At 39.7% G+C, this 57,671-nt stretch carries 60 protein-coding genes and 1 tRNA gene (2 of these 61 cut by a window edge); 6 read left to right on the top strand and 55 right to left on the bottom strand.

The genetic code is table 11. The features are described from left to right. The 19 genes from sufB to pdhA all read right to left on the bottom strand — a co-directional run. Positions 1–1,272: the 5' portion of a Fe-S cluster assembly protein SufB gene (gene sufB / locus EIH20_RS04080; RefSeq protein WP_124058089.1), read on the bottom strand. The gene continues 123 nt to the left of window position 1, outside the view; 1,272 of the gene's 1,395 nt are visible here — the first part of the coding sequence; the start codon lies at positions 1,270–1,272; its stop codon lies beyond the left edge, outside the window. Next, on the bottom strand, positions 1,269–1,808 hold the full coding sequence (gene sufU / locus EIH20_RS04075; RefSeq protein WP_124058088.1) for a Fe-S cluster assembly sulfur transfer protein SufU: 540 nt from the start codon (positions 1,806–1,808) through the stop codon (positions 1,269–1,271). The genes sufB and sufU overlap by 4 nt, the downstream gene beginning before the upstream one ends. Then, positions 1,798–3,030 (bottom strand): aminotransferase class V-fold PLP-dependent enzyme, encoded by a 1,233-nt coding sequence (locus tag EIH20_RS04070; protein ID WP_206424098.1) that lies wholly within the window; start codon positions 3,028–3,030, stop codon positions 1,798–1,800. Before EIH20_RS04070 ends, sufU begins: the two co-directional genes overlap by 11 nt. Before the next feature lie 2 nt (positions 3,031–3,032). Beyond that, the gene (sufD, locus tag EIH20_RS04065; RefSeq protein ID WP_124058086.1) at positions 3,033–4,337 is read right to left on the bottom strand and encodes a Fe-S cluster assembly protein SufD; all 1,305 of its coding nucleotides are present in this window, start codon (positions 4,335–4,337) and stop codon (positions 3,033–3,035) included. Positions 4,338–4,345: 8 nt separating this feature from the next. Next, positions 4,346–5,116 (bottom strand): Fe-S cluster assembly ATPase SufC, encoded by a 771-nt coding sequence (gene sufC, locus EIH20_RS04060; RefSeq protein ID WP_124058085.1) that lies wholly within the window; start codon positions 5,114–5,116, stop codon positions 4,346–4,348. A 58-nt stretch (positions 5,117–5,174) separates the two neighbouring features. After that, complete coding sequence (locus EIH20_RS04055; RefSeq protein ID WP_124058084.1) at positions 5,175–7,520, bottom strand: ComEC/Rec2 family competence protein; 2,346 nt, start codon at positions 7,518–7,520, stop codon at positions 5,175–5,177. A gap of 10 nt (positions 7,521–7,530) precedes the next feature. Then, entirely contained in the window at positions 7,531–8,274 is a 744-nt protein-coding gene (locus EIH20_RS04050; RefSeq protein WP_124058083.1) for a ComEA family DNA-binding protein, read from the bottom strand. 143 nt (positions 8,275–8,417) lie between these two features. Continuing rightward, positions 8,418–8,918 carry a pantetheine-phosphate adenylyltransferase gene (gene coaD / locus EIH20_RS04045; protein WP_124058082.1) on the bottom strand — a complete coding sequence of 167 codons (501 nt, stop codon included), beginning with the start codon at positions 8,916–8,918 and terminating at the stop codon, positions 8,418–8,420. After that, positions 8,911–9,480 (bottom strand): 16S rRNA (guanine(966)-N(2))-methyltransferase RsmD, encoded by a 570-nt coding sequence (rsmD, locus tag EIH20_RS04040; protein WP_124058081.1) that lies wholly within the window; start codon positions 9,478–9,480, stop codon positions 8,911–8,913. The genes coaD and rsmD overlap by 8 nt, the downstream gene beginning before the upstream one ends. Positions 9,481–9,488: 8 nt before the next feature. Further along, positions 9,489–9,887 carry a YlbG family protein gene (locus EIH20_RS04035; RefSeq protein WP_124058080.1) on the bottom strand — a complete coding sequence of 133 codons (399 nt, stop codon included), beginning with the start codon at positions 9,885–9,887 and terminating at the stop codon, positions 9,489–9,491. Continuing rightward, positions 9,877–11,202, bottom strand: a complete 1,326-nt coding sequence (locus tag EIH20_RS04030) for an FtsW/RodA/SpoVE family cell cycle protein (RefSeq protein WP_124058079.1) — start codon at positions 11,200–11,202, stop codon at positions 9,877–9,879. Before EIH20_RS04030 ends, EIH20_RS04035 begins: the two co-directional genes overlap by 11 nt. A gap of 124 nt (positions 11,203–11,326) precedes the next feature. Then, the gene (locus tag EIH20_RS04025; RefSeq protein ID WP_124058078.1) at positions 11,327–11,932 is read right to left on the bottom strand and encodes a superoxide dismutase; all 606 of its coding nucleotides are present in this window, start codon (positions 11,930–11,932) and stop codon (positions 11,327–11,329) included. 114 nt (positions 11,933–12,046) lie between these two features. Continuing rightward, positions 12,047–13,882, bottom strand: a complete 1,836-nt coding sequence (typA, locus tag EIH20_RS04020) for a translational GTPase TypA (protein ID WP_124058077.1) — start codon at positions 13,880–13,882, stop codon at positions 12,047–12,049. Then, positions 13,869–14,675, bottom strand: a complete 807-nt coding sequence (locus EIH20_RS04015; RefSeq protein WP_241152380.1) for an inositol monophosphatase family protein — start codon at positions 14,673–14,675, stop codon at positions 13,869–13,871. Before EIH20_RS04015 ends, typA begins: the two co-directional genes overlap by 14 nt. Before the next feature lies 1 nt (position 14,676). Next, entirely contained in the window at positions 14,677–14,988 is a 312-nt protein-coding gene (locus tag EIH20_RS04010; RefSeq protein WP_124058076.1) for a UPF0223 family protein, read from the bottom strand. A gap of 215 nt (positions 14,989–15,203) precedes the next feature. After that, positions 15,204–16,613, bottom strand: coding sequence for a dihydrolipoyl dehydrogenase (gene lpdA / locus EIH20_RS04005; RefSeq protein WP_124058075.1), 1,410 nt, complete (start codon positions 16,611–16,613; stop codon positions 15,204–15,206). Between the two features lie 11 nt (positions 16,614–16,624). Continuing rightward, positions 16,625–18,265 carry a dihydrolipoyllysine-residue acetyltransferase gene (locus tag EIH20_RS04000; protein ID WP_124058074.1) on the bottom strand — a complete coding sequence of 547 codons (1,641 nt, stop codon included), beginning with the start codon at positions 18,263–18,265 and terminating at the stop codon, positions 16,625–16,627. Positions 18,266–18,322: 57 nt separating this feature from the next. Then, positions 18,323–19,300 carry an alpha-ketoacid dehydrogenase subunit beta gene (locus EIH20_RS03995; protein WP_124058073.1) on the bottom strand — a complete coding sequence of 326 codons (978 nt, stop codon included), beginning with the start codon at positions 19,298–19,300 and terminating at the stop codon, positions 18,323–18,325. A gap of 1 nt (position 19,301) precedes the next feature. Beyond that, the gene (gene pdhA / locus EIH20_RS03990; RefSeq protein ID WP_124058072.1) at positions 19,302–20,411 is read right to left on the bottom strand and encodes a pyruvate dehydrogenase (acetyl-transferring) E1 component subunit alpha; all 1,110 of its coding nucleotides are present in this window, start codon (positions 20,409–20,411) and stop codon (positions 19,302–19,304) included. 524 nt (positions 20,412–20,935) lie between these two features. Here pdhA and EIH20_RS03985 point away from each other — a divergent pair. After that, positions 20,936–21,009: transfer RNA gene (locus EIH20_RS03985), tRNA-Arg, on the top strand. A gap of 295 nt (positions 21,010–21,304) precedes the next feature. On the opposite strand, the gene EIH20_RS03980 is transcribed toward EIH20_RS03985, so the two are convergent. Continuing rightward, entirely contained in the window at positions 21,305–21,793 is a 489-nt protein-coding gene (locus tag EIH20_RS03980) for a GNAT family N-acetyltransferase (protein WP_124058071.1), read from the bottom strand. Between the two features lie 106 nt (positions 21,794–21,899). On the opposite strand from EIH20_RS03980, the gene EIH20_RS03975 reads away from it, so the two are divergent. Further along, positions 21,900–22,466: a helix-turn-helix domain-containing protein gene (locus EIH20_RS03975; RefSeq protein ID WP_124058070.1), complete on the top strand. Its 567-nt coding sequence runs from the start codon at positions 21,900–21,902 to the stop codon at positions 22,464–22,466. An 87-nt stretch (positions 22,467–22,553) separates the two neighbouring features. Here the strand turns inward: EIH20_RS03975 and def are convergent, their stop codons facing one another. From def to comGA, 19 genes are all read right to left on the bottom strand, one after another. Continuing rightward, positions 22,554–23,120, bottom strand: coding sequence for a peptide deformylase (gene def, locus EIH20_RS03970; RefSeq protein WP_124058069.1), 567 nt, complete (start codon positions 23,118–23,120; stop codon positions 22,554–22,556). 16 nt (positions 23,121–23,136) lie between these two features. Further along, positions 23,137–24,369: a GTPase HflX gene (hflX, locus tag EIH20_RS03965; RefSeq protein WP_124058068.1), complete on the bottom strand. Its 1,233-nt coding sequence runs from the start codon at positions 24,367–24,369 to the stop codon at positions 23,137–23,139. A gap of 2 nt (positions 24,370–24,371) precedes the next feature. Beyond that, the gene (gene miaA / locus EIH20_RS03960; RefSeq protein WP_124058067.1) at positions 24,372–25,328 is read right to left on the bottom strand and encodes a tRNA (adenosine(37)-N6)-dimethylallyltransferase MiaA; all 957 of its coding nucleotides are present in this window, start codon (positions 25,326–25,328) and stop codon (positions 24,372–24,374) included. Between the two features lie 29 nt (positions 25,329–25,357). Further along, complete coding sequence (gene recN / locus EIH20_RS03955; RefSeq protein WP_124058066.1) at positions 25,358–27,079, bottom strand: DNA repair protein RecN; 1,722 nt, start codon at positions 27,077–27,079, stop codon at positions 25,358–25,360. Between the two features lie 15 nt (positions 27,080–27,094). After that, positions 27,095–27,910: a TlyA family RNA methyltransferase gene (locus tag EIH20_RS03950; protein ID WP_124058065.1), complete on the bottom strand. Its 816-nt coding sequence runs from the start codon at positions 27,908–27,910 to the stop codon at positions 27,095–27,097. A 1-nt stretch (position 27,911) separates the two neighbouring features. Next, entirely contained in the window at positions 27,912–28,805 is an 894-nt protein-coding gene (locus tag EIH20_RS03945; RefSeq protein ID WP_124058123.1) for a polyprenyl synthetase family protein, read from the bottom strand. After that, positions 28,798–29,034 (bottom strand): exodeoxyribonuclease VII small subunit, encoded by a 237-nt coding sequence (locus EIH20_RS03940; protein ID WP_124058064.1) that lies wholly within the window; start codon positions 29,032–29,034, stop codon positions 28,798–28,800. The genes EIH20_RS03945 and EIH20_RS03940 overlap by 8 nt, the downstream gene beginning before the upstream one ends. A gap of 24 nt (positions 29,035–29,058) precedes the next feature. Then, complete coding sequence (gene xseA / locus EIH20_RS03935; RefSeq protein ID WP_124058063.1) at positions 29,059–30,432, bottom strand: exodeoxyribonuclease VII large subunit; 1,374 nt, start codon at positions 30,430–30,432, stop codon at positions 29,059–29,061. Beyond that, on the bottom strand, positions 30,429–31,319 hold the full coding sequence (locus tag EIH20_RS03930; protein ID WP_124058062.1) for a bifunctional 5,10-methylenetetrahydrofolate dehydrogenase/5,10-methenyltetrahydrofolate cyclohydrolase: 891 nt from the start codon (positions 31,317–31,319) through the stop codon (positions 30,429–30,431). The genes xseA and EIH20_RS03930 overlap by 4 nt, the downstream gene beginning before the upstream one ends. A 153-nt stretch (positions 31,320–31,472) precedes the next feature. Next, on the bottom strand, positions 31,473–31,919 hold the full coding sequence (gene nusB / locus EIH20_RS03925) for a transcription antitermination factor NusB (protein ID WP_241152379.1): 447 nt from the start codon (positions 31,917–31,919) through the stop codon (positions 31,473–31,475). Next, positions 31,912–32,346, bottom strand: a complete 435-nt coding sequence (locus EIH20_RS03920) for an Asp23/Gls24 family envelope stress response protein (protein ID WP_124058060.1) — start codon at positions 32,344–32,346, stop codon at positions 31,912–31,914. Before EIH20_RS03920 ends, nusB begins: the two co-directional genes overlap by 8 nt. Before the next feature lie 60 nt (positions 32,347–32,406). Further along, entirely contained in the window at positions 32,407–33,471 is a 1,065-nt protein-coding gene (locus EIH20_RS03915; protein WP_124058059.1) for an aminopeptidase P family protein, read from the bottom strand. A gap of 74 nt (positions 33,472–33,545) precedes the next feature. Beyond that, complete coding sequence (locus EIH20_RS03910) at positions 33,546–34,286, bottom strand: hypothetical protein (protein ID WP_124058058.1); 741 nt, start codon at positions 34,284–34,286, stop codon at positions 33,546–33,548. Continuing rightward, positions 34,267–34,734, bottom strand: a complete 468-nt coding sequence (locus tag EIH20_RS03905) for a competence type IV pilus minor pilin ComGF (protein ID WP_124058057.1) — start codon at positions 34,732–34,734, stop codon at positions 34,267–34,269. The genes EIH20_RS03910 and EIH20_RS03905 overlap by 20 nt, the downstream gene beginning before the upstream one ends. Beyond that, complete coding sequence (locus EIH20_RS03900; RefSeq protein ID WP_164470860.1) at positions 34,719–35,057, bottom strand: hypothetical protein; 339 nt, start codon at positions 35,055–35,057, stop codon at positions 34,719–34,721. The genes EIH20_RS03905 and EIH20_RS03900 overlap by 16 nt, the downstream gene beginning before the upstream one ends. Continuing rightward, on the bottom strand, positions 35,044–35,466 hold the full coding sequence (gene comGD / locus EIH20_RS03895; protein WP_124058055.1) for a competence type IV pilus minor pilin ComGD: 423 nt from the start codon (positions 35,464–35,466) through the stop codon (positions 35,044–35,046). The genes EIH20_RS03900 and comGD overlap by 14 nt, the downstream gene beginning before the upstream one ends. A 1-nt stretch (position 35,467) precedes the next feature. Beyond that, positions 35,468–35,815, bottom strand: a complete 348-nt coding sequence (gene comGC, locus EIH20_RS03890) for a competence type IV pilus major pilin ComGC (RefSeq protein ID WP_241152378.1) — start codon at positions 35,813–35,815, stop codon at positions 35,468–35,470. A 12-nt stretch (positions 35,816–35,827) separates the two neighbouring features. Next, positions 35,828–36,901 (bottom strand): competence type IV pilus assembly protein ComGB, encoded by a 1,074-nt coding sequence (gene comGB, locus EIH20_RS03885; RefSeq protein WP_124058053.1) that lies wholly within the window; start codon positions 36,899–36,901, stop codon positions 35,828–35,830. Beyond that, positions 36,867–37,901: a competence type IV pilus ATPase ComGA gene (gene comGA / locus EIH20_RS03880; RefSeq protein ID WP_241152377.1), complete on the bottom strand. Its 1,035-nt coding sequence runs from the start codon at positions 37,899–37,901 to the stop codon at positions 36,867–36,869. The genes comGB and comGA overlap by 35 nt, the downstream gene beginning before the upstream one ends. Before the next feature lie 191 nt (positions 37,902–38,092). Between comGA and EIH20_RS03875 the strand changes: the two genes are divergently transcribed. The 3 genes from EIH20_RS03875 to EIH20_RS03865 all read left to right on the top strand — a co-directional run bounded on the left by EIH20_RS03875 (position 38,093) and on the right by EIH20_RS03865 (position 40,965). Further along, a complete protein-coding gene (locus EIH20_RS03875) occupies positions 38,093–38,308 on the top strand; it encodes a DNA-directed RNA polymerase subunit epsilon (protein ID WP_124058051.1) in 216 nt (71 codons plus the stop codon). A 1-nt stretch (position 38,309) separates the two neighbouring features. Then, positions 38,310–40,046, top strand: a complete 1,737-nt coding sequence (rnjA, locus tag EIH20_RS03870) for a ribonuclease J1 (RefSeq protein WP_124058050.1) — start codon at positions 38,310–38,312, stop codon at positions 40,044–40,046. 211 nt (positions 40,047–40,257) lie between these two features. Beyond that, the gene (locus EIH20_RS03865) at positions 40,258–40,965 is read left to right on the top strand and encodes an HAD family hydrolase (protein ID WP_164470859.1); all 708 of its coding nucleotides are present in this window, start codon (positions 40,258–40,260) and stop codon (positions 40,963–40,965) included. Between the two features lie 123 nt (positions 40,966–41,088). Here the strand turns inward: EIH20_RS03865 and smpB are convergent, their stop codons facing one another. From smpB to secG, 4 genes are all read right to left on the bottom strand, one after another. Then, complete coding sequence (gene smpB / locus EIH20_RS03860; RefSeq protein ID WP_124058048.1) at positions 41,089–41,544, bottom strand: SsrA-binding protein SmpB; 456 nt, start codon at positions 41,542–41,544, stop codon at positions 41,089–41,091. A gap of 28 nt (positions 41,545–41,572) precedes the next feature. Then, positions 41,573–43,933, bottom strand: coding sequence for a ribonuclease R (rnr, locus tag EIH20_RS03855; RefSeq protein WP_124058047.1), 2,361 nt, complete (start codon positions 43,931–43,933; stop codon positions 41,573–41,575). Positions 43,934–43,949: 16 nt separating this feature from the next. Further along, entirely contained in the window at positions 43,950–44,699 is a 750-nt protein-coding gene (locus EIH20_RS03850; RefSeq protein ID WP_124058046.1) for an alpha/beta hydrolase, read from the bottom strand. Positions 44,700–44,819: 120 nt separating this feature from the next. Then, positions 44,820–45,056: a preprotein translocase subunit SecG gene (secG, locus tag EIH20_RS03845; protein WP_124058045.1), complete on the bottom strand. Its 237-nt coding sequence runs from the start codon at positions 45,054–45,056 to the stop codon at positions 44,820–44,822. A gap of 391 nt (positions 45,057–45,447) precedes the next feature. Here secG and EIH20_RS03840 point away from each other — a divergent pair, with 391 nt between their 5' ends. Next, positions 45,448–46,317: a YsnF/AvaK domain-containing protein gene (locus tag EIH20_RS03840; protein WP_124058044.1), complete on the top strand. Its 870-nt coding sequence runs from the start codon at positions 45,448–45,450 to the stop codon at positions 46,315–46,317. Positions 46,318–46,355: 38 nt separating this feature from the next. Here the strand turns inward: EIH20_RS03840 and EIH20_RS03835 are convergent, their stop codons facing one another. The 12 genes from EIH20_RS03835 to gap all read right to left on the bottom strand — a co-directional run. Further along, positions 46,356–46,844, bottom strand: a complete 489-nt coding sequence (locus tag EIH20_RS03835) for a hypothetical protein (RefSeq protein WP_124058043.1) — start codon at positions 46,842–46,844, stop codon at positions 46,356–46,358. Positions 46,845–46,917: 73 nt separating this feature from the next. Continuing rightward, positions 46,918–47,118: a cold-shock protein gene (locus tag EIH20_RS03830; RefSeq protein WP_124058042.1), complete on the bottom strand. Its 201-nt coding sequence runs from the start codon at positions 47,116–47,118 to the stop codon at positions 46,918–46,920. A 204-nt stretch (positions 47,119–47,322) separates the two neighbouring features. Beyond that, positions 47,323–48,810: a YfcC family protein gene (locus EIH20_RS03825; RefSeq protein ID WP_124058041.1), complete on the bottom strand. Its 1,488-nt coding sequence runs from the start codon at positions 48,808–48,810 to the stop codon at positions 47,323–47,325. A gap of 193 nt (positions 48,811–49,003) precedes the next feature. Further along, positions 49,004–49,858, bottom strand: coding sequence for a patatin-like phospholipase family protein (locus EIH20_RS03820; RefSeq protein WP_124058040.1), 855 nt, complete (start codon positions 49,856–49,858; stop codon positions 49,004–49,006). A 9-nt stretch (positions 49,859–49,867) separates the two neighbouring features. After that, positions 49,868–50,704, bottom strand: a complete 837-nt coding sequence (locus EIH20_RS03815) for an aldo/keto reductase (RefSeq protein ID WP_124058039.1) — start codon at positions 50,702–50,704, stop codon at positions 49,868–49,870. A 369-nt stretch (positions 50,705–51,073) separates the two neighbouring features. Then, on the bottom strand, positions 51,074–51,313 hold the full coding sequence (locus EIH20_RS03810; RefSeq protein WP_124058038.1) for a helix-turn-helix transcriptional regulator: 240 nt from the start codon (positions 51,311–51,313) through the stop codon (positions 51,074–51,076). Between the two features lies 1 nt (position 51,314). Beyond that, entirely contained in the window at positions 51,315–51,620 is a 306-nt protein-coding gene (locus EIH20_RS03805; protein ID WP_124058037.1) for a DUF6442 family protein, read from the bottom strand. 572 nt (positions 51,621–52,192) lie between these two features. Beyond that, a complete protein-coding gene (gene eno / locus EIH20_RS03800) occupies positions 52,193–53,491 on the bottom strand; it encodes a phosphopyruvate hydratase (protein WP_124058036.1) in 1,299 nt (432 codons plus the stop codon). Between the two features lie 97 nt (positions 53,492–53,588). Then, positions 53,589–55,118 (bottom strand): 2,3-bisphosphoglycerate-independent phosphoglycerate mutase, encoded by a 1,530-nt coding sequence (gene gpmI / locus EIH20_RS03795; protein WP_124058035.1) that lies wholly within the window; start codon positions 55,116–55,118, stop codon positions 53,589–53,591. Then, positions 55,118–55,876, bottom strand: a complete 759-nt coding sequence (tpiA, locus tag EIH20_RS03790; protein ID WP_124058034.1) for a triose-phosphate isomerase — start codon at positions 55,874–55,876, stop codon at positions 55,118–55,120. The genes gpmI and tpiA overlap by 1 nt, the downstream gene beginning before the upstream one ends. Before the next feature lie 39 nt (positions 55,877–55,915). Beyond that, positions 55,916–57,106 carry a phosphoglycerate kinase gene (locus tag EIH20_RS03785; protein WP_124058033.1) on the bottom strand — a complete coding sequence of 397 codons (1,191 nt, stop codon included), beginning with the start codon at positions 57,104–57,106 and terminating at the stop codon, positions 55,916–55,918. 111 nt (positions 57,107–57,217) lie between these two features. Beyond that, positions 57,218–57,671, bottom strand: partial view of a type I glyceraldehyde-3-phosphate dehydrogenase gene (gene gap, locus EIH20_RS03780; RefSeq protein WP_124058032.1) — the end only. 548 nt of this gene lie beyond the right edge of the window; only the last 454 of its 1,002 coding nucleotides appear in the window; the start codon falls outside the window, past its right edge — the gene reads right to left on this strand; it ends in the stop codon at positions 57,218–57,220.

Here is a 57,671-nt window from a genome sequence, read left to right as displayed (position 1 = left end):
TTCACTTAAGCCTCGACTCATCAAATAGAAGAGTTGTTCTTCTGAAATACGTGAGACTTTAGCTTCATGCTCCAAAGCGACCTGACCATTATGAATCTCATTAAATGGAATCGTATCCGATTTAGATAATTCATCCATTATAATCGTATCACATTCAATATGCGAGATTGATCCCTGTGAATGTTTACCAAAATAAACTTGACCACGATAGTTAACTTCGCCACCGTCTTTGGCAATGGACTTGGATACAATAGAGGATGATGTGTTTGGTGCATTGTGAATCATCTTGGCACCTGTATCTTGCACTTGATTGGCACCGGCAAAAGCAATTGATAACATAGTTCCCCGTGCTCCTGGTTCTTGCAAGTAGACACTCGGATACTTCATCGTTGTCTTGGCACCCAAGTTTCCATCAATCCATTCCATGACAGCTCCTTGGTAGGCATGGGCCCGTTTAGTCACAAGATTATAGACATTGTTAGACCAATTTTGAATGGTGGTATATCGGCAATAGGCATCTTTTTTCACAATTATTTCGACAATTGCCGCATGCAGAGCTGCAGTTGAATAGGTTGGGGCCGTACAACCTTCAACATAGTGAATGCTTGCCCCTTCATCTACGATAATCAGAGTCCGTTCAAATTGACCGGTCCCTTCGTTATTAATCCGGAAATAAGTTTGGAGCGGAATGTCACATTTAACCCCTTTAGGAACATAAATAAAGGTTCCTCCAGACCATACAGCTGAATTTAAGGCCGCTTCAAAATTATCCGTTGGCGGCACGACGGTGCCAAAATGTTCCTTAAAAATTTCGGGATATTCTTTTAGCGCTGTATCCGTATCGGTAAAAATAATTCCTAGTTTTTCAAATTCAGCTTTCATATTGTGATAAACAGCTTCGGATTCATATTGAACCGCGGCACCAGCTAAATAAGCTCGCTCAGCTTCAGGAATACCTAATCGATCAAACGTTTCTTTGATTTCAGCAGGTACCTCATCCCAAGAGCGAGCGGGTTTATCGCTCGCTTTCTGGTAATAAATAATATCATCATAATTCAAGGCAGATAAATCTGGGCCCCAAGTGGGCATCTTTGCCTTATAGAAAGCTTCTAATGATCGCAAGCGATAATCTAACATCCATTGAGGCTCTTCCTTAATTTTGGAAATCGTTCGTACAACTTCTTCGTTCAAACCTTTACCCGTTGAAAAAAGAATTTCGGCGTCATCACGAAAGCCATAAGCATAATCGCCTTTTACTGGTACTTGACTCATCGACTTCCCTCACTTTCTTGACTAGTTTGCGTATTTTGACCAATTGTAAGTCCATCAATCCCACTGGATTGATCTTGCCTAACTGCTACTTCTAAGGCTTTCCAAGCTAAAATAGCGCACTTATACCGTGCTGGAAATTTCTTAACCCCTTCTAATAAGGCAGCATCTTGCAAATCTTCTTCTAAAGCTTGCCGCTGAATAAGGTCAAGCAGCGTCCCTTGCTCATGAGGGCTGCCCCCAATCATTTCATTAAATTGATTGATAAGTTGCTGTGCTTTTTCTAACGTTTGCCCTTTCATGGCTTGGGTCATCATACTGGCGCTCGCCATCGAAATGGAACAACCGTAGCCGGTAAAGCCCACCTCTTTTACACAACCTTCTTCAATTAAACATTGAACTATAATGGCATCGCCACAAGTCGGATTTAACAACTCGGTTTGATGGGTATAATGCTCTAATGGTTGATTGTTTCGCGGATGTTGCGCGTGATCCATGATCACCGCCCGATAAAGTTGATCTAATTTATTAAGCCCCATATTGAAAATACTCCTTCACCTTTCGTGTTGTTTCAATAAAGGATTCAACTTCAGCCATGGTATTATACATAGCTAGACTCGCCCGCAAGGTAGCTGGCACTTGTAAAAGCCGCATTAAGGGCTGAGCACAATGATGGCCTGCCCGAATGGCAATCCCTTCCAAATCATAAGCAGTCGCTGCATCATGCGGATGAACCCCATCTATATTATAGCTCACAATACCATGACCCATTTGATCAAGCGGTCCTTCAGCCATGAGTGTCACACCTTCAACTTGTTGCAAACCTTGGATTAGAACCCGAGTTAAAGCCTCTTCATGTTGCCGAATGACCATCAGTCCATGATTTTGCAAGTACTTCACAGACTCAGCTAAGGCTATAGCCTGAGCAATCGGCGGTGTCCCACCTTCAAATTTCCACGGTGCTTCCTTATAGTTACTGTAAGTGTCAAAGACTTGGTGAATCATTTCGCCTCCAAAATTAAAAGGTTGCGCATCTTCGTGCCATCGTTCGGCTAAATAACAGACGCCAATCCCCGTTGGACCATACATTTTGTGTCCACTAAAACAATAGGCATCCACATCTAATTCTTTGACTGATAGTGTTTGATGGGCTATAGCTTGGGCCCCATCGACCAAAACTAAAATGTCGTGTTGGTGAGCCCAAGCAACAATTGCTTCAAGCGGCTGTTGAATACCTAAAACGTTTGATACATGTTGAATGGCTATCACTTTTAGCTTATTTGTATCCATGACTTGCAAAGCAGCCAAATCCACTTGATAAGTAGCTGTCATAGGGGCAAAGACTAATTCAGCTTGGCTTCGACGTGCAAGTTCTTGCCAAGGAACTAAATTAGAATGATGTTCTAAGCGCGTAACCATAATTTGATCGCCCGGCTGTAAGCGTGGTTGCACTAAACTACGTGCTAAGAAATTAATCCCTGCTGTCGTCCCACTAGTAAAAATAATTTCATTAGATTGAACACCAATAAAATCAGCTAAGATCTGACGACTGGCTTCATATTGTTCAGTCGCACGCTGGGCTAGGGTATGAACCCCGCGATGAATGTTGGCATTATCCTTTTGGTAATAATCCACTAATTGTTGGACTACTTGGTTGGGTTTTTGGGTCGTCGCGGCGTTATCAAAGTAAATCAAAGGCTCCCCTTGAACTTCTTGATCGAGGATGGGAAAATCCTGTCTGATTTGTTCTACGTTCAACATACCTATTCGCCTACTTTCACAGGTAAGGTCGATTGGAGTTTCGCATCAATCAACTGGGTCAATTCTTGGCGGATTTTTTGCGAAGGCATTTGAACAATAACCGGACCAAGGAAACCACGAATAACCAAATATTCAGCCGCTTCTTTAGTCAATCCCCGGCTCATAAGGTAATATAGTTGTTCTTGATCCACTTGACCAACTGATGCCGCATGGCCTGCAGTAACCTCAAATTCTTCAATTAAGAGAATTGGATTCGCATCCCCACGAGCAAAATCCGAAAGCATTAATACGCGACTTTCTTGTTGAGCATCTGCCTGTTTGGCTCCTTTTTCAATTAAGCCAATACCATTGAAGGTAAGAACTGCTTTATCTAAAATAACCCCATGTTGCAAAATATTACCAATCGAATGTCGTCCACGATTCACTACTTTGCTGTCGACCGCTTGAATTTGTCGACCGTTTGACACGCCTACAATAGCTACTTGTGACTCTGACCCCGTCCCATCCAAATAAGTATCTAAATCAAGAATCGTATTTCCATCATTCAAACACCCAATCGCCCAATTAATGTGAGCATCTTGATCCGTTCGCGCATAGCGCTTGATATAGGCATGGGTAGATTGACCAAAGGTATCGATTGCATTGTAATTAATCTGTGCACCCGCTTTAGCCACGACTTCAACCAAGACTGTCGCTGAATTAGCATGGTCACCTTCCGTCTGAATGTGTTCCATAATTTGTAACTTAGCGTCTTGATCGGCCACAATCAAAACACGCTTATTAAAGGCTTGTTGATAGCGACTGTCTTGAACTAATAAGACATCAATAGGTAAATCAACCTTTAAACCAGACGGTACATAAACGAAGACACCCCCATTGAGATAAGCTGTATTAAAAGCTGCTACTTTATCCTGATCATATGGAATGACTGAAAATAAAGATGCTCGCACCATATCGGGATATTGGTCCATCGCTTCAAACAAGTCCATCACAATGAGACCCCGATCCAAAAGTTCTTGAGGTACAGACGAATAAATAGTTTGATTGCCCGCATGAACAATATGCCCCGAATTATCTTGATCAAACACCGTCGATAAACCATACGTCAATGGGTCACTAAGAGCCGATAAATCCATCCACTCCGAATCAAAAAGAGGCCAACGATGATAACGTACTCGCTCGATACTTGGTAGTGCTAAATGAGACCAAATAGTCTCAGCTTCCTCCTGAGCTTGAGTAAACCAATCGGGTAAGACTTGGCCTTGTGTTAAACATTGAATCATCATTTCTCGTGATAATGCTGTCATTTTATCACCTAATCTTTCTCTGGAAGGGCTAGACCAAGTTCTTGACTAATGCCTTTATACCCTTCCGCTTCCAGTCGTTTAGCCAATTCAGGACCACCTGTCATAACGACACGACCTTCCATCATAATATGAACGACATCTGGCTGAATATAATTTAAGAGACGTTGGTAGTGGGTGATGATTAGCGAGCCAAATTCTGGTCCCCGCATGGCATTGACCCCTTTTGATACCACTTGCAAGGCATCAATATCTAAACCAGAGTCGATTTCATCGAGAATGGCAAATTTTGGTTCAATCATCAAACATTGCAAAATCTCATTTCGTTTCTTTTCTCCACCGGAAAATCCTTCATTGAGATAGCGTTCAGCCATCTCTTCAGACATATCTAATAAAGCCATCATCTTGTCCAATTTCTTGATGAAACTGTGGACATCCAGCTTATCATCCTCTGAACGACGAGCATGAATTGCTGCCCGCATAAATTCAGCATTGGTTACACCTGGAATTTCACTTGGATATTGGACTGCCAAAAAGAGACCCGCCCGAGCACGTTCATCTACTTCCATCGCTAAGACATCTTGATCATCTAAAAGAATTTGACCTTGTGTGACCTGGTAAGCCGGGTTCCCCATAATGGCTGCAGCTAAGGTCGATTTCCCTGTTCCATTAGGACCCATTACCGCATGAATTTCTCCTGTATTAAGGGTTAAATTAACTCCTTTTAATATTTCTTTATCTTCAATCGATACATGTAAATCAATAATTTCTAATTTTGCCATTTTATTTCATCCCTCCAGCTTATTCCTTGTCTATTCTAACGTATTTGAACCCCTTAGTTCAATCTTTTGAACTATCACTCTTTTTGACCTCAGTTTGCTGCGAATTCATGGGCTTCAAGGCTGTTCGTATCTGATAATCTCCCCAAATGGATGCAGAAAATTGAATCGCACCCACGACGTCCGTTCGAAGAATGGCAAGATGGGCTTGATTAAGTCGCAGGAGTGTTTCCTCATGAGGATGACCATAACGATTGTTTTGCCCGCTTGATATAAGTGCCATGCGAGCTCCTAGGGTTTTCAACCAAGTTTCACTCGTTGAATGGCGACTGCCATGGTGTCCAACTTTTAGAATATCCGCTTTTAAGCCTGAATACTGTCTGATTAAATGCTCTTCTCCTTTTTGACTCAAGTCCCCCATATTAATTAAAAGGTACTGTCCTATTCGTAGCAAACAAACTAAAGACCAGTCGTTGGTATCGTCGGCAAAAGTTGCCTGCTTGTCCGCCAAAAGACATAATTTTGAGTTGATTGAATAAGGCAGAGCCTTTAAATCCAGTGGCTGAATGCTAACCCTGCCTTTTAAAGTCTCTTGAATGGCTAACCAATTGGCTTGTTTAAGACAATAGGGATGAATCATCACTCGATCGATAGGTAAGTTGGCACTTAATGTCGGAAGATTCCCGACATGATCCAGATCTGGGTGACTAATGATCACATTTAAACGTCGTACCCCTAAAGCTTTCAAAGCAGGTATTAATTGCCGCTGGGCTAGTTTGGTATCCCAAGCCAAAATCTCATTACTTGACCGTTGAAAATCTTGTTTTCCACCCGTATCGATTAGCCAAGTCGATTGATTAAAGGCTTCCTGGAATAGTAAAGCATCCCCCTGTCCCACATCTAGTACCGTCATACGGTCATAAGGATTTAAATAAGGTGACAGCCAAACAAGAGTGTAAGCTATCACTACTAGCATCCACGCACGCTGAGGCTTTGTTGGCAACCATAAATTCCATAGTATTGCGACTAGCACAAGCCCACCAAATAAGACCTGATTTAAATATCCAATTACCAAGGCAGAAGGAAGAAAACCCGCTAGTCTTTGACCCAGTTGCCATATACTACAAAATACTTGGTTTACCCACACAACCAAGCTCAAACTACCCTCATAGGGACATAACAAAAGACCCGTCGTGATTATCATGGCAGGCATAAAAAAACGTTCAAAAAAGAAGCTACAAATGATTATGGTCAAAATTTGTTGCCAGTTCCATTCAAAACTCTGTTGCATAATTAATGGCCAAGAAAAGAGTAAACACATGATTGTTTGCTCACAAGTCTGTCTAAAGCGTCCCTGTTTGGCCCAAACCGAGGGTTGGTATAAATGCAATAAGGCTGACAAGGAAAAACTCAATAAATAAGCTAAATTCACACAGTAGCTTGGCTTGACGATTAATAACCCTATACCAATAAGACACATACAGTCTAAATCAGATAGATATTTAGCCATTTCATGCCTTGGTCCTTTAAGTAGGCTAGCACCTAAGGAACGGATAACGCCAACCGGCCAAGCAATCAAGCTTCCATAGATTAGGCTAATTAGAGACACCAAGTACCAGGTTGTTTCCCGACTAATCCCTATGCGCCAACAAAGCAAACTGAATTTTCGTCGCAAATAATCCATATGAAAACCAGAAATAGCAAAAAAATGAATAATCCCTAAGCTGATTAGGTCTTGACGAAAAAACTTAAAACTAGGTGAATTCAAATTTAACAATAATTTATTATGTAGCCCCACCCATTCTATTTCTTGATAGCGTTTAAAATAGTTCAAACAAAACAAACGACCTTGACTAAGCCAATTCCCAGATTCATAAGTAACGGAATCAATGGATTCCACTATCAGACGTGCTTGGTAGCCTTCTTGTTGGTAATAGGCTTGATAATCAAAGGTATAAAAATTTCGAGCTTTTTCAAATGCTTCAAAATGTCCTTGAACCTTCATCAATAAGGCTTGGTTGGCCATTAATTCTTGATTGGTGAGTACATCCTTGGGCAAGGTCACTATGACTGGCACAAATCCCTGAGGGGTGATTACGCGTGATGCCCCCTGAAAATTGCCTGATTGAGTGGGTTGCAAGTCAACGGATAAACACTGAAGGGTCAAACTAATAGGTTGGTTCAAGGGAAGCACGGGTTCATGATTGTTCTGCCACTGCATATGACCCCAAACCAAAAAGCAACATAAGAGAGTTAGGCCAAGAAGTTTGGGTTGTTTAAGGAGAATCATTCGCCCAAACGTCACAAGAAGAACAAGACATAAGCTAAGCTGAGGATAATAGCACCACCATAAGAACGACAAAACGACTAACCAAGCAAATAACCCATGATTTTTTAGTGTGCTCATATCGCCACTCCTAGTTTACGCAAATCAAGCCTTCTAATTCTTTATAGGTTTTATCGCCAATTCCTTTTACTTCTTTCAAGTCCTCCTTCTGTTTAAAGGATCCTTGACTTTGACGGTAGTCGATAATGGCTTGCGCTTTTTTTTCGCCAATCCCTGGCAAGGTTTGGAGCGCTGAACTGTCTGCTGTATTAATATTTACCAGTCCGCCTTGCACTCCTAGTTCTTCCTCTTGCGTTTCCACTTGCTGATTCAAGCCTACAGCTAAACTCGACATCCCTTCATCTGCTTGTTTGGTCGAATTAGTAGACTCCTTTTGTTGGAGCCGATCCGCTACTTGTTCTTTAGTCAAGACTAAAAGGACGGCTTGATCACTTAATCGTTGAGCAAGATTTAATTGGCTTTCGTCAGCCTCAGATAATAGGCCTCCTGCTGCTTGGATGGCATCCTTTACGCGACTATCAGATGGGAGCTCATAGACTCCTGGACGCTCGACGGCTCCTTTGATATCCACATAGATTGTTGACCACTGACTGCTTACTTCCTCACTAACAGTCTCTTCCGTTTCTGAAGCGACCCATGAGGAAGCAGGATTCGTTTGATCAAAGAAAGAAGATGGAACTAGTTTCGGTTCGGATATGCCGTTGATTAGCATGCGCACAGCCAAAGCAAGGATACAAATGGCTCCTATAAAAAATAAGACTTGACCTTTAAAGCGACTCAATTGTCTCACTAGTTTTTGAAAGTCCACTGGCATATTAGCCCTCCTAACTTATTCTTATCTATAAATAGTCAAATGATGCCCCATTACATCCCTCAATCTCCTAAAGAAAAAAAGCACTCGCTTCTTACTGACTCGAAAGTCAGCAGAAACAAGTGCTTGAAAATTATCCCTTAATCTTATTTCTTATTTGTCGCCGATTGATTCTTATTGAGCATAGCTTGAGCCACATGCTCAGGAACCATAGCCGATAAATCTCCTTGAAAATGAGCAATCTCTTTAATTAAGCTTGAGCTCAAATAGCGATATTGCTCATCGGCCACCAAGAGAACCGTTTCCAAACCAGGACACTGTTTTTCATTAATTACAGCAATATTGGCTTCATATTCAAAGTCGGTCATATTACGAACACCTCTGATTAAAGCAGTGGCTCCTTTTTCCCGATAATAATGAGCCACTAACCCATCCTGTAGAACATCTATCTCAACATTATCAAACTTTACTACCGCTTTTTCCAACATGGAACGTCGTTCGCACTCGTTAAAAAGTTGCTTTTTACTCGTATTAATCGCAATCAAGACAATGACACGATCAAACATCTTACTTGCCCGCTCAATCAAATCGAGGTGTCCAAAGGTCATCGGATCAAAACTTCCTGGAAAAATAGCTAGTTTACTCATTCTCATTCACCCTTTCATACAAATGAACGTTGGTTTGGCCATACACTTTAAACTTCACCTTAGTCCACCCATCAAATGAGTCTTCCAAGTTCGTTTGAGCATCTGTTTCGCATAGAATTCGACAAGTGGAACTCAATACCCCTAGATTATTTAACCAATCGATATCATTGATGATTTGTTGATTTTTGTAAGGAGGATCAAGAAAGACCAAGTCAAATTGACAAGTTGGATGTTGCTGAATATATGAAGCCAAAGCTGAACGATTTTGACCAATCAATAAATCAAATTTAGCCTCTTGTTTGGTCATGGCTAGATTTTTTTCAATCGTATTGATTGCGGGACGATACTTTTCCGTCAAGACGGCACGGTCCATGCCCCGCGACACAGCTTCAATCGCTAAAGCACCTGAACCTGCATAAAAGTCTAAACAGATGCCCCCATCAAAATAGCCTCCTAAGAGGTTAAACATCCCTTCTTTAATCTTGTCCGTGGTTGGCCTTGTATTTTGCCCAGGTACTGCTTGCAAAGGACGACTCCCAAATTCTCCTGAAATCACACGCATTTGCTCACCTACTTGGATTCTATCTCAGAATTTGATTCAATATCAACTTGATCAGGCAACTTATTTTCTTCTAAAGAAGATACTAAATCCTGCATAAAAACAGACGTTTCTGGCGGTTGATTCAATTGTGACTCCGATTTGCGATCCGGATCTTTACGATTAGGAATCGCGTCCTTGAAGGTCATATCAATATCATCACGGTATGATTCCTCTACCTTGCGCACGAAATGATAACGCTGAAGCTCTTTGATAATTTGATCCTTATGTTCAGCATCTACATACATAACTGCATACTTCATCCGTTGGCTGGTATAGTGAATATGACCATGTTTACGAATATTTTTTAAATGTTTTAACGTATAAAGCCAGACAATTAGTTCTTGGCGTTTAATCATTTCAAAGCTCATTTGCGGCCTCCTTTACTTGTGACGGTGATTTAGAATGGACGAGATTTAAACTCACCGTTTGACGTGGCTCACATTTTTCCGCGATAATGAGCCGTTGAATAATACCAATCATTAGAATCGAAATTAATAAACTTGATCCACCATATGAAATAAATGGGAGTGTTACCCCAGTCAATGGAACTAAGCCAGTGGCTCCTCCCATATTAATCATTGCTTGTATTAACAAGAGGGTCGTCAAACCAGTTAAGGCATGGCGACGGTATGAATCTTGACAAGCTGAAGCCCAACGATACAAATAGAAAAATAAGGCAAAGAATAACAGGACAACCACACTCACGCCAACAAACCCCAATTCTTCAGCAATAACAGCAAGAATAAAGTCGGTATGGCCGGCGGGTAAGAAGCCTTGTTTAGTGATCGATTGGCCTAATCCCCGACCAAACCAACCACCTCGACTAAAGGCTAAATAACCATTAATTAATTGATAGCCTTCATTTCGAGCATAATCAAAAGGATTAATAAAAGAAATAAAGCGGTCGATACGAAAATTAATTCCAATAAATTGATGACCATAGGTACGAATGAACCAATAAAGAAAGGTTATAATAGCCAAACTGGCTATCCAGAAAATTTGATTAATTCGTTTATTATAATGATTAACCACAAAACTAATTAGATTGGTCAACGAGATAATAATCAGCATCCCAAAGTCGGGTTGGATGAAAATCAACAGCACGGTAATAAGAATCACAGCGACACTTAAATGAAAGTCTTTAACGCGAAATCCTTTAGCAGAAAGAATATGCTCTCGTTCTGTATTGACACTTAACCAGGCAATGAGCAAAGTTAAGCCAATTTTACTTAATTCACTAGGTTGAAAACTAATCGGGCCTAATAAGAGCCAACTTTTAGCTCCGCCACCAATAGCCCCCTTTAAGTAAGTCAGGAATAGCAGCACCGCCACCCCGATTCCAAAAAATAATAAGGGTTTTAATTTTGCAAAAAAATCATAGGGCATCATTATAATTGCAGAAAAACCAAAGATACCCATGATAAAGGCCCCAAATTGTTTAATAAAATACGCATACGGATTCGTTATACCCGTGCCTGATTCATCTAAATACATGGTTGCTGAAAAGACCATCGCAAAGCCAATTAAAATTAAAATCAACACTAAGACCAAAATCACTCGATCTAACTGCTTAAATTGAGCAACTAATCGATCTAATTGAGCAACTAATCGATCTAAGAAGGCAAAAACTGAATTAGGCTTCTGTTTATCTTGTTTTATATATTTTTCGTGTATCTTTTCCATCGAAGCCTCCTAATAATAATGTCGTTCCTCATTATAGCATAAAAATCAGCTATCAAGGCCATAAAAATAGCGAAACAGTCATAACTGTTTCGCTCATAAATCATTCAATTATGGTCTAGCTTGCTTACTTTTTTAAACGATCGGCAACAGCATCCCAATTGACAACTGACCAGAATGCTTCAATATACTCAGGACGACGGTTTTGATAATTTAAGTAGTATGCATGTTCCCAAACATCTAAACCTAAAAGTGGTTTCTTACCTTCAGAAATCGGATTGTCTTGATTAGGAGTCGACATGATTTCTAATTGTCCATTATTATCAACTAACCAAGCCCAACCAGACCCAAAACGGCCTGCAGCAGCGGCAGCAAATTCTTTCTTGAAAGCATCCACTGATTGGAATGCAGCTTCGATTTTTTCTTTTAATTCAGCTGGAAGGTCATTGTTCTCTTGCGGTGAACGGAGACTTTCCCAGAATAAAGAATGGTTTAAGTGGCCCCCACCATTGTTACGAACCGCTGTTTTGATATCTTCTGGCACAGCATCTAAATGAGCCATTAAGTCTTCAATTAATTTATCAGCTAGTTCAGGATGGCTTTCCAAGGCTTTATTTAAATTAGTTACATAGGTATTGTGGTGTTTAGTATGGTGAATTTCCATTGTTTTGGCATCGATTGCTGGTTCTAAAGCATCGTATGCATAGGCTAATTTTGGTAATTCAAAGGTCATGTTGATTCCTCCTATGGATTCTATTAATTATCTTTATTGTATCACTGTTACCGTTTTGTCCCAAAGAATATGCCTAAAAAAAGAGAGCCATCGGCTCTCTTTTTAAATTGCATCTTAGTCTTTTTTATTTTTCTTTGCTTCTTTTGCCCGCATCGATTTATCAAGTATTTGTTTACGAATACGAACATTTTGTGGTGTGATTTCACAGTATTCATCCTCATCCATGAACTCTAAAGATTCTTCTAAGGTTAAGGTACGTGGACGTTTGATGACAGCTGTTTGGTCTTTAGTCGCAGACCGAACGTTAGTTAATTGTTTAGCTTTAACAATATTAACGGTTAGGTCATTTTCGCGGCTATGTTCACCAACAATCATTCCTTCATAAACATCGGTTCCCGGGTGAACAAAGATGGTTCCCCGATCTTCCACGTTCATAATACCGTACGTTGTTGCGGTACCGGTATCTGTTGAAACAAGGGCGCCATTACGACGACGACCAATTGAAGAATCCACCACTGGTCGATATTCATCAAAGGAGTGGTTGATAATACCATAACCACGCGTAATTGATAAGAACTCGGTTGAGAAACCAATCAAACCACGTGCTGGAACTAAGAAGACTAAACGTGTTTGACCCGTTCCTGGCGTTACCATGTCAGCCATTTCTGCTTTACGTGAACCTAAAGCTTCGATAATAGAGCCAGTATATTCATCAGGCGTATCAATTTGAACGCGTTCAAATGGTTCACATTTCACTCCATCAATTTCGCGAATGATAACTTTTGGACGGGATACTTGGAATTCAAATCCTTCACGACGCATATTTTCAATTAAAATAGCTAAATGTAATTCACCACGACCAGAGACCACAAAGGCATCTGGTGAATCCGTTGGCGTTACTTTCAAGGATACATCGGTTTGAAGTTCTTGATACAAACGATCACGTAATTTTGCTGAGGTAACATATTTTCCTTCTTTACCTGCAAAAGGAGAGTTGTTAGTTAAGAAAGTCATTTCAATGGTTGGTTCATCAATATGAAGGATTGGTAAGGCTTCTGGATGACCACTATCCGTTACGGTTTCACCAACGAAGATATCTTCCATTCCTGATAAAGCGATTAAATCACCAGCTTTGGCCTCATTAATCTCAACACGGCTTAAACCGAAGAAACCAAGAATTTTAGTTACCCGGAAATTTTTCTTCGAACCATCAATTTTGATTAAAGTAACGGTATCACCGACTTTGATCTTGCCTCGGAACACCCGTCCAATCCCAATACGGCCCACATATTCATTATAATCTAATAATGATACTTGGAATTGTAGCGGTTCATCGGAATTATCCACTGGTGCAGGAACGTGTTCCACCACCGCATCAAAAATGTGATCCATCGTTGGTTCTTGATCTTCATACTTATCTGAAAGACTTGAGGTTCCATTAACTGCTGAAGCGTAAATAACTGGGAAATCTAATTGATCATCATCAGCACCCAATTCAATAAATAAGTTTAATACTTCATCGACCACTTCTTCAGGGCGAGCAGATGGTTTATCGATTTTATTCACAACAACAATGGGAATTAAGTGTTGTTCTAAAGCTTTTTTCAACACAAAACGCGTTTGAGGCATCGTTCCTTCGTAAGCATCTACGACTAAGACAACCCCATCCACCATTTTCATGATCCGCTCAACTTCGCCACCGAAGTCCGCGTGTCCTGGTGTGTCCAAGATATTAATCCGAGTCCCTTTATAATCTACGGCTGTGTTCTTAGCTAGAATAGTAATACCACGTTCCCGTTCAATGTCATTGCTGTCCATGGCCCGTTCGTCCATTTTAGCTCGTTCATCCAGGGTATTTGATTGTTTAAGTAATTCATCCACCAAAGTGGTTTTCCCATGGTCAACGTGGGCGATGATGGCAATGTTTCTAATATCTTTACGCGTGTTCATTAATCTCTCCTATTTCTCTTGACGTTGCAATTAGTTCAACCACTTCATTGTATACGTTTGGATGCGCAAATACAACGGGTGTTTTTGTTAAAATATCCAGTGACTCTCCGTTAGGCTGGGAGGCTTTAAAGCCCATGGCTTGACAGATGGCCCAACCTGCGCCAAAGTCCCATGGATTCAGATTAGATGACAAGTATACCGCATTTTCTCCCCGAATAACAGAAATAATTGAGATAGCCGCAGCGCCATAGGTTCGCACGCCTAAAGCTCTATCAACCACTTGCATGACATTGCAGAGATTTCGCACACACATCCCCACATTGGCACAAACTAAGCTTTCTTCGATACGAGTCACCGGGATTGGTTTTAGCGGCTCGTGATTAAGAAAAGCCCCTTGACCAACCAGACCATAATAAAGGTCATGATTCATCACATCATAAATATAACCCGCCAAAGGTTGCCCATCTTGGAAGATACCCAACATGATGCCAAAATGATTCTTTTGCTTCACGAAATTAAGCGTGCCATCAATAGGATCTAAGACCCAAATCGTCCCTTTAGTATCTTTAATCGGATCAGCTAAGCCTTCTTCCCCAGTCATACGATGAGCAGGGTAATGGTGGCGAATTTTTTCAACAAAATAAGCTTCTGTGGCCTTGTCCATCTCGGTGACTAAGTCAGCAGCATTGGTTTTTTCTTCCACCTGTAGAACCTTTTGTAAAGACTGGCGTAAGTTTTCAGCCGCTTCTTCCATCCACTCTAAAATGTTCAGATGTAATTGTTGATCCATCATTTTATTTCATCCTTTCCATTTTGAGAATGGCTTTTTTATGAGTAACCGCCTCCGGTTTTCCTCCGAGCATGGCTTTCATCTGTTGGACAGCTCGATAAATGGAATAACCACTCGCTTGGCTAAACTGTTTATCGATTTGTTTTTCTTCAGCTTTGCTAGGCACAACCTGTTTAAATTCATGATAGAGGTGATTAAATTTAGTCACTTCAACGCCTTGTTCGTAAGCCGCTTCGAGTCCTGATAAAAAGTTTACCACCGCCACAATTTCATCAGTCGACCAATCAGGATCAAGTGGGTAAGCATATTCTTCCATTAGAAGCCCTCCTTTATGTCGTCATTTTACCATGGAAGCCCGTCAATGAGAAAAAGTAAACGTTTTACTAAACGAAAATTTTCCAATTCAATCAAAATAATGGTTAAACCATAATAAAACAAAAATCCGAATCTAGTTCGCTAACTCATAAAAGCTAGCAATAGACTAGATTCGGACGATATTGTTCAATTAAATATTCCTTACTCCCATAAACTTTAGATATGAATTGGATGACCTAATGCCAATTCAGCCGCATCCATAACGGTTTCGGCTAAGGATGGATGTGAGTGGATCGTTAAGGCGATATCTTCAGCATTCATACCAGATTCTACAGCTAAGGTTAATTCTGCAATCAAGTCTGAAGCATTAGAACCCGCGACTTGTGCACCCACAATAACATTATCCTCCTTGGTTGTCACCAAACGAATAAAACCGTTAGTCGCATTCAAGGATAACGCCCGTCCATTACCCGCTAATGGGAATTTAGACGCTTTAACATCTAAGCCTGCTTCTTTAGCTTGATCAACAGTATAACCTACTGAAGCTAATTCAGGATCGGTGAAGCAAACCGCAGGCATAGCAATGTAGTCCACTTCTGAAGGCATACCTGAGATTGCTTCAGCTGCTACTTTAGCTTCAAAACTTGCTTTATGGGCTAAAGCAGCACCAGGAACAGCATCACCGATGGCGAAGATATTGTCTTTATTGGTGCGACCTTGTTTGTCGACATTGATTAGACCACGTTCACCAATAATAACCCCTGCGACTTCTAAACCACAGTTATCGGTGTTAGGACGACGTCCTACAGTTACTAAACAGTAGTCAGCTTCAATAGTATGTTGTTTGCCACCTACTTCATAAGTAACAGCCACACGATCGCCTTTAACTTCTGAATTTAAAGCCATTGCATTAGTGATAATTTCAATTCCTTTATTATTTTTGAAATCATCTTCAACGAGTTTAACCATATCTTTTTCAAAAGTTGGAATAATTTGGCTAGAACCTTCAAGAATAGTCACTTTTGTGCCGAAGTTAGCATAAGCTCCAGCTAATTCAGACCCGATATAACCCCCACCAATCACAACCAATTCCTGTGGGATTTCAGTTAAGGCCAAAGCACCAGTTGAATCGATGACTCGATCGCTGTATTTGAATCCCTTAATCTCAATTGGACGACTTCCTGTCGCCACAATGGCATTATTAAAAGAATAAGTTTGGGCAGCTTCTTCAGTCATGACGCGTAAAGTATGATCATCAACGAAGAAAGCTTCTCCTTCAATAATCTCTACTTTATTTTTCTTCAATAACATCCGCACGCCACCAGTTAATTTGCCAACAACTTCCTTGTCTTTCCATTCTTGCGTGCGTGCAAAATCAACCGTGATTTGTTCGGCATTGATACCAAAATGGTTACCATGCTTTGCATTATGAAAGACATGGCCCGCATTAATTAAAGCTTTAGAAGGAATACAACCCACGTTAAGGCAAGTTCCACCGATGTATTCTTTTTCAATGATGGCTACTTTTTGACCTAATTGAGCTGCGCGAATAGCTGCTACATAGCCGCCAGGGCCTGAACCGATAACCACTGTATCCAATTCAATTGCAAAATCTCCTACTACCATAGTCTTTCACCTTAACCTTCCATTAATAATAATTCTGGGTCTGCTAATAAACGTTTCAATTCGTTCATGGCATTTTGGGCAGTGGCCCCATCGACAATGCGGTGGTCAAAGCTTAATGACAATTTAAGCATACGCCCAATGACGATTTCGCCTTCTGCATTTACAACAGGTTGTGTAGCGATTGTACCCATACCTAAGATGGCTACTTCAGGATGGTTAATAATTGGTGTAAACCAAGATCCACGTGCTGAACCGATATTAGAGATAGTAATCGTTCCTTGACTCATTTCGTCTGAGGTTAATTTACCTTCATGAGCTTTCATCGCTTTTTGGTTAATTTCGTCGGCAATCGCAAACATAGATTTGGTATTCGCATCTTTGATGTTTGGTACGAACAATCCACGTTCGGTATCGGTAGCAATACCAATATTATAATAATTCTTGAAGACAATTTCTTGAGTCGCATCATCAATTGATGCGTTTAGGATTGGATATTTCTTCACGGTAGCAACTAAGGCTTTCACAACATACGGCAAGAACGTTAATTTAATATCGCGTTCAGCTGCCACTGCTTTGAATTTCTTACGGTGATCCCACATAGCTGACACTTCAACTTCATCAAATAAAGTCACGTGAGGAGCAGTTTGTTTAGAGTTGACCATCGCTTTCGAAATAGCTTTACGCATAGCAGATAAAGGTTGACGTGTTTCCATTTCTGCTTGTGATGATTGATAAGCTTTTGGAGCTGATTGTTTCTTAACTGAGTCACTAGCAGAAACAGACTTAGCTGCTGGGGTAGCTGTTTCAGCGCTTACCACTGGGGCACTAGCTGTTTGCACAGGAGCTGAACCGTTAAAGTTGAGAATATCTTCTTTAGTCACTCGGCCACCTTTGCCCGTTGGATTCACTTGGGTGATATCAATTCCTTTTTCACGAGCTAATTTTCTCACAGATGGCATAGCCAAAACTCGTTTAGCTGATGAAGCTGATTGAGTTGACGTAGTAACTACGCTTGTTTCTTTGGCTTGACTACTTGTTGTTGGAGCTGAAGCTGGAGCAGCCTCGTTATGACCAGGTGCATCGATTTCAACTAAGACATCGCCAACCCGAGCAACGGTTCCTTCTGGAACCACGATTTTCAAGACTTTACCCGTCACTGGTGATGGAATTTCTTCCACTGATTTATCATTTTGAACTTCGAGCAAGGTATCGTCTTCTTGAATAGTATCGCCTTCAGCTACCGCCCATTTAACAATTTCCCCTTCGGCAATTCCTTCACCGATATCTGGTAATTTAAATTTAAAGCTGCCACCGGAAGAAGCGGGTACCTCTTTAACTTCAACAGCTGCTGGTGAAGCTGGAGTTGATTCTTTCACTTCTTCTGCTTCGACTGTCGCTGAGTTCGCGCTTGAACCTTCTGTTTCAATTTGAACTAAGACATCGCCGACACGAGCAACTGTGCCCTCAGGAACCACAATTTTAAGAACTTTTCCTGTTACAGGAGAGGGAATTTCTTCAACTGATTTATCATTTTGAACTTCTAATAAAGTATCATCCTCTTGGATAGTATCGCCTTCGGCTACCGCCCATTTAACGATTTCACCTTCTGCAATTCCTTCACCAATATCTGGTAATTTGAATTCAAATGCCATGTTTATTTACTCCTTTTCCATATGATAGATTATCTGATTTAGTTTCTCTAACTTATCCTAAAATGCGTGAATTTCGCGCACTTTTTCTTCAATATCATGGGCATTTGGTAACCAGTCATGCTCAGCTTGACCAAATGGGAAAACAGTATCTGGTGCAGCTACCAAGCCGATTGGCGCTTCTAAAGATAAGACAGCCCGTTCAGTAATTTCAGCCATAACTTTGGCGCCTACACCACCTTGCCGTTGTGCTTCTTGAACCATGACCACACGACCCGTTTTTTCGGTTGTCGCTACAATGGCTTCGATGTCAAGTGGTTGCACGGTTCTTAAATCTAGAATTTCAACAGAGATACCTTCTTTAGCAAGGGTTTCAGCCGCTTTTAAGGCTTCACGAACCATGGCACCATAAGTAATGATGGAAACGTCTGTACCTTCCTTAACAATATTCGCCTTACCTAAAGGAATCGTATATTCTTTTTCGGGAACTTCTTCACGGAAAGAGCGATAGAGTTTCATATGCTCTAAGAAGAAGACAGGATCATTATCACGAATCGATGATAAGAGAAGACCCTTCGCATCATATGGACCCGAAGGAATAACCACTTTAATTCCTGGATTTTGAGCAATTAACCCTTCAAGATTATCCGCATGTAATTCAGGCGTGTGAACCCCACCGCCAAAAGGGGCGCGGAAAGTAATTGGTAAATTCCGGGAACCACCCATCCGGTAACGCGTCCGAGCCGCTTGTGCAGCGACTGAGTCAAAGACTTCAAACACAAAGCCGAAGAATTGAATCTCCGGAATTGGTCGGAAACCTTGTAAAGCTAACCCAATAGCCATACCGCCAATTCCTGATTCGGCTAATGGCGTATTGAATACACGATCTTCACCAAACTCAGCTTGTAAACCTTGAGTCGCTCGGAAAACACCGCCGTTTAAACCGACATCTTCACCGAAAATTAAGGTTTCTTTGTCGTTACGTAATTCAATGGCTAACGCTTCCGTAATAGCCTCAATCATAGTCTTTTGTGCCATCTTATTTATTCTCCTTTGCTTCAAACTTGCTGATTTGTTCTTGAGTCACGAAATCTGGTGTTTCATACATGTTCTTCAAGAAGTCAGAAATCTTTTGTTTAGGGGTAGTATCAGCCATCTTAATCGCTTCTTTAATTTCTTCTTTAGTGCGTTCAATCACTTGATCTTCTTTCTCTTGTGACCAAAGATTCTTAGATTCCAAATATTTACGGAAACGAATTAATGGGTCTTTGGCTCTCCATTCATCTTGAACGCCTTCAGGTTGATAGCGTTTTGGATCATCACCTGATAAAGTATGTGGACCAAAACGATAACATAAAGTTTCGATTAGAACAGGTCCGTTACCAGCAACGGCATATTCACGAGCCGCTTTAGTGATTGCATAAACAGCTAAAATATCCATACCATCCACGACAATTCCTGGGATACCCGCTGCGACTGCTTTTTGCGCAAGGGTTGGAGCAGCTGTTTGTAAATCACGCGGAGTAGAAATCGCCCAACCATTATTTTGAATAAAGAAGATAGCTGGGGCTTTATACGCACCAGTAAAGTTGATACCTTCGTAGAAATCCCCTTGTGATGAACCACCATCGCCTGTCCAAGTTACTGCTACGGTTTGTTTCTTACGCATCTTCATGCCTAAGGCAACTCCAATTGTTTGAACATATTGAGCACCAATAATAATTTGCGGTGGTAAAGCATTAAGATCTTCTGGATAGTTATTTCCTTCGACATGGCCTCGTGACCACAAGAAGGCTTTATGTAAAGGTAAGCCGTGTTTAATTAATTGAGGCACATCACGATAACCAGGCAAGATAAAATCTTCCTTAGTTAAAGCTGAAATAGAGCCAATTTGCGAAGCTTCTTGACCGAAGGTTGGCGCATAGAATCCTAAACGACCTTGACGATTAAGAGCAGTTGAACGTTCGTGAAGGGTCCGCTCCCATACCATATCTTCCATCATTTGTACCAATTCTTCATCAGATAGGTCTGGCATTAATTCAGGATTAACCACTTTTCCTTCTGCATCTAGTATTTGAACCATATCAAAATTAAAATTATCCGGTCTTAACAAATCTGCCATTGACATCGCTTTGTTTGCATTTGTCATCTTGTACACTTTCCTCTCTTCACATTAAATAATAAAGTAACACGCAAAAAAACTGTATCACTCTTTCATACAGATATAATTTAGCATTGACGTGCAGCTAATGCAAGTCATACACTAAGGAGAAAAGCCCTATTTAATAGCATTATACGCTATTTGTGAATTCTTGAATAATGTTTCTGAAAACAAGAAGAATTCTATTTCATTTGCATTTCAAACAAATTAGCTAATTTCCGGCAAACAACTGTAATACTTGTTCTTAATTCACTGTTATATTTATTAGAAATCTGTTTTAAATTTATTCAGCTTTTCGTCTAGGCTTTGATTTAAACAATAAGTTTGTGAAATGAATAATTAATAAAAACTTAATATTATTCATTTGAGTCCTTAATCATTTGTTTTAAATAAAATAAAATCTCACTAGAATTTTTGGCATATAAACCCTCATACCTTGCTTTGCATATTGACAAAATTGTTGCCAAATGAGTATAATAACATAGTTGCTACCGCGACAGACATATCATTATGTGCCAGTAGCTCAGTAGGATAGAGCATTCGCCTTCTAAGCGAAATGTCGGGGGTTCGAATCCCTCCTGGCATATTTTTTGTTTACTAAAAGAATTAAACTTGATATAAATATTGTATTATCAACGTTTTAAGCAATCATTCTTCAAAATCACATTCTAATATCAAGATGTAAGGGACGTAACTTATGGCCTTAACTTAATATCTCCCTAGACATTTGGAAAGGACTAGCAATTAAGCTAGTCCTTTTTTGATGTTTATTAAAAGTGATAAACCCTATCATTTATAACCAACTACTTTTCTCCAATATTTAATTATGCAAATAAAGCCTATGATTTCATATATTTCTCAATAAAAACATTTTTGAATTTTTATTTTATGGAACGCCATTCCAGTTGGATTTCATCGCAGTTGTCACCCAAAACAATTTGCTTTGTTGCTCCATTTTCTAAAAATCCAGCTCTTTTATAAAAACGAATGGCTCTTTCATTTTCTTTGAGGACCCACACAAATACTTTTGGGAAACCATTTAATCTCTTTAAGGCCTCTTTCATTAAAAGCTGGCCTATTTTTTGGTTATGATATTTTTTCTGAACGTACAATGCCCAAATTTCACCCGCTAACTGTTCTTTACTATCTCTATATGGACCAAAAGCTATAAATCCAATAACAGTTTGATTAATTTTTGCGACTAAAGTTTGCCTTTTATTTTTCTTTGCGATTTTAATACATTGTTTGATTGTGAAAGATTGCCAAAAGTTATCATCAATAATCCCTTTATAGGTATCCTGCCAGGTTTGCCACATCACTAGAGCTAATTCTTCAACTTCTTTATCCGTCTCTACGCTTTTAATTTGCACGATCGTTCACCTCTATATAAATTAAAATAATATTTGCCCTACTTCCAAATTCATATTAACATAGAGTTTGATATTTGGCTTATGAGCCATTCTTTGGAGGACACTCATGATAACGATTCAATTAGCTCAACTCATGCAAACAAAAGGAATCAGCGTAGCGGTTATTCAAGCAAACACCCAGATTCCCAAACGAACCATTCTCGATTTAATGAACCAAGAAGCCCGCGGCATCCAATTCGACTCCTTGGATCAACTTCTAACTTATCTTGACATCGATTTGACTGACTTAATTACCTTTAAGTCTCCCAACCAAGATCGGGTAGCTATTGAATTTAGTAAGGCACATATTATGCTTGATAATAGCGATTCTTGTTCCATCGGCACTGATTTAATCTTGCATTACAATCATCCTCAGTGCCCCACCCATCTATCTTTTAAATTGCAAATTGACGGGCACTTGCAGTCTGATACTCAACTCCCAAAAGTACGTTTTGGTTTCCCTGACTTAATTTTCAAAACACTCATTAACCGAACTTTTACCAGTCAAGAAGATTTAAACCAATTTAAGCAAGAGCTAACCGCTGTTTTCCAGTCCTCTTCGATTGCTTTAGAACACTTCCCCCAATTTGAAGTCACTGAATTTGACTTTCCTCTAATAGGACTCAAAAAATAGACAAAAATAACCCGAGCCATTCGAAAAGCTAGACTAGCTCATTTCGAATAACTCGGGTTTCTCAAATTTCATAGACTTAAACACCAACTAAAGTAACTCAGTATCCTCTTTAGCTACCCATGGTTGTAGGGGATCAATATGATCGTAGAACATAATACCTTTAAGATGATCTAATTCATGTTGGCAAACAATGGCTTCATAGTCGCGTAAACGAAGTTCATGCTTTTGACCATCTATATCTTGATATTCTAGTCGAATTTTCTTAGGTCTAGGGACTAAACCAGGTACTTCTCGATCAACCGATAAACAACCTTCACCTTCTTTAAGGGCAATTTTTTGCACCGAGTGACTCTTAATCTTTGGGTTAAACAAGATTGTTGATAAAAGGGGTTCAATCTCATTGCCATCTTCATCAAAATCTGGAATATGCACAGCAAACAATTGCTTGTTAAGATTGATTTGTGGCGCTGCAAGGCCAACACCAGCCCGCAAGCCGTATTGTTCAGCAATTTCATCATCTTGACTATTAATAAGGAAGGTTAGCATCTCTTGTGCCCGCTCTTTTAGTTCAGGCGACAAAGGAAAATCTACTGGTTCGGCAACTTGTCTTAAAGTCGGATGTCCTTCCATAATGATGTCTTTCATTGTTATCATATCTTCTCACCTTATCTTATTCATCTAAATTTTTTCGGCGATAGCCGGCTAACCGATAGACTTGTTTTTCTTCATCATAGGTCAACGATTCAACTAATGTTTGATTGCGATATACAGCGATTTGATTAGCCTCATGAGCTGGGATTTCCAGACTAAATGCTTCTAACTGATCGATAATAGTTGCCCAAATTTTTGCTTTTAACCGTTCAATATCCTCTGCTTGATACGCTGATATCACAATATTGGGAAATAAGGTCGGTTCAAAAGAGCCTTCCACTTGATCTACTTTATTATACACCGTTAAGACCGGCAAATGATCCAATTTTAACTCGCTGATTAACTGAATGACCGTCTGTTCATACATCAAACGCGCTGATGCTGATGCATCGACAACATGAAGAATAAGATCTACATAGCGCATTTCTTCTAAAGTAGACCGGAAAGCATGGATCAGCTCCGTTGGTAAATCTTCAATAAAGCCGACCGTATCGGTAACAGTAAAAGCCTGGTGTCCGTCAATAGTCATTTGGCGAGTCAGCGGGTCCAAGGTTGCAAATAATTGATCCTTTACATAGGTGTCACTGAGGGTCAATTTTGTTAACAAGGTTGATTTGCCTGCATTGGTATAACCCACTAAACCGACATTAAATTCTTTACCACTTTGTCGACGAACTCGGGTCCGTTCTCGATGATCCGCTAACTCTTTAAGTTCGTGTTTAATTGTGGACATAATATGCCGGATATGACGCCGATCACTTTCCAATTTGGTTTCCCCTGGTCCTCGTGTCCCAATTCCAGCTCCTAGACGTGATAGAGATTTACCTTGTCCATGGATACGCGGCAATAAATACTCATATTGGGCCAGTTCAACTTGAAGTTTACCTTCATGAGACTTGGCCCGTAAGGCAAAAATATCGAGAATGAGCTGTACTCGATCGATTACGCGTACCTTCGTACTGGTTTCCAAATAACGGTTAACACTGGGACTCAATTTATTCAAGAAAATAATTAAGTCAGCATCATAGCGATTCACTAAGGCTTCTAGTTCAAGCAGCTTACCCGATCCGATTGCTGATTTGGCATCCAGTCGGGATAATTTTTGCGTTAAACTAGCCTGAACTTGACCCCCGGCTGTCTGGGTCAATGAAATTAATTCGGTCATCAATATTTGAAACTTATCATCTGAATAGTCTTCGGTCTGAACACCGACCAAAAGGACTTTTTCAGGTCCACTTTCTACTTCAATCATACTTACACCCTTTCTTTTGACAGATGCTGACTAATCAAATCATGAGCTTCTTGAAAGGCTTCAGCAGGATGAGTGGTATCAATCCAATGGACGTCCTTCATCCGATTTCTAAACCAAGTCAATTGACGTTTAGCATAGCGACGTGAATTTTGTTGAATTAACTCGACAGTGCTTTGATGGTCACTAGTCCCTTCAAAATAGGGCCACCATTCCTTATATCCAATTCCTTTAACAGAGGTTAAGGACTGATCCGGGGCTATTTGGTATAGGGCTCGCGCCTCTTCTTCTAGACCCGCTTCCACCATTAACTCAACCCGTTGATTAATTCGTTGGTAGAGTGCTTCTCGATCTCGGTTTAGGACAATTAAGCATTCATCAAATACCGATAGCTGATTTTGGTGACTCGTTTGCTGAGAAAAAAGTTTTCCTGTTTCTTGCATGACTTCTAAGGCTCGTATCACCCGCCGTTGATTTTGATAAGGAATTTGACTGGCTGCTCGCGGATCTTGTTCAGCTAATAGTTGCCACAAGGCTTTTGCACCCAATCGCTGGCCATACTCTTGATAATAATCACGCCAGGTGGAATTTTGGCTGGCTTGTCCCCCAAACTCAAGGTCATAAAGTAAGCCCTCCAGATATAAACCTGTTCCTCCCACCAAGAAAGGGAGACTACCCTCTTGAAAGATACTCACAATTCGTTCGGTCGCTAATTCTTTGAAGCGACTCGCATCAAATTGGTCCTGGGGATCACATATATCAAGTAAATGATGAGGAACACCTTGTTTCTCATCCTCACGAATCTTACCCGTACCAATATCCAAACCTTTATAAACTTGAAGACTGTCTCCATTAATAACCTGTCCATTAAAGGCCTGAGCTAATTGGATACTAAGATCTGTCTTTCCCACTGCAGTTGGCCCTGCAATGACGATCAAAGGGATATGCTTATAGTTATGCATGACAGCCTCCTTCCTGATTTATTCACTGATTATTTAGTATTATCTTGATAAGAATGACGCAATTCCTGAGCTAATTTTAGCGAAGCCGGCGTAATATCTTTACCTGACATCATCTGAGCAATGACTTCGATTCGTTGATCTTCATCCAAACTCATTAATTCGGTCTTGGTTCGTTGATCTTGAACAATTTTACGAATATAGACCTGTTGGTCGGCAACAGCGGCTACCTGAGCCAAATGGGTAATGCATAAAACTTGATGGTTTTGGCCGATCGAGGAAATTTTCTCAGCAATGGCTTGAGCAACCCGCCCAGAAACACCGGTATCGATCTCATCGAAGACCATCACTTGAGCTGGAATGCGTCGACTAAAGACCGTTTTTAAAGCTAACATAAATCGAGATAATTCCCCGCCACTTGCCACCTTTATTAATGGCTTGAGTGAATCACCTAGGTTAGTCGCCACATAAAACTCGATTTGATCTAGGCCTTGCTCAGTCAAAGCAAGGAAGTCCTCACCCATGCTAGAGTCAACCCCGACTATTGAAAATTGAACCTTAAATTGGGCATGCGTCATATAAAGTTGATCAAATTCAGCTTTTATGGCTGTTTCAAGTTCGTTTGCCAATTGAATTCGTTGCTGATGAATTTTCTTTGCCCACTCATAAGCTGTCCGATAATCTTGCTGAACTTGGACCGATAATTGTTCCATATATTGCTCGCGATGATTGATTTGATAGACTTCCTCAGAAATAGTTTGGTAGTAGCTTAAGAGTTCATCCACTGACATTTGGTACTTTCGCTTCAATGTTCCAATCTCTGCCAGTCTGCCTTCCACTTCGTCAATGGTCTGGCTATCAAGATCTAAATCTCCATTGCTTTGAGCTAAGCGGTGTGCTAATTCCTGCAATTCATAGTAATGACGCTGGATTTCTTGGCCGATGACTGGGTAGTCCTCATGATAAGGGGCAATTTCCTCTAACAAATCACTAATAACCGCTAACCGAGTCAGCACCGCTTGGTCATCCTCGCTAAACAATTGATTAATGGCCTGCAAATTTTGATTGATTTTCTGTCCGTGTTGCAATTTTTGGCTTAAAGCTTCAAGTTCTTCCGCTTCACCGCTTTGTAAATGGGCTGCCTCAATTTCTTGTATTTGAAAATTTAAGAAAGCCAATCGTTGAGCCTGATTGTCTTCTTTCGTTTGGGCTTGACGCCAAGCTCGTCGACTAGCCTGATAAGTTTGAAAAGCCTTGTGATAGTGGGCTTTCAAGTCAGTCAGTGTTTGATCAGCAAATTGATCGAGAAGACTGATGTGCTGATCACAATTCAAAAGGGACTGATGTTCATTTTGTCCATGAATATCCACAAGAAAAGTCCCAATTTCTTTCAGCAAAGTCACATTAGCAAGTTGTCCATTGACGCGGATAATATTTTTCCCTTGCTGGTTGATTTCTCGTTTGATTATGAGATCTTCTTGATCAGGATCAAAATCTAAACCAAAATCTTGAAGTTGTTTCAACAAGTCGCTTGCTTGAGACGAAATAGCAAACTGACCTTCGATGACCAGCTTATCCTCGCCTGTTCGAATATAGTCACTTGATCCGCGTCCACCACATAGAATACTCAATGCATCAATAATAATTGATTTACCTGCCCCGGTTTCCCCCGAAAGAACAGTCATTCCTTTTGAAAAATCAATGCTAAGTTGTTCAATAATAGCAAAATTTTCAATTCTCAAACTGACTAACATTGTTTTCCCCTTTCTCTACTCAAACGATTCATGGGCAGCCGCCACTATTGCCGGCACATTAACCTGCTGCCAGGTCATATTATTCTCTTCTTGGCAGTTAACTAGATGGGCTAAAAACTCAATATTCCCTTCCCCACCTGTGATAGGTGAAAAGGTTACTTCTTGAATACCGAAGCCAATTCGACAGATAAATTGTAAAACTTCAGTTAATACTTCTTCATGAATAGCAGCCTGACGAATAATGCCGTTCTTGCCAACTCGTTCTTTACCTGCTTCAAACTGAGGTTTAATCAAGGCCAACACACTGCCATCCTTGATCAGAATGTCTTTCAAAGGCGGTAGGATTAACGATAAAGAGATGAAGGACACATCAATACTGGCAATTGTTGGTTGTCCCTCTTTAAAGTCATCAGGTTGAGCATAACGGAAATTTTGCCGTTCCATCACCACGACTCTTGGATCTTGCCGTAGCGAATAAGCTAACTGATTGTAGCCTACATCTAAAGCGTAGGATTTTTGGGCGCCAAACTGCAAGGCCGCATCGGTGAAGCCTCCGGTTGAAGCTCCAATATCTAAGAGAATCTGATCGGTCATATCGATATCAAATGTCTTAATGGCCTTTTCAAGCTTAAGTCCGCCCCGGCTAACATAAGCTAATTTCTTCCCTTTAATGTGAAGCTCTTTTGAGGCATCTATTTTTTCCCCTGGTTTATCATAGCGCTGATTGTTCTCATCATACACTTGACCTGCCATCACTAAGCGCCGAGCTTGTTCTCGTGATTCCGTCAGGCCTAATTGCACAACTAATTTGTCCACACGTTCTTTCTTCATACTATTCCTCAATATCAAGGGCTAAGTAGTCAAGGAACCCAGCCAAAGCTTGATAATTTCGGCCCGTTACTTGACTCAAAAGCTCAATTGTTGCTCGTGCAGCTTCAATTTCGTCTTGTAAAGCTACTTGCGTCTGACTTAAACCTATAAAAGATGGATAAGTAACTTTATCTAATTTCTCATCCGCATGCGTGCGTTTACCAGTTTGACTTTGACTTCCAATCACATCTAAAAGGTCATTGTGAATCTGATAAGCCTTGCCAAAATGTTGAGCAAAAGTTACTAAATGTTGACTGGCATGAGCATCTAGCTCACCAATAATAGCCGCAGCACGTGCAGCAAAGACAAAAAGTTCTCCCGTCTTCAGCGAATGAATGGCTTGAAGTTTGTCTAAGGTCATCTGATTGGCTTGGGCTTTCATATCATCTAATTGACCTGCAACCATCCCTAAAGAACCCGCTGATTGGCTGAGGGCTATCACAAGTTGAATACGTTGATCGCTTGTCAACAATTCATCTTGAGCAATCAAACCAAAGGCATCCGTCAATAATGCATCGCCAGCCAAAATAGCTGTCGCTTCATCAAATTGTTTATGGTTGGTTGGTTGTCCCCGCCGCAAATCATCATTATCCATCGCTGGTAAATCATCATGAATCAGCGAGTAAGTATGAATGTATTCCAATGCCATAGCCGTTTTGAGACCTTTTTTAATTTGGTCTGAAGACTGGGCACTTAACATGGTTAATAAGAGAACCGGACGCAAGCGTTTGCCACCATTCTTTAAGGAATAAATCATCGGCTTTAACATCTCAATCGGTGTCATAACGTACCGTAATTGTTGATCTAAAGCATGTTCAAAAACTTCTCGCAATGCGTTTAAATTCTGCTTACTCATTTGTTTCACCATCTAACTCAATCTCACCCTGTTGGGTCATCATTTTAGCCACCGTTTGTTCGGCTTTCTCTAAACTATCTTGACAGTAGCGGCTCAAAGAAATCCCTTTTTGAAAAGCTGTTAGGGCTTTTTCCAAGGGTAATTCTCCTTTTTCCAATTGTTGGACAATCGCTTCAAGTTCCGCAAGAGCCACTTCAAAGGTTGGTTCCGTTGTCTTCTTAGTTACCATATTTGTCTTCTTCCTTTCATTCCTCTAGCTTGTTTTATTCATTCGAACGGCTGTCACTTGTGCTTGCGTTTGACCATCATGAAATTGGATTGATAACGTTTGCCCAATCTCTACTTCTTTTGCTGATAGAACGACACGCTTATCTTGACTGACAATCGCATACCCTCTTTGCATAATCTTCAAAGGACTGTATGCATCCAATAACGAAATTAACTTATCAACATATTTTTGATTTGCTTCTAATTGACTTGGAAAACGATTTTTTAATCGATAATCTATTTGGATAAGCGCTTGTTTAGCTTCTTGAATCTGCTTTGTCGGTTGTTGGGCAAATAACTGACTATTGAGTAGCGCGTGAGATTGGACTTTTTTAACTAAGTACTGATGCTGAGCCTGCATTAATCGCTGCTGTATTTTATCCAATTCTTGTAAGTAAGGTTGATATACACGTTGAGGCTGCTCTAAAACATAGGACTGATTGACCCGTTCTAACCGACGACGGTGAACACGCAGTTGTCCTTGCAGGGCAACCAACAAGCGATTTTGAAATTGATTAAGGCTACGCAAGACTTCCGCTAAGACCGGCACAGCTAGTTCTGCCGCTGCTGTAGGTGTTGGCGCCCGCAAATCGGCCACCAAATCTGCAATGGTTGTATCTGTCTCGTGCCCCACCGAAGAAATAACTGGCAAACTTGATGCCGCAATAGCACGCGCGACGGCTTCTTCATTAAAAGGCCAGAGGTCTTCAATCGAGCCTCCGCCCCGGGCTAAAATAATCGTATCAAATTCATCAGCCATAGCTTCAACTTGACGAAATGCCGCCACAATTTCAGCCGCCGCTTCGCTACCTTGAACTTTGGTTGGGAAAACCGTTACTCCTACGATCGGATAACGCCTTTTAATGGTAGTCAAAATATCGCGAATAACGGCCCCGCTTGGACTGGTAATGACAGCAATTTTGCGTGGAAATTTAACAAGTGCCTGTTTAGGTTGATTGAATAAGCCTTCTTGCGCTAACTTGGCTTTTAATTGTTCTAGTGCCTGATAAAGTGCGCCTACTCCATCTGGTTGTAATGACTCAATCGTCAGCTGATAAGTCCCAGTGGGCTCATACAAACTAATTCGGCCCATGGCCACTACCTTCATCCCTTCTTCCGGTTTAAAGGCTAATTTATTAAATTGATGGCGATACATGACGGCACTAATTCTTGCTGCATCGTCCTTCAAGCTAAAATATTGATGACTATTGGGACGCAAGCGAAAATTTGAAATTTCACCAATTACCCATACTTGACGCAAATAGGGATCGACATCGAATTTACGTTTTAGGTATTGAGTTAAGGCTTTAATACTTAAATAATTTGGTTGAGCCTGTTCTATGTTTGTTTGCGTGATCATCCGGTCACTTCCTTAATTAACTGTTCAAAATTAAGTTTATTTTGGCTACAGGCACACCGTATTGTTTGTTCAATCGACATAGCCACGGTCATAGGCCCTATTCCACCAGGTACTGTACTAATATAACTAGTTTTTTCTTTGACTAAATCGAAAGACACATCTCCGACTATTTTACCCTGTTCATTGATATTAATGCCTACGTCAACGACAACGGCACCCGGTTTAATATGATCGGGTCCAATCAGGTCAATCACACCTGCAGCCACAACCACAATGTCAGCATCCTTGGTATACGGTACTAGATCACCTGTTGCTTTGTTGCAAGAAGTAACCGTAGCATCGCGGTTCATCATCATTAAAGCTAAAGGTAACCCGACCACGGTACTGTTGCCAATAATACATACATGGCGTCCATGAGTAGGAACTTGATAGGCATCTAAAAGGGCAACAATGCCTTTGGGCGTACATGGAACGATTAATTCTGATCCTTCTGCTACCTTACCTAAATTAAATGGATGAACGCCTTCCGCATCTTTTTGATAATTTAAGTGATTCTCAACGGTTGCAGGATCTAAATGATCAGGTAATGGAGCTTGGATGATTATTCCGTGAACTTGCGTATCTTGATTTAATCGATGAATTTGTTCAAGTAGTTCTTTTTGACTAACATCTTCAGGTAAACGAATTAAATCAAATCCCATGCCGATGGTATGAGCCTTTTTTTCTTTTTGTCTTACATAGACTTCCCCAGCCGGGTTATCTCCCACTTTCACTACCACCAACTTAGGGACGATTTGATGGTTGGTTTTTAAATATTCCATCAATTTTTGATACCGATCGAATAAATTTTGGGAGATATGTTTCCCATCTAAGATTTGATAACTCATTGCCAACCTCCTTACTCACATTCCGTTATATTTTATCACATTATTGCTAACATAACTATCCGGTCATATGGATAAAAGAAAAACAACAAATGAGCCTATTCCTCCTTGTTACTTACGGAACAGACTACATTTGTTGTCAAAATTTCTCATAACTTAAGCTTGGGCTTTTAATAATTGCGCTAGAACTCCACTGACGAATTGACGCGACTTCTCATCACTAAACAATTTGCTGAGTTCAATGGCCTCATTAACAGCAACTTTAGCTGGAACTTGTTCTTCGGAGACCATCAACACTTCATAGAAAGCCACTCGTAAAATGGTCAAATCGATTTTAGCAATACGATCTAAGGTCCACTCATTCGTTAAATAGCGTGCAATTTCATGATCAAGTTTTTCTTGGTGTTCACTGACGCCCGTCACTAGTTGATTTAAATAGGTATCCTTAATTTCAGGATCGAAGCCAGCCTCAGGATCATTTCCTGCCATCATAGCAAATTCTAAGGCCGTTTGAGGATCTGTTTCTGCTAGTGGATTCACTAATTGGAATAAGGTTTGGACAGCTTTTTCACGTACTTGCCGCCGACTTAATTTATTATTCACTCCACTCACCATCTTCATCCTCTAAATGCAACATTGTTTGTGTTTTGTTCGGATCATTATCAATCGCAATCACATGTACATTAACCTGTGCAACGGTAATATCAGTCATGAACAAAACTTGCTCTTTCACTCGATTTTGAATATTCTGTGCTACTTGAGGAACTGAATAGCCATATGCGATATGAACCACTACATCAACGATCAAATCGTCACCGAGGCGACGAACTTTAGCCCCTGATCGAGAAGATTCGCGACCTAACAACTCGCTCACTTCTTTTTGGAAACTTACATGTAGTTTGTTGACACCTTCAACTTCTGTTGCTGCTTTTGCTGCAATTGTTTCAAGTACTTGAGTAGTAATATTTATCTCACCTAAAAAGGCTTGACTTGTTTGGATTTCTTGGGCTGAGTCAATTGGATTTGCCATTGCGCATCCTCCTTCATATTATTTTCACTGTTCCATTTTACCGGAGAATCTACGCTTTGACTAGATAATAATCAGATTCTTTGGACTTTTATTCAGTTCAATAACCCCATCAGTGGTGACCACTAAGTCGTTCTCAATACGTACGCCGCCTAGACCTTCAATATAAATACCAGGTTCATTCGTAATCACCATGTTTTCTTTGACGACGCCGTCTGGATTTTTGAAAGATACCGCTGGTAATTCATGTACGTTTAAGCCTAAACCGTGCCCAGTTGAATGACCAAAATACTGGCCGTAGCCTTTAGATTCAATATAATCTCGAGCCAAAGCGTCGATTTCTTTCCCAGTCATGCCAGCTTTAGTATGACGGTTCACTTCTTCATGGGCTTCAAGAACAATATGATAGATTTCTTCTAATTTTGGATCGATTGAACCAATCGCTATAGTCCGAGTCATATCTGAGGCATAACCTTTATAATAACAGCCATAATCAAGAGTGATGATATCACCCTCTTCAATTATTTTTTCACTCGCACGGCCATGCGGCATTGCTGAACGATAGCCAGAAGCCACAATCGTATCAAAGGACATACCACTTGCCCCTTTATCTTTAAGGAAACGCTCTAATTCGTTAGCGACTTGAATTTCTGTCATACCCACTTTAATGTACTTCAAAATATGGTCAAATGATTGATCAGTAATTTCACAAGCTTCTTTAATGATTTCAATTTCACTATCTTCTTTAACTTGACGAATATTTTCCACGAGGCCACGGGTTTCAATAATCTTTGCTTTGAACAATTCTTTTATCGCTAGATAAGTAGAAACCGTCATGTGATCAGCTTCAATCGCAATTGTTTTTAAGTCTAGCTCGCTAATTAAATCAGCTACCTCAGCAAAAATAGGCTGTTTATTTTCTCTGATCGTATAGCCTACAGCTTGATGGCTAGCTTGTTGCATATAGCGAAAATCAGTAATGAAATAGGCCTCTGTTTGCGTAATAACAGCCACCCCAGTTGTTCCGGTAAAATTTGCTAAATACCGTAGATTTAATAAATCGGTTACCAAAAGTGCCTCGATATGTTCTTCCACTAATCGAGCACGTACTTGTTCTAATCGTGACATGAGCATCCCTCTTTCTTATTTCATCTAAAACATTATAGCAAAATTAGCTGTCTAATTAAATTGCTTCATGGTATTTAGTTAGAAGCTTCCGCTTCTGAAATATCGAAAGATAGACGATGCCATTCAAGGTCAATGGTCAAAGGGGGCAAATCGTGACTTTCGTGCCACTCATAATCATTCCATTTTGAACTTAATTGCCACTGAATCCCCTGAGGTTGAACCGAAACCTCTCCTTGATTATAGAGATAGGTCTGCTGATGCATTACTTTACTGAATTGAAACATTCGACCAAAACTAACTTCAGTTTCACTGTTTATCTCTTGTTCTGCCAACCATTTCATAATTGTTTGTGACCAAGCATTGTTGGGTAAAAGCTGTGGGCCCAAATTCGGTACGAATTCTCCCATTACTTGTTCCTTCGGCCAAGCCGGTTCAGCTAGCGAGTCCCACTGAGGACCCAAGTAGACATCAATCCAATAAAGACCACATGCTCGTCCTTGTTTATTGTAAATGATGCCATTTTGTTGAGACCCATCAGCCACATTTTCTTCTGTTGCCAAATTGGAATGAATTAAAGCTTCCATTTGGTGCTGGATATATTGTCGATCTTGGTCTAAATTTTGAATCAGTTCGCTTTGGTAACGGTGACGCGCCAAAGTTGCTTGAATATGGGCTGCGTAGTAGGCTTGATAATTTCTAGCTCTAACTAATTGAATTTGAGCTGACAGGAGAAAAGCCTGAATCAGTAGATGTGAAAACACCATAAAGACTAAGATTATAGGCAAGACGATGCCTCTAACTTTCATTGGTTTCATCAATGTCCCCTTTGCTTTGAACTGATAGGCTTCCCAAAAATTCTTGTCCATTGTCAAACTCAAGCCCAATCCACAGGAGTTCTTGGTCCAAGACAAGCCACCATTTATTAACCCCATATAAATAAGGCTGAAAACCGGGGCGTTTATAAATTTTATGGTCCTCTAGCTTTATAGAAAAACGCCGTATATACCGTCCTCGCCTTTGAGATAGATGAATTCCTGTTGAATCAACGTTCTCTACCTGATAATGAGCTAACTCTTGGTTTAATACTAAGAGAAATTGTTGCCAGTCGTGATAGCGATCCTCAACGACTTGAGTTTGCATTCCTCGATAGGTTTGCATACTTAAGGTCATCAATTCGATAATCAAGGCCATGACAAATAAGGAAAAAATCATTTCTAATAACGTAAAGCCTGCAAACGATTTCGTCTTTATTGGATTTGCCATATTGCCAACTTCCTTCCATCGCTAAGATCGATCTCACAACCTTTTTCCGTTAGTGAAACATCCGTAATAGCTAACTGTGTATCTTGCTCAAACTGAACAATAATGGCGTTTATGAATGAATCTTTCTGATCACTCACATCTTGATCAATCGCTATTTGGCATAATTGATCTAAGGCATACCAAGCTTCCTCCATCTGCTTTGCTTGGCGTACCTTGGCTAAACTTTGATACATGGTTGGTAAATATAAACCTAGCATAAGGGAAAATAGACATAAACCTATCAGAGCTTCTGCAAGAATAAATCCCGCCTTATTTGATAACAAATTTACCACTTCCTAATTGAAATACGAGTTGTCGAGATTGTTTCAACGAAGGATTATAAAAACGGATCGTTTTGAATTGGGAAATTCGTCCGTTTGGTAAATAATAAAACTGATAGTTAGTCTGCAGCTGCCAATCACCTACCATTTCAACCTTACTAATCAATTGGCGGTTTTGTACCATAGTCATGGATTGATTTTCACTCGAGAAATTAATGGTTAATTGAGCCCGATGCAAGATGGCTTGATCTTGGCCCCAATTTATTTGATCACTTAATTGGCGAAATAGGCGTTGACCTTCCATTTCCATGGCTATTTTGGGGTTTATCTTGATTTGTAAACAAACAAGAAACATAGCTAACAAACTAAAGACGATTAACATTTCGATTAAGGTATAGGCTTTTAATTTCATCTTAATTAGGAATACTAATCGGTAAAGTAATCGTCGTATCCGGATTTAATTTTAACAAGCGGCCTGCTTCTTCAACTTGTTTGTTAGTAATATAGCCTTGATCAGCCAGTTCACTCAAACTAACTTGATTATCATTTTCAACGAGTTGATAAGTATGAACTTGAGTTTCAATAATTTCAGCAATATTGACCTTCGACTGAGTTTCTATTTTATTCTTTTGGCCCGCGATATTGGGTATGATAATGGCCATTAATATTGAAATAATCAGTAATACCACTAATAATTCGATTAAAGTAAAACCTTTCAACTGCTTAGAACGCTGACGCAAGAAATCACGCAAGACTGACATCATGTTCCCTCCTTATATGTTAAAATTATCCATTGTGAGCATTGGCAACATAAGCATGAGATACAGGGCTAAAATAAAGACAGCAATCAGAGCAAAGAGAATCGGTTGCAATAAGTTTAGTTTGCGCTCAAATTCTTCCAGTGAATCATCCCACAATTTATCAGCATAAAGACAACATTTAAAGCCAGTTTGACTGGTTAACTGTCCATGATAAATAACCAAAGGAAAGACGTCAGTAAACAGCTGAGTTTGATGTATGATAACTGGGAAGTCGATCCCCTTCATTAACTGGTTGCCAATTAAATCAAATAATTGACGTTGTAATCGATCAGTTGGGTTAGCTTGGACGATACTCACAATTTGTTGAAGCGAAAAACCAGCTTGAAGAAATTGGCCAAAATCTCGGGCCACTTTCTGAGTTAAAAATAATCTAGCCCATTTACGGGTCGGCCAAAACTGGGTCCAAAATTGCCATCGCTGTAAGGACGTTCGTTTCCTTAAGTAAGCATCTAATCCTGCAGCTGAAACAATAATTAGACTTAAGATAGCTAAACCAATTTGTGGTAAATAAGAAAAAAATTGAATTAAAAAACGCAAAAGGGGTTCTTTTTGATAGGTTTGTGGACTAATAAACGTCAATAAATTTGGCAGAATGAATTGGCGCATTGCGACTAATAGCCCTAGCAAAAAAATCAACAGGCAAATAGGGTAAAATAAAGTTTTACTTAATTTCTTTACAAATACCTGTTTGGCTAACAATTGTTGAGTCATTTGCCTCAACCCTTCTAGCAAACGTCCCTGTTGACGGGCAAAATAGACTTGACTCACAAGCTGATCGCCAAAACCAATCGTCTGAAGGACCTCTTCTATCTCTTGACCTTGATTGAGTTGTTCTTCCATGGTTGTCAAATGATTTTGCAAGTTTGGCAACAAGATAGGCAAAAAGGTCAAGGATTGACTAAGTGAAAAACCGCCATTTAATAACTCGGTTAAGGCTTTTAAAAATTGAATTTGATCGTTTAATGACAACTTAGATCTTTTCCCTTGACCCTTAAACCACTTCAAAATGGTAATAGGTTTTATCATCAATATACCCCTCTACCCAAGCTTTCAATAATTTATGATTTAAAGAATGAAACTGGTGGCTGATTGGCTGATTAGCCATGGCTTTTTTTAAGTTTTCACCTTCTAATAATTCCCAAATAGCAGCGCGTTTGTGGCTGATGGGGAGCCAATGACATCGACTCAAACATGGGCCTTGGCAAAAAGGACAAAAATACGGAACTAATCGTTGTGACACAATGCCGATTAAGGTTTGCTTCATCTGCTCCCTCGTGACTCTAAGTTCTTCGAGTCGAGCCAAAACCCCAAATGCGTCTTTAGCATGAATGGTGGCAACCATTAAATGGCCTGTTAAAGCAGCACGAATGGTCATACGAGCCGATTCTTCATCTCGAATTTCGCCAATAACCATGACATCGGGATGATGCCTAAGAGCCGATTTAATCAATAAATCATAACAAATTCCTGACTGTTCATTTATTTGTGTTTGCAGAAAGTTGGATTCGACAATCTCAACGGGATCTTCCATCGTTATCACTTGCAAGGGTCCTTCTTGAATGCGTTGGCGCAACAATTGATAGATAGAGGTTGTCTTACCTGACCCGACTGGTCCAGAGAAAATCAACAAGCCGCTTTTACGCCTAATTAATTGATTTAACGCCTCCACATCCCTGGGAAACATGGCGTGTAACTGGCCTAAGTCTTTTTCTACTTGAGCAATCAAGCGAATGACTAACGATTCCAATAACTTAAATGAACAAATCGTGGATAAGCGCAATTCAATCATCCCCTGCGGTAAACTTAAATGACAAACACCGGACTGAGGTTTACGTTTCTCCCCCACATCCATATCAGCTTTAAATTTCAAATAATTAATCACTTGTTGGGCTGCAGATACTTCTATCGATTGATGGAGTTCCAATTGACCATTTATTCGAAAATAGATTCGATAAACTTGCTGACCAGGAATGAAGTGAATGTCTGAAACACCTTTTTGCAAACCCAATGTGATCAGTTTATTCACCTCCGCCTCCATCATAATGCCCTCCTTTCTTACCTCAATCTATAATTAGGTAATAACAGGTCTATTCCATTTGCATGTTTTTTTGCTTTTAATTTCATGTTTGTGTACTTGAATTCGGGATTATGTTAGAATGTATGAGGACAAATGCGCACAAATAGCGCTGTTATTGTGAATATAAAGGAGAATTTTTTATGATATTTAAAATCACTTACCAAGAAAGTTTAGCCCAAGTCCCTTTGAGAGAAAACACTAAGTCTATGTTCTTAGAAGCAACTGACAAAGTTGAAGCACGGGCGAAATTTTCAGCAAATACACCATACAATATTGAATTTATTCAAGAAATCTCAGGAGCTCACCTTCAGTATGAACGCGAGCATAATGCTGATTTCAAAGTGATGGAATTCTAATATGCCAGTTACAATTAAAAATAATGAAACGGGAGTCTTTGCCTTAGGTGGTCTCGGTGAAATTGGGAAAAATATGTATGGTGTCCAATTTCAAGATGAGATTATTCTTTTAGACTGTGGGATTATGTTCCCCGAAGACGACTTACTCGGTATTGATTATGTGATTCCCGATTTTCAATATATTATTCAAAACAAACACAAGGTTAAAGCCTTGATTATCAGTCACGGACACGAAGACCATATCGGTGGAATTCCTTTCCTTCTTCAACAGATCAACGTACCAATTTATGCTGGTAAACTAGCTAGTTCATTAATTCGTAACAAATTGACTGAACGCGGTCTCATGCGTGATGCTTCGATAACAGAAATTGATGAAGATACTGTTATTCGTTTTCGCAAAACCAGTGTAAGTTTCTATCTCACGACTCACAGTATTCCTGAAGCTTATGGTGTAGTTGTCAAAACTCCTCCAGGTAATATTGTCTTTACTGGGGACTACAAGTTTGACTTTACCCCAGTCGGTAAGCCAGCTGATCTCCATCGTATGGCTCGTATTGGTGAAGAGGGTGTCTTGGTCATGTTAGGCGATTCAACCAATGCCGAAATTCCGACCTTTACCAAGTCAGAAAAAGTTGTAGGCAAGGCCATCAAAAATATTATTCAACGTGTAGAAGGCCGAGTTATTTTCGCCACCTTCGCCTCCAATGTTTCCCGTCTAGAGCAAGTTGTCGAAACAGCTAAAGAAACCGGCCGCAAAATCGCCGTCTTTGGTCGAAGCATGGAAGCGGCTATTAAGACAGGAAAAGAATTAGGTTATATCAAAGACGACAATAACGATTTAATCATTGATGCTCGCGATATCAACCAATATCCAGCCGAAAAAATGATCATTCTTTGTACTGGTTCTCAAGGAGAACCCATGGCTGCTTTAAGTCGCATCGCCAATGGTACCCACCGCCAAATTGCTATTCAACCCAATGATACAGTCATCTTCTCGAGCTCACCGATTCCAGGTAATACCATTAGTGTTAATCGAGTGATTAACCAACTGAGTGAAGCTGGCGCTAATGTCGTCCACGGTAAAATCAATAATATCCATACCTCTGGACACGGTGGCCAACAAGAACAGCTGCTTATGCTACGCTTGATGAAACCTAAATATTTCATGCCCGTTCACGGTGAATTTCGCATGCAAAGTATTCAAGCTGATTTAGCGACGCAAACAGGAATACCTAAGGAAAACTGTTTTATCTTAGCCAACGGTGATATGTTAGCTGTGACTAATGAAAGCGCTCGGGTCGCAGGTCACTTTACCGCTCAGGATGTCTACGTCGACGGATCTGGTGTGGGTGACATCGGTAATATCGTTCTTCGTGACCGTAAATCCCTATCAGAAGATGGGTTAGTTATCGTAACAGCAACTCTAGATTATGCAAATCGTTCGCTAGTGAGTGGTCCTGATATCATGTCTCGCGGCTTCATTTACATGCGCGAATCGGGTGACTTGATTAACGATATTCAAGCAAGCCTTAAATCAGCCATTAATCGTCGCTTGAACGAAAGTGGCGCTACCGTTACTGAACGGATGATTCGTGAAACCATCTTCGAAACGATTCAACCCTTATTATTTGAAAAAACAGAACGAAGCCCAATGATTCTCCCAGTCCTTCTCGATGTCAACAAAGGCGTCCGCAAACGTAAAGTTCGCGTGGCAGAGACTGAGGAAACAAAAGCTTAATCAAGCATTAAAGAGCCTCGATTCTTTTTACTTCAAAAAGACCTAATAATAACTCAAGAAAAAACCTCTAGCTAACTATTTGTCTAATTGGCTAGCAAGCACTCTATGTGCCCTTCTTGCTTATTATTCGGTCTTTATTTTTTACTAGTCATACTTTATTGGCGCATTTACTTTCTTACAATCACTTACTTATCTGCCAGGAGGAATGCCCTTGATCAAATTAATTATTTTCGATAAAGATGGAACCTTAATCCACTTTCCTAATCGGTTGACTCAAGAAGCCGATGATATTATCAATGAAGTTTCTATTCGAATTAATCGGCCGATTTCTAAGGCTTCCATTAAACACCTTTTTCAACGCCTCCGCTTCTTTGGCCTTAAAGGGCTCACTCAACCACAAGTTAGTCACGGAATTGAACACTTACGCCGATTACCTGGCGGCGCTTCATTAGCTAATCGACTACACCAGAAAATCGGGCAATTAGTCCTAAAAAGTCACCAAAGTTCCAGCCAAATGATTGACGGAGTGGAAAATGTCTTATTGGCCCTCAAACATTTAGGTTATCAATTAGCGATTATTTCTGCCGATGATTTATTGGCCACTCATGCTTTTCTCGAAAAATATCACATAGAAAGTTTATTTGATGTCGTCGTGACGAGTGACCTCCTCCCCCAACAAAAACCGGATCCCGCTTTAATCAATTATGTCTTAAATCAACTTGATTTACCGGCTAATCAAGCTATAATGGTCGGTGACACTCAACCGGATATTATACTTGGCCAAAACGCTGGCTTAGCCTACACTATTGGTGTTTTGTCAGGATCTGGTAATCATGAGGATTTAGCTGAAGCTGACCTTATTATAGAAAGTGTGGCTCAACTTTTTACCCACGATCAATTGAAACTTTTCAAACCTTAAGTATGTTGAAGGGATAGCCCCTTATTTTTCTGCAAACTGAGGTGTCCATTAAATAATTCGATACTCTAAGCCATAAAAAGAAGCAACTAACCCCTCTGTATGTTAGTTGCTTCTTTTAATTTATTATCGTACTTTTAAAGATCGCGATACTTCTCGCTTAATTTGTTTTTCCTTTAACGCATGTCGTTTATCATACTTATTTTTCCCTTTGGCTAGACCAATTAATAATTTAGCTCGTCCTCTAACTAGATAGACTTTTAATGGGACTAAGGTCATTGAATTTAATTTAACTTCTTGAGCTAATTTATTGATCTCTTGTTTATGTAACAAGAGTTTGCGGTCACGTAAAGGATCATGATTAAAGATATTTCCTTGTTCATAGGGACTGACATGGACATTTTTCAACCAAGCCTGGCCTTGGCGGATAGAAACAAAACCATCTTTTAAGTTAATTTTGCCACGGCGGATGGACTTGATCTCCGTCCCAGTTAAGACTAGGCCTGTTTCGATAGTATCGATTATCTCATAATCATGACTCGCTTTACGATTACTAGCTAAAGGTTTGTCATTAACTTTCATCACAAAACCTCTACCTTCTCTGTTCTAATTAACGTTTTCGTTTTTTACGACTAGTGGATTTTCGTCGCCCTTTTTGACTAGCATGTCCAGTTGGCTTGCTTGCATAGCGCGTCGACTTACCTTTCGCTGCTTCTTTGCCCCGTTTTTGTTTTCGATCAACTTTTTTTCGGTTGGTATTTAACCGCAAACTCGCTTGAAGTCGGGCTTTCTCTTCTTCATCGATAGCAACAGCTGAAACCAAAGCAAAATCAATTTCTCGTTCAGCGATATTGACTGCCACGACTTCAATTTCGACCTCTTGGCCAATTCGGTAAATATTTCCTGTCCGTTCCCCTACCAATAACATATGTTGTTGGTTAAATTGATAATAATCATCTTTCAAGGTCTGTAAAGAAACTAATCCTTCAACAGTATTCGGCAATTCAACAAAGATACCGAAAGAAGTCACCGAAGAAATAAGGCCGGTAAAACGCTGACCAATCTTGTCAGCCATAAATTCCGTCTTCTTCAAGGCATCCGTTTCACGTTCAGCGTCAACTGCTCGGCGTTCCATCTTAGATGAATGAACCGCTATTTCGGGAATTTTAACTTCTAATTCTTCAAAAGTCTTCTTGCTTAAAGCTTGATTAAAGTATAAATGGATCAAACGATGAACGATCAAATCCGGATAACGTCGAATAGGTGAAGTGAAATGAGTATAGTCTTGAGCAGCTAAGCCATAGTGCCCCTCCGGATTTTCACTATATTTGGCTTGCTTCATTGATCGAAGCATCATAGTCGAAACGACTTGTTCATAAGGACTCCCTTTGACTTTAGCTAAAGCTTCTTGAAGTTTCTTCGGCTCGATAGATTCCGTATCACCATATAGAATCACACCAAAAGTCGATAAGAATTCAGCAAACCGATTCATACGGTCGACATCGGGCTGTTCATGGATCCGATAAATAAACGGTAGTTCCTTGAGAGTATAATGTTTAGCCACCGTTTCATTGGCAATCAACATAAAGGATTCAATGAGACGTTCAGCTACATCCCGTTCACGCAAATGAATGGCGAGCGGATGTCCTTCTGGATCCACCTCAATCTTCGCTTCGGGAGCATCGAAATCTAAAGCTCCCCGTTGATGCCGTTTCTGCGCTAAGATCTCATGTAGTTTAACCATTTGATCAACCATCGTTAATAAATCTGGATATTTAACGCGAGTTTCTTCATTTCCATGGATCATTTCATTGACCTCGGTGTAAGTCATCCGATAACTAGAATGAATCACACTTGGGAAAATGGCATGTTTCACCACCTGTCCCTTCATGTTAATGATCATTTGACAGGTCAACGTTAATCGGTCTTCATGAGGATTTAAAGAACAAATACCATTCGATAAACGCTGAGGTAACATAGGGACCACCCGATCAGTTAAATAAACTGAAGTCCCACGTTCAAAGGCTTCGCGGTCTAAAGCACTATTTTGCGTCACATAATGCGACACGTCAGCAATGTTAACACCCAGTTCAAAATCCCCATTGTCTAATTGTTGTAAGGAAATCGCATCGTCTAAATCCTTCGCATCGGCTCCGTCAATGGTAATAACTAAGGTATCTCGTAAATCCCGTCTTCCTGTCAAATCTTGAGCAGGAATGACTTGCGGAACAGCCGCTGCTTCAGCAAGTACATCTTCAGGAAACTCATGAGGAATTCCCTTCTCATAAAGAATCGCCAAAATATCGACACCCGGAGCATCTTTATAGCCCACTTCTTTGGTCACTAAGCCTTCTAATTCATTAGGCTTGGATAAGGTTGGATAGGCTGAAATCGTAACCACACAAATAGTATGGTTAGCAGGGAAAAGGCCTGATTCATTAATCCAAATGGTCACTGCATCCGAATAATCCCCCTGTGGCTTAACATAACCAATATAGCCCGTAGCTTGACGTTCCTCTTGATTATGGGCAAAAAACTCTCCTACCATTTGAGCCACACTACGCTCTAACACGCGCTCAATACGAGCCTCAGATCCTTTACCAGTAATGGGATTAACCTCACGAATAATCTTAGCTTCAACTCGATCGCCTTGCATAGCATTTCCCGCTTGACCCCGCGGAACAAAAAGATCTGCTTGTTCCGGACCCAGGTCAATAAAGCCAAAGCCCTTATTATTTGCTCGGTAAACACCCGTCACGGTGCTAGTCAATTGTTTGAGACTGAATCTCCCTTGCTTATCCACTTTGATTTCACCAACACGCTCTAAAAAAGCAACCGCTTTAATCAACTGTTTATAATTGCGAGAGCCACTTATATTTAGGCGATGAGCCATATCTTCAACCGCAAAGCTCCGTTTGGGTTCTTGAGCTAATACATCCAAGATGGCTTTTTCATGTTTAGTTAGGGTCATTTGATTTCCCTCATTTCTATTTTTCGTTTTGGCTAATAAAAGCTAACATATCACTCTCAAAGTCCTGGCGTTGACGATTGACCGTGATGACATGCGAATTGTCTGGATAGTCATGATAAGACACTTGGGCATTCACTAAGGCCATCTTTAAATCAGGTCCAACCGTTGGTCTGACGAGTTCATCTTGGCCAGACTGAGCGATAAAATAGGGTTGGACAATTTCTGGCAAATCCGCCTGAAAAGATTGAACAAACGCCTGCAATTGAGCCATTTGCCCAAGATGAGCCGCCAAAATACGGTCATAATCTTGCTCAAAGGAAGCTAAACGGTTTGTTTTAATCGCTAACTGACGACAGTAGAGCATGAAGGCTTGACTTAAATCAAGCGGGCCAGGACAAACCGGTGAATTAAAAGATCCCCCTGCTTGAATAGCCAATCGAGTTTGGCTTAACAAGCGAGCCGCATAAATCCCACCTAATGAAAGTCCAAAAACCATTATTTGCTCATGTTGAGCCTTTAGCCAATTATAAGCAGCTTGAGCATCTTGCCACCATTGCTCGGGCGTCTGCACTAATAGGTCCCAATAATCTCCAGTCGCATGTCCACTGAATAGAGGACACAAAACAGAATAGCCTGCTTTATTTAAGCATCGAGCTAACAAATTCACATCATAGGGAGACCCTGTATACGCGTGAAAGAGAATAATTCCTACGTGCTGCCTTTGCCCAGGTAAATATAGGGCACCTTGAAGCAAATTTTGATTCATACTGTTACCTCCTCACCCACTGAAACTATTGTACCTAATCTTTGCCTTTAATTAAACCGATAGACTAGCCCTAATAAATAAAAAAAGCTCCGACTTTCATCAGAGACTTCCTTAACTTCTTTATTTAGCTGAGAACATCGCTAACGCAATTGCTAAAGCGAAGAAAATAACGCCTAAAACAACCGTTGCTCTTATTAAAAACGCTTCAAAACCACGCGCTTTTTGTTTGACTAAAGGATTCTCACCAGACGCTCCAGTTAAAGAACTTGCGGCATTGCTCTTAGAAGGTTGCATAACAACTAGAATAATCATAAGAATTGATACGACAATTAAGGCCGTCAATAAAGCACTATACATGGGTAGACCTCCCTCTTTAAAATCTCTATGAAACATCATACCACAGAATACTTCCATTAGCTACACGCTAATCAAGAAATAATTTTTCATCGATAATATCAAAAAGTTTCCTACAATTTCAGCAACGAAGCAAGTTTTCCTTCTCTTTATTTTAATATTTTCTTAAAAAACCACCGTTTTAAGAAAGCTTATTCCGATTATATTTTAACGAATAATCGTTAAAAAAAGACAAAATCAGTCAAAATATTTGACAAAATATTTCAGATAAAACGTGCAATTAAAACCACTTATTCAGAATCGTATCATTTGAAATTGAATCAAAATCATTATATATTTTAGGCAACAACAAGAACTGTTGTTAAAACAAAATATAACCAAGGAGTGAAGCAAAATGAGTAAAAAATTTGTCTATGGAACATATCCTAACGTACAGAGCGCCCAAGAAGCTGTCGATGTATTAGTGAAAAATGGTATTCCCGAACAAAATATTTCATTGGTCGCATCTCCTGGCATTCTCGACGGTATTAATAGTCGTGCAGAAGCCTTAACATTAGATGAAATCACTCACCACAATAATCATGATTGGTGGGATAGTTTCTTAGGTTTATTCTCACCGGCTGATCCTGAATATCAACAACAAGAAATTGACTTTGCAGCCTATGAACGTGATGTCCAAGAAGGTAAAGTATTAGTCGCAGTAGATCGTGATTTTGAAGCTCAAACTTTAGGTTTACATACTAATCAATATCAAGAAACAAATCGTTATGCTGACGAAAACTTCGTTCATGGCGATCAATACAATCATGACTTAACTGATGACCACCAAACAATTCAATTACATGAAGAACAAGTCAATGCCCGTACAGAATCTGAAGTTGTTGGGGACGTAGAGATTTCAAAAGAAGTCGTTACTGAAACTAAAACAATCGAAGTTCCAGTAGAAAAAGAAGTTCTTAATGTAACACGTCGCGACGTTCATCAAAAAGCAGATGATCACGCTTTTGATGGTTTAGAAAATGAAACCATTTCGATCCCATTACGCGAAGACAAAGTAAAAATCGATCGTGAAACCTTAGTTACAGAAGAAGTGGATATCGACAAATCAGTTGAACGATCTAACCGAGTATTTAATGAAGAAACCCGTAAAGAAGTTTTAGATATCGATAAAGATGAAACCATTATTGCTCGTGATCAAGAAAAACATCCATTACATTCTGAACACGAAGATATTGTTGATCGTATTGAAGACGATCGTTTATAAGCCAAATAAATGCCCTCTCTCAGGCCTCTGCTAGAAAACTAGCAGAGGTTTTTTGGGTTTCTACTCTGGTTTAACCAAGAAATGAATAGACTTAAACAAAGGCTTAGAATTCCGCCACCTAATATTGCTAGTCGATACCACTCTACTCCGTCTGTAATAAACAAAATATAAAGATATTCGCCAAGATGTCTCAGATAATTCTTATCTTGCCAATGACTAAGATGAAGATTCGCTTGACCTGAACTTGGCCAAACCAAGATACGCAAAAAAATAGAAAAATAATACGACAAAATAGCTAAGAGCCAAGTCAATATACCCCAAATCATACATTTTAGAGGTCTAGCTCCTGCATTAGTCTGCCAAACTACTATTAAAAATAGCGGAATTAGCCAAGGCCCCCAGGCTAGAAAATAATAAAGAAGGCCACTCAAATGAAGACTGACTAACCCACTTTGATAGTAATCGTCTATGAAACCAAATGCCAAAGCTACAAGTACACACTTTCTGGCCAATATATGCTTACTCATTATTGTATCTCCCTTTGCTGAAAATAAAAAAAGAGGACAAGGTTCGAAAACCCTGTCCTTTCAATATTTATGATTAAGCTTTAACGATGTTAACTGCTTGAGGACCACGTTGACCTTCTTCGATATCGTAGGTTACTTGTTGGCCTTCCTCTAAAGTTTTGAAGCCTTCACCTTGGATAGCTGAGAAATGTGCAAATACGTCATTTCCATCTTCACCAGTGATAAAGCCAAAACCTTTGTCTGCGTTAAACCATTTAACTGTACCGTTATTCATAAATGTTTCCTCCTGTGTGCGATTCGCACGAATTATTGTTGCAATACCATGTTGAAAATTTTAGGGGAATACATCACTTGAAAAAGCGGTAAAGCCTAGAAATTTTATAACTTGTTACTACAAAAATGATAATACTACATTCTTTCGACTATGTCAAATTAATACAACAATATATCGAAAAATTTTTTAAGAAAGTTTTGCGTTTTAGAAGAAAGTTGCTACGACTAAGATAGCCATTGAAATAATAATGGTCACTACAACTAATTTTGCCACATATTTGTACCAAATTCCTAAGTCGATATTGGCTAAAGCTAATGCACCCATCATGATACCATTGGTTGGTGTAATTAGCCCTACCACCCCTAAAGCTGATTGATAAGCGGTAATAACTAAGTGAGCACCAACCCCGACAAATTCACCTAATGGAGCTAATAATGGCATGGTTGCCCCAGCTAAACTTGATGAACCTGAGATGAGGAATGACATAGGTAGGTAGAATAAATACGTTAAGATAATAAAGACTTGTTCAGATAAGCCCGCTAAGCCTTGTTCACCCCAGTGAAGAACAGTAGCTGTAATCATACCTTCATTCATAACGACTTGGATACCACGAGAGATACCACAGATAAGCGCAACGCCGATCATGTCACATGCACCTGCCATAAAGGCTGAAATGTAATCTTCTTCGGATAAACCATACACAATGCAAATTAGGATAGATACCGCGAAGAAAAGCATAGTGATTTCAGAGAAGTACCAAGTTCCTAAAGCAGCTGTATGTTTAAAGATAAAGCCTAAGAATGGAAGACCCACCAAGAATTCATTTAATTTATCAAAAATCGTAATACCAAATTCTGGCCAAGGAATTAAGCCTAGAATCATGATGACGAACGTCAACATAAAGATCCAAACGACCACTTTTTGTTTCGATGACATCTCTTCAATTTGCGGTTTAACTTTGAAGTTGGCTTCATCAAATTCTCGGTTATGATAAACCAATGATTTTGTAGGATCTTTTTGAATTTTACTTGCATACGAATAAACAGCAATAATAGACACACCCGTAATTAAGACAAACATAATCGCCCGCCAGATAAAGCCTTCCCCTAAACTAATACCGGCAATATCAGAAGCAATCCCGGTTGCAAATGGATTTACTGTTGAAGCTAAACATCCCGCATTCGAACCGATTAGGATAACCCCTATTGCCGTCAAAGAGTCAAAACCGCAACCAATCATGACTGGAATTAACAAAGGATAGAATGCCATGGTTTCTTCTGCCATCCCATAAGATGAACCACCTAAAGCAAAGAGAACCATCAAAATAGGAATTAATAATTTTTCCCGACCTTCATATTTTTTGATAACATTGGCGATTCCTGCATCAAGGGCTCCTGTTTTGTTTACAACACCCAAAAAGCCACCAATAACTAAAATAAACAAGGCAACATCGATTGCTTGAGAGGTCTTTTCATTACCAACCATCCCAATAACGGGAGCCATTAACACATCATAAAGACTTTGTTGGTTAGCTTTCACTTGATGATATGTTCCCGCTACATATTGACCTGCTTCATTCACATCATAATCACCAGCTGGAATAATCCAAGTTAAAATTGCTAGAAAAATAATTAAAATAAATAAGACCGTATAAGACGTAGGCATTTTAAAACGACGTTTTTTCTTTTCCATTTTTACTTCTCCTTTTTGTATATATTTTCACAAGTTGATTTATGCTAAATAGCTAGCCTCCCACTTTCGTTTCTTACACACTTCAAGTTACAAAATTATTATATCCGATTTAGAATGCGCTTTCAGTTAAGTTTTTCTCATAATAATAATCTATTATTCATTATATTCTAATCGAACCAGCAATAAAATAAGCTTAGCTTTCGCTAAGCTTGTTTAAATACTTCATTAAGGATGAAGCTTGACTTTGAAAATCCTGATAGCCGAGTTGGTGAATCGCTTCAAGGCGCTTTGGATTCTTCTCAATCCGTTTAACCTTGATGGTCCGACTTGGTTGAATGACATATACTTGCCCTTTTTTAGTTAAATCTTCTATCGTATCTAACGTTTGATTATAAACACGGTAGCGATTCTGAATACTGGTTACTAAATTGGGATAGGCTCGATAAACATTCCGAATGAGTTGAATATTGGACCGTTTCTTACGATAAGCTTTTGGTCGCGTTAACACCACAATTAATTTGTCAAAACCTAAACTCTGAGCAAATTCCACTGGAATACTATCAGCAATACCACCGTCAAGATATTTTACGCCATTCAAATCCACCATTTGCGATACTAGGGGCATGGATGATGTCGCCCGAAGCACTTCCATTTGTTGAAAAACATCAACAATATTCACATATTCAGCTTGTCCAGTCTCTACATTGGTAATTACCACGTAAAACGGAATCTTCGCCTTGGCAAAGGTTCCCTGATCAAAAACATCCAACTTAAAAGGCACCTCATAATAGGCAAACTGCTGATTAATCACATTTCCCGTTCGTAAAAGATGTCCTAATCCCATATAGCGCTTATCGGCAATATATTTTAAATTATAGCGAAGAGCCCTTCCAGGCTGCTTGGACAAAAGATTAACCCCAAACAAAGCCCCAGCCGACACACTGACGACGCCATCAATTTGAATATCCTGTTCCATCAAAGCATCCAGAACACCAGCCGTATAAAGCCCTCGCATCCCGCCGCCTTCTAATACTAATCCTGTCTTCATACTAACTCCTTATTCTGTATCGAGTGGTAATCGTTTGCTTGGTTTGGGAAAAGCCAATTCCAAAGCATCTCGTAATGGCTTAGGCAAAGTTAACTCACGACAATCCAAATTATCCTTCATATGATTTAATTGACTTGTTCGCGGAATTGCGACCATGTTAGATTGACTCAGCACAAAGCTTAACAAGACCTGATAGACCGAAATACCTAAACCGTCTGCCACCTCAATCACTGTCGGATGAGTCAATAATTCTTTCTGCAATAGACCCGCTTGAGCCAAAGGACAATAGGCCATGGTCACAATTCCTTGCTGATCCTGATAAGGTTTGAGAGCATATTCTATTCCCCTCGACCCTAAATGGTACAAGACTTGATTAACCTGGCATGCTTGGCCTAATGAAAGACTAGCTAATTCTTGCATATCTTCCAAATCAAAATTCGACACACCCCAGGCTTTAATTTTATTTTTCTCCTGCATCCGCGTTAACATCTCAATCGTTTCTTCTAGTTCAGTCTCGCCACGCCAATGATAGAGATATAAATCTAAATAGTCTGTTCCTAAACGTTTTAAAGAACCATCAAGACTTTGTTCTAAGTCTCGCTGATTCGCATGCTGGGGTAAAACCTTTGAAACAAGATACAATTTATCTCGATCATAAGGCTTAATCGCTTGACCCAACAAGGACTCTGCTAGTCCTTCACCATACATCTCAGCCGTATCCAAAATCGAAATTCCCGCTTCAATCGCATACTGAAGACAGGCTAACTCTTGTTCTCGATTATGGGGATTTTCACCCAAATACCAAGTTCCTATTCCTAAAGTACCCTGATCTAATATTGAACTCATCTTCAACCCCTCCATCTTCTGACCCTTTCATTATAAACCCAGAAGAAAAAAGACGCACATAAGAACTCATCTTGCTTCCGAAAACAACAAGCAAATTCATTTCTCTTTATCATATTTCTTTTATTAACTAAAACTAGCATTCTTGAACTATACTAATTTAATCTACCAAATTGCGAAGATTATTCCAAGTCTTTATTGATCTGCTTAATTTTATACTCAGACCAGAGCATCTCTGGTACAAGAATTAAAAGAAATAGAAAAATTAACTCGAATAATACATCAAGAACATGGTTTCCCGTTGAGCTCAATAGTGTTTGATTAAACAAAATATTATGATTCAGAATTAATTAATTAAATGTAATATTTATATTATCCTTTTTCATCAACACTATCGCTTACAAGCATAATATAGAATAATTCTTCGAATTTTTTATTCAAAGCCATACAAATTAAGCATGCTAACTTTGCTGTAGGTGTATACTGTCCCGTCTCAATTGATGAAATTGTATTTCTTGATACGCCAACGAGCTCAGCCAATGTTGCTTGAGATAGATGAAGCTCTTTCCGAACTTCTTTTAGGTTATTTCTTAGTATGATTTTGGATTCCATACTATAGCCCCGCCAAAAAATAATAGGCGGCAATGAACCCTGCTAGTAGCAAACCTACCACTAATAACAAATGTTTTAAATTTTTCTTCATAAGATACTTGTAAAATTCACCAGCCGCTAGCGAAATACAAACAATGGCAAAAATATCATAGAAATTTTGATTATGAGAATCGCGGATACCCGATACAAGACCTGCTAAGGCAATCAGAGTACTTGAGATCCAAACACTTGATTTGTCTCTCAGAAACACGTTTCGTTCATCATTTTTTTCTTGTTGGGCTATCTTTAAAATGTCTTTAGAATTCATAAATAATCCTCTCTTTTGCCAAGTTTACTTTGCATAAATAGTATATCACTGTAGCATATTTTTTCAATATGTGTGATTATTTTTTCTATTAATAACATCATTGTTAGCAACTTCCAAAGCCATTATCAATAATGCTTTTTTCTTAATATATAAAAGAAAAATAAGATCTAGTCCTAGTACGGTCTTTAGCACAAACCATTAGCTGATTTGCTGCAATCTAACGTTGAATAAATAAAAACAAAACAATCAGAATAGTGTTCAAAGATACTTTGTGCACATCTCTTTGTAGCATCTATGATGCGTACAAAGAGAATAACAAAGTAAGTTTCAAGACCTTGGCTTGAAACGGTCTCACTATTAGATTGTTTTGTTATTTTGTGGCCTATATTATTCAAAATATCCGAAAATAAAATAAACGACTTAATCCTAATGGTTATGAGGACATCACGACGCGCATCTCTTTGTAGCATCTACGATGCGTACAAAGAGAGTAGTCATGTGAGTTCTAAGACCTTGGCTTAGAACGGTCCAACCATTACAGGTTAAGTCGTTTTATTTATAGATTTATTAGCTTATTTCTTTAAGTTGTAGAAAGATTTTAATCCTTCGTATTTAGCCACTTCACCTAATTCATCTTCGATACGTAATAATTGATTGTATTTAGCAATACGGTCAGTACGTGATAATGAACCTGTTTTGATTTGGCCAGCATTAGTAGCTACAGCAATGTCCGCAATTGTTGAATCTTCCGTTTCACCAGAACGGTGAGACACAACAGCTGTATAACCAGCTTTTTTAGCCATTTCGATGGCATCGAATGTTTCCGTTAAAGTACCGATTTGGTTAACTTTAATAAGAATTGAGTTACCAATTCCTTTTTCAATACCTTCAGATAGTTTCTTAGTGTTAGTTACAAATAAGTCATCGCCGACTAATTGAACTTTTTTGCCAAGACGGTCGGTTAATAATTTCCAACCTTCCCAGTCATTTTCATCCATACCATCTTCGATAGTGATGATTGGGTATTTGTTAACTAATTCTTCAAGGTAATCCACTTGTTCAGCAGAAGTACGTTTAACGCCTTTATCCCCTTCAAATTTAGTATAGTCATAAACACCATCTTCATAGAATTCAGAAGCGGCACAGTCAAAACCTAAGAAAACATCTTTACCTGGTTCTAAACCAACGGCTTTAATTGCTTCTAAAATGGTTTCAACACCGTCTTCAGTTCCTTCAAATGAAGGAGCAAAACCACCTTCGTCACCGACAGCGGTAACTAAACCACGTTGTTTTAAGATTTTAGCTAATGAATGGAAGATTTCAGCACCCCAACGTAAAGCTTCTTTGAAAGTTGGTGCTCCCACAGGCAAGATCATGAATTCTTGGAAAGCGATTGGAGCATCAGAGTGTGAACCACCATTTACAATATTCATCATTGGTGTTGGTAATACTTTCGTATTGAAACCACCTAAGTATTGATATAAAGGTACATTTAAGTAGTCAGCTGCTGCTCTTGCTACAGCGATTGATACGCCAAGAATCGCATTTGCACCTAATTTACCTTTGTTAGGAGTACCATCTAATTCGATCATCAATTGGTCGATAGCTTGTTGTTGTAAAACATCAAAACCTAAAATAGCTTCGGCAATAATTTCATTTACATTATCAACCGCTTGAGAAACACCTTTACCATTGTAGCGTGTTTTGTCTCCATCACGTAATTCAACAGCTTCATATTCACCTGTAGAAGCTCCAGATGGAACCATACCGCGACCAAAAGCACCGCTTTCAGTGTAAACTTCCACTTCAATTGTTGGGTTACCGCGTGAATCTAAGACTTCGCGTGCGTAAACATCGGTAATAAATGGCATAATTTTTTCTCTCCCTTTATTTCTTGATAGTATCCGAAGATCCTACCTAAGTTATATTTTAATATTAAATGACTTTCTTTAAAAGCAAATTCCCGTTTTATCTAATAATTAGACTTTCACCGGTCATTTCTTTAGGTTGGGCTAGATTTAATAAATCTAACATGGTTGGAGCGATGTCCGCAAGACGACCGCCCTCTCTTAGTTGAATCCCTGACTTAGTGACGATAACGGGCACAGGGACCGTAGTATGAGCCGTATGAGGTTTACCTTCTGGTGTGGTCATGGTTTCAGAGTTACCATGATCAGCAAAAATAATAGCTGCTCCACCTTTGGCAAGAATAGCATCGACCACTTTACCCAAGTTTTCATCTACTGCTTCAATCGCTTTAATGGTTGGTTCTAACATCCCTGAATGACCAACCATATCTGGATTGGCAAAGTTAAGAATAATCGCATCGTGTTCATCATTGAGAATGCTTTGGTATAACGCATCGCCTACTTCGTAAGCACTCATTTCCGGTTTCAAATCATAGGTTGCTACTTTAGGTGAAGGAATCAAAATCCGATCTTCACCAGGAAATTCCTCATTGCGCCCACCATTCATAAAGAAGGTGACGTGTGGATATTTCTCTGTTTCAGCAATTCTTAATTGTTTCAAGCCTGCTTTAGATAATACCTCACCAATAACATTGGTCATAGGAATTGGTGGGAAAGCGACTTCGGCCACAATACTTGGATTATACAAAGTCATGGTTACAAATTTAACATTCTTGGCTTTTTGACCGCGATCAAAATGTTCCCAAGTTTGATCAGTAAAGGCATTAGACAATTGAATGGCCCGGTCTGGTCGGAAATTGAAGAAGATGATTGCATCATTATCTTCAACCATAGCCACAGGTTGTCCGTTTTGCGTGATTACCGTTGGTACAATAAATTCATCGAAAACCTCTTTTTGATAAGAAGCTTCAACAGCTACTTGAGCTGATTCAAAGCTTTGACCTTTGGCACGCGCAATGGCGTCATAAGCTAATTGAACCCGTTCCCAACGTTTATCACGATCCATCGCATAATAGCGGCCAGAAACAGTCGCAATTTGCCCTAGACCCATTTCTCTCAATGCAGACTCAAGTTCTTGGATATATCCCAAACCAGAATTTGGTGCCACATCGCGTCCATCCATAAAAGCATGGATATAGACTTTATCAATTCCTTTCACTTTAGCTGTTTCAACTAAGGCTAATAAATGATTGAGATGACTGTGAACACCTCCATCGGAAACAAGACCAAACAAATGTAAAGCAGACTGATGGCTAAGCACATGACTAAAAGCCGCATTTAAAGCTGGATTCGTCTCAAATTCACCATCTTGAATGGCTTTATCAATACGAGTCAGACTTTGATAAACAATCCGTCCAGCCCCAATATTAGTATGCCCTACTTCTGAATTTCCCATTTGACCATCAGGAAGACCAACGTCTAGGCCTGAGGCTTTTAAAGTTGTATGGGGAAAAGTCTGATAGTAGCGATCGAAATTAGGTTTATTTGCTTGAGCGACGGCGTTGCCTTCCACTTCTGGACGCCAGCCAAAACCGTCTAGGATAATAATGGCTACTGGGGCTTTACTCATTATTTGACAGCCTCCAATAGTGCTAAGAAAGAATCAGCTTGCAAACTAGCGCCACCAACTAAGGCTCCATCCACGTCAGGGCAAGCCATATATTCAGCAATATTTTCAGGTTTTACTGAACCACCATACTGAATGCGAACACTTTCAGCTGTTTCTTGATCAAAATCACCAGCCACAACTTGACGGATGGCTGCACACATCTTTTGGGCATCATCTTTAGTAGCTGACTTACCTGTGCCAATGGCCCAGATTGGTTCATAAGCAATCACCATTGAGGCTACTTGCCCCTTAGTCAGTCCTTGAAGAGCGGCTGAAATTTGTTTACCAACAAATGATTCTGCTTGACCAGCATCATAGGTTTCTAAACTCTCACCACAGCAAACAATAGGAACCATGCCATTACGGAAAATCGCATGGGCTTTCTTATTGATATCTTCATCTGTTTCGTGGAAATATTCACGACGTTCAGAGTGGCCAATAATTACGTAGTCAACACCTAAAGCACTCAACGCTTTAGGACTAATTTCGCCCGTAAAGGCACCAGCTTCTTCAAAATAACAATTTTGAGCAGCTACTTGAAGATCTGTTCCTTTTACCGCACCGGTCATATTTTCTAAAAATAAAGCGGGTGCTCCAACTACAGAATCAACTAAATCTTTGGCTGGAATTTTGTCTTTAACAGCTTGAATGAACTCTGCTGATTCTTGAGCTGTTTTGTTCATTTTCCAGTTACCTGCAATAATAGGTTTGCGTGACATTATGATACTCTCCTTTTTTGTAAAGCTAATGTTTGCGGCTTACTTGTCGTCAATTGACACGACACCAGGTAAATCAACACCTTCTAAATAGGTTAACGATGCCCCGCCACCTGTAGAAATATGACTAAATTTATCTTCATAGCCTAACTGGGCAACGGCTGCAGCTGAATCGCCCCCACCAACAATTGTCGTAGCATCCTCTAAGTCAGCAATTGCTTGGCAAACCCCTATTGTGCCTTTTGCGAAGTTTGGCATTTCGAATACACCCATAGGGCCATTCCAAACGACGGTCTTCGCATCTTTTAACACATCCGCAAACAATTCAACTGTTTTAGGTCCACAGTCAAGCCCTTGCCAGTTTGCTGGAATATCATCAATCGAAACCACTTTGATGTTGGCTTCGTTAGAAAAGGCATCTGCTACGGTTGTATCTACTGGTAAGATTAATTTGTCACCCGCTTGTTCTAACAAACGTTTAGCTAGTTCAATTCGATCTTCTTCAAGTAGAGATTGACCGATTTCTTTTCCTTGTGCTTTTAAGAAAGTGAAGGCCATACCGCCACCGATAATCACTTTATCAGCTTTATCTAAAAGATTTTCAATAACCTTAATCTTGTCGGATACTTTTGCTCCTCCTAAAATGGCTACGAATGGACGAACGGGTTGGTCAACCGCATCTCCTAAAAACTTCACTTCTTTTTCCATTAAAAAGCCAACCGCAGACTCTAAATGAGAGGCAATACCCACGTTTGAAGCATGAGCACGGTGAGCTGTACCAAAGGCATCATTTACAAAAACATCACCTAAAGAAGCCCAGTATTTACCTAATTCTGGATCATTACCAGATTCTTTCTTACCATCTAGATCTTCGTAACGGGTATTTTGAACTAATAAAACATCACCCGCTTTAAGTGATTTTACCTTATCCTCTAACTCTTGACCGCGAGTCACACTTGAAAACACCACTTCTTTGCCCAAGATTTGGCTTAAGCGTTCAGCAACAGGTTTCAAATCATTTTTAGCTTTATCTTCTTCAGTCTTAACTTTACCTAAGTGAGAGAAAAGAACCAATTTTGCCTGATGATCGATTAAGTATTTAATCGTCTCTAAAGAAGCTTGAATTCGATTTTCATCAGTAATCTTGCCATCTTTCATTGGAACATTAAAGTCAACCCGAACTAAGACTGTTTTGCCTTCAACTTGTAAATCCTTAATTGTTTTCTTTGCCATAAGATCCTCCTATATAGGTTTACTTATTTATCATAGAAAATGGCAGAGAAGCGTCAGCCCCTCCGCCATCAGTTGGATAGACGCTTTAATAAGTAAAACGCTATTCGATGATTATAATTTAGCGAAATATTCTAAAGTACGGATTAATTGAGCAGTATATGACATTTCATTGTCATACCAAGCAACTGTCTTAACTAATTGTTTGTCGCCAACAGTCATCACTTTAGTTTGAGTGGCATCGAATAATGAACCGAATGAAATACCAACGATATCACTTGAAACGATTGGATCTTCAGTATATCCATAAGATTCGTTAGCTGCTTCTTTCATCACTTGGTTGATTTCTTCAACTGTAACTGGTTTTTCTAAAACAGAAACTAATTCTGTTAATGAACCTGTTGCCACTGGCACACGTTGAGCTGCACCGTCAAGTTTACCATTTAATTCAGGAATAACTAAACCGATTGCTTTAGCTGCCCCTGTTGAGTTAGGAATGATGTTTTCAGCAGCAGCACGCGCACGACGGAAGTCTCCTTTACGGTGTGGAGCGTCTAAAGTGTTTTGG

It is taken from the genome of Vaginisenegalia massiliensis, assembly GCF_900604935.1.
Taxonomy (GTDB): domain Bacteria; phylum Bacillota; class Bacilli; order Lactobacillales; family Aerococcaceae; genus Vaginisenegalia; species Vaginisenegalia massiliensis.
Note: the sequence above shows the minus strand (reverse complement) of the source record. Positions and strands in the feature narration are given on the sequence as shown.

What these genes read in the sequence shown, in the direction of transcription:
- sufU (WP_124058088.1), bottom strand. Translation starts at nt 1,808, where the DNA reads ATGGGGCTTAATAAATTAGATCAACTTTATCGGGCGGTGATCATGGAT.
- EIH20_RS04070 (WP_206424098.1), bottom strand. Translation starts at nt 3,030, where the DNA reads ATGTTGAACGTAGAACAAATCAGACAGGATTTTCCCATCCTCGATCAA.
- sufD (WP_124058086.1), bottom strand. Translation starts at nt 4,337, where the DNA reads ATGACAGCATTATCACGAGAAATGATGATTCAATGTTTAACACAAGGC.
- sufC (WP_124058085.1), bottom strand. Translation starts at nt 5,116, where the DNA reads ATGGCAAAATTAGAAATTATTGATTTACATGTATCGATTGAAGATAAA.
- EIH20_RS04055 (WP_124058084.1), bottom strand. Translation starts at nt 7,520, where the DNA reads ATGAGCACACTAAAAAATCATGGGTTATTTGCTTGGTTAGTCGTTTTG.
- EIH20_RS04050 (WP_124058083.1), bottom strand. Translation starts at nt 8,274, where the DNA reads ATGCCAGTGGACTTTCAAAAACTAGTGAGACAATTGAGTCGCTTTAAA.
- coaD (WP_124058082.1), bottom strand. Translation starts at nt 8,918, where the DNA reads ATGAGTAAACTAGCTATTTTTCCAGGAAGTTTTGATCCGATGACCTTT.
- rsmD (WP_124058081.1), bottom strand. Translation starts at nt 9,480, where the DNA reads ATGCGTGTGATTTCAGGAGAATTTGGGAGTCGTCCTTTGCAAGCAGTA.
- EIH20_RS04035 (WP_124058080.1), bottom strand. Translation starts at nt 9,887, where the DNA reads ATGAGCTTTGAAATGATTAAACGCCAAGAACTAATTGTCTGGCTTTAT.
- EIH20_RS04030 (WP_124058079.1), bottom strand. Translation starts at nt 11,202, where the DNA reads ATGGAAAAGATACACGAAAAATATATAAAACAAGATAAACAGAAGCCT.
- EIH20_RS04025 (WP_124058078.1), bottom strand. Translation starts at nt 11,932, where the DNA reads ATGACCTTTGAATTACCAAAATTAGCCTATGCATACGATGCTTTAGAA.
- typA (WP_124058077.1), bottom strand. Translation starts at nt 13,882, where the DNA reads ATGAACACGCGTAAAGATATTAGAAACATTGCCATCATCGCCCACGTT.
- EIH20_RS04015 (WP_241152380.1), bottom strand. Translation starts at nt 14,675, where the DNA reads ATGATGGATCAACAATTACATCTGAACATTTTAGAGTGGATGGAAGAA.
- EIH20_RS04010 (WP_124058076.1), bottom strand. Translation starts at nt 14,988, where the DNA reads ATGGAAGAATATGCTTACCCACTTGATCCTGATTGGTCGACTGATGAA.
- lpdA (WP_124058075.1), bottom strand. Translation starts at nt 16,613, where the DNA reads ATGGTAGTAGGAGATTTTGCAATTGAATTGGATACAGTGGTTATCGGT.
- EIH20_RS04000 (WP_124058074.1), bottom strand. Translation starts at nt 18,265, where the DNA reads ATGGCATTTGAATTCAAATTACCAGATATTGGTGAAGGAATTGCAGAA.
- EIH20_RS03995 (WP_124058073.1), bottom strand. Translation starts at nt 19,300, where the DNA reads ATGGCACAAAAGACTATGATTGAGGCTATTACGGAAGCGTTAGCCATT.
- pdhA (WP_124058072.1), bottom strand. Translation starts at nt 20,411, where the DNA reads ATGACAAATGCAAACAAAGCGATGTCAATGGCAGATTTGTTAAGACCG.
- EIH20_RS03975 (WP_124058070.1), top strand. Translation starts at nt 21,900, where the DNA reads ATGATAACGATTCAATTAGCTCAACTCATGCAAACAAAAGGAATCAGC.
- def (WP_124058069.1), bottom strand. Translation starts at nt 23,120, where the DNA reads ATGATAACAATGAAAGACATCATTATGGAAGGACATCCGACTTTAAGA.
- hflX (WP_124058068.1), bottom strand. Translation starts at nt 24,369, where the DNA reads ATGATTGAAGTAGAAAGTGGACCTGAAAAAGTCCTTTTGGTCGGTGTT.
- miaA (WP_124058067.1), bottom strand. Translation starts at nt 25,328, where the DNA reads ATGCATAACTATAAGCATATCCCTTTGATCGTCATTGCAGGGCCAACT.
- recN (WP_124058066.1), bottom strand. Translation starts at nt 27,079, where the DNA reads ATGTTAGTCAGTTTGAGAATTGAAAATTTTGCTATTATTGAACAACTT.
- EIH20_RS03950 (WP_124058065.1), bottom strand. Translation starts at nt 27,910, where the DNA reads ATGAAGAAAGAACGTGTGGACAAATTAGTTGTGCAATTAGGCCTGACG.
- EIH20_RS03945 (WP_124058123.1), bottom strand. Translation starts at nt 28,805, where the DNA reads ATGAGTAAGCAGAATTTAAACGCATTGCGAGAAGTTTTTGAACATGCT.
- EIH20_RS03940 (WP_124058064.1), bottom strand. Translation starts at nt 29,034, where the DNA reads ATGGTAACTAAGAAGACAACGGAACCAACCTTTGAAGTGGCTCTTGCG.
- xseA (WP_124058063.1), bottom strand. Translation starts at nt 30,432, where the DNA reads ATGATCACGCAAACAAACATAGAACAGGCTCAACCAAATTATTTAAGT.
- EIH20_RS03930 (WP_124058062.1), bottom strand. Translation starts at nt 31,319, where the DNA reads ATGAGTTATCAAATCTTAGATGGGAAACATATCTCCCAAAATTTATTC.
- EIH20_RS03920 (WP_124058060.1), bottom strand. Translation starts at nt 32,346, where the DNA reads ATGGCAAATCCAATTGACTCAGCCCAAGAAATCCAAACAAGTCAAGCC.
- EIH20_RS03915 (WP_124058059.1), bottom strand. Translation starts at nt 33,471, where the DNA reads ATGTCACGATTAGAACAAGTACGTGCTCGATTAGTGGAAGAACATATC.
- EIH20_RS03910 (WP_124058058.1), bottom strand. Translation starts at nt 34,286, where the DNA reads ATGAAACCAATGAAAGTTAGAGGCATCGTCTTGCCTATAATCTTAGTC.
- EIH20_RS03905 (WP_124058057.1), bottom strand. Translation starts at nt 34,734, where the DNA reads ATGGCAAATCCAATAAAGACGAAATCGTTTGCAGGCTTTACGTTATTA.
- comGD (WP_124058055.1), bottom strand. Translation starts at nt 35,466, where the DNA reads ATGAAATTAAAAGCCTATACCTTAATCGAAATGTTAATCGTCTTTAGT.
- comGC (WP_241152378.1), bottom strand. Translation starts at nt 35,815, where the DNA reads ATGTCAGTCTTGCGTGATTTCTTGCGTCAGCGTTCTAAGCAGTTGAAA.
- comGB (WP_124058053.1), bottom strand. Translation starts at nt 36,901, where the DNA reads ATGATAAAACCTATTACCATTTTGAAGTGGTTTAAGGGTCAAGGGAAA.
- EIH20_RS03875 (WP_124058051.1), top strand. Translation starts at nt 38,093, where the DNA reads ATGATATTTAAAATCACTTACCAAGAAAGTTTAGCCCAAGTCCCTTTG.
- rnjA (WP_124058050.1), top strand. Translation starts at nt 38,310, where the DNA reads ATGCCAGTTACAATTAAAAATAATGAAACGGGAGTCTTTGCCTTAGGT.
- smpB (WP_124058048.1), bottom strand. Translation starts at nt 41,544, where the DNA reads ATGAAAGTTAATGACAAACCTTTAGCTAGTAATCGTAAAGCGAGTCAT.
- rnr (WP_124058047.1), bottom strand. Translation starts at nt 43,933, where the DNA reads ATGACCCTAACTAAACATGAAAAAGCCATCTTGGATGTATTAGCTCAA.
- EIH20_RS03850 (WP_124058046.1), bottom strand. Translation starts at nt 44,699, where the DNA reads ATGAATCAAAATTTGCTTCAAGGTGCCCTATATTTACCTGGGCAAAGG.
- secG (WP_124058045.1), bottom strand. Translation starts at nt 45,056, where the DNA reads ATGTATAGTGCTTTATTGACGGCCTTAATTGTCGTATCAATTCTTATG.
- EIH20_RS03840 (WP_124058044.1), top strand. Translation starts at nt 45,448, where the DNA reads ATGAGTAAAAAATTTGTCTATGGAACATATCCTAACGTACAGAGCGCC.
- EIH20_RS03835 (WP_124058043.1), bottom strand. Translation starts at nt 46,844, where the DNA reads ATGAGTAAGCATATATTGGCCAGAAAGTGTGTACTTGTAGCTTTGGCA.
- EIH20_RS03830 (WP_124058042.1), bottom strand. Translation starts at nt 47,118, where the DNA reads ATGAATAACGGTACAGTTAAATGGTTTAACGCAGACAAAGGTTTTGGC.
- EIH20_RS03825 (WP_124058041.1), bottom strand. Translation starts at nt 48,810, where the DNA reads ATGGAAAAGAAAAAACGTCGTTTTAAAATGCCTACGTCTTATACGGTC.
- EIH20_RS03820 (WP_124058040.1), bottom strand. Translation starts at nt 49,858, where the DNA reads ATGAAGACAGGATTAGTATTAGAAGGCGGCGGGATGCGAGGGCTTTAT.
- EIH20_RS03815 (WP_124058039.1), bottom strand. Translation starts at nt 50,704, where the DNA reads ATGAGTTCAATATTAGATCAGGGTACTTTAGGAATAGGAACTTGGTAT.
- EIH20_RS03810 (WP_124058038.1), bottom strand. Translation starts at nt 51,313, where the DNA reads ATGGAATCCAAAATCATACTAAGAAATAACCTAAAAGAAGTTCGGAAA.
- EIH20_RS03805 (WP_124058037.1), bottom strand. Translation starts at nt 51,620, where the DNA reads ATGAATTCTAAAGACATTTTAAAGATAGCCCAACAAGAAAAAAATGAT.
- eno (WP_124058036.1), bottom strand. Translation starts at nt 53,491, where the DNA reads ATGCCATTTATTACCGATGTTTACGCACGCGAAGTCTTAGATTCACGC.
- gpmI (WP_124058035.1), bottom strand. Translation starts at nt 55,118, where the DNA reads ATGAGTAAAGCCCCAGTAGCCATTATTATCCTAGACGGTTTTGGCTGG.
- tpiA (WP_124058034.1), bottom strand. Translation starts at nt 55,876, where the DNA reads ATGTCACGCAAACCTATTATTGCAGGTAACTGGAAAATGAACAAAACA.
- EIH20_RS03785 (WP_124058033.1), bottom strand. Translation starts at nt 57,106, where the DNA reads ATGGCAAAGAAAACAATTAAGGATTTACAAGTTGAAGGCAAAACAGTC.